Origin of the sequence: Vibrio jasicida CAIM 1864 = LMG 25398, from assembly GCF_000400365.1 — a bacterium.
GTDB classification, from domain to species: domain Bacteria; phylum Pseudomonadota; class Gammaproteobacteria; order Enterobacterales; family Vibrionaceae; genus Vibrio; species Vibrio jasicida.
Genome location: NZ_BAOG01000005.1, coordinates 1 through 53,094, shown reverse-complemented (window position 1 = coordinate 53,094; position 53,094 = coordinate 1). Strand labels below are relative to the sequence as shown.

47 protein-coding genes and 1 tRNA gene are annotated in these 53,094 nt (G+C 46.1%); 26 read left to right on the top strand and 22 right to left on the bottom strand.

The window, feature by feature from the left end; translation table 11 throughout:
- On the top strand, positions 1–1,419 hold a 1,419-nt coding region (locus VJL_RS02205; protein ID WP_038875311.1), incomplete at its 5' end, for a PhoX family protein.
- 106 nt (positions 1,420–1,525) lie between these two features.
- On the opposite strand, the gene VJL_RS02200 is transcribed toward VJL_RS02205, so the two are convergent.
- Positions 1,526–2,917 (bottom strand): glycoside hydrolase family 1 protein, encoded by a 1,392-nt coding sequence (locus VJL_RS02200; protein WP_038875305.1) that lies wholly within the window; start codon positions 2,915–2,917, stop codon positions 1,526–1,528.
- A gap of 147 nt (positions 2,918–3,064) precedes the next feature.
- Positions 3,065–5,125 carry a sensor histidine kinase gene (locus tag VJL_RS02195; RefSeq protein WP_038875302.1) on the bottom strand — a complete coding sequence of 687 codons (2,061 nt, stop codon included), beginning with the start codon at positions 5,123–5,125 and terminating at the stop codon, positions 3,065–3,067.
- A gap of 178 nt (positions 5,126–5,303) precedes the next feature.
- Between VJL_RS02195 and VJL_RS02190 the strand changes: the two genes are divergently transcribed.
- A complete protein-coding gene (locus VJL_RS02190) occupies positions 5,304–6,653 on the top strand; it encodes a sigma-54-dependent transcriptional regulator (RefSeq protein ID WP_038875298.1) in 1,350 nt (449 codons plus the stop codon).
- A gap of 63 nt (positions 6,654–6,716) precedes the next feature.
- Here the strand turns inward: VJL_RS02190 and brnQ are convergent, their stop codons facing one another.
- Positions 6,717–8,027, bottom strand: a complete 1,311-nt coding sequence (brnQ, locus tag VJL_RS02185; RefSeq protein WP_038875295.1) for a branched-chain amino acid transport system II carrier protein — start codon at positions 8,025–8,027, stop codon at positions 6,717–6,719.
- An 836-nt stretch (positions 8,028–8,863) separates the two neighbouring features.
- Here brnQ and VJL_RS02180 point away from each other — a divergent pair.
- From VJL_RS02180 to VJL_RS02160, 5 genes are all read left to right on the top strand, one after another.
- Positions 8,864–9,874 carry a TAXI family TRAP transporter solute-binding subunit gene (locus tag VJL_RS02180; RefSeq protein WP_038875293.1) on the top strand — a complete coding sequence of 337 codons (1,011 nt, stop codon included), beginning with the start codon at positions 8,864–8,866 and terminating at the stop codon, positions 9,872–9,874.
- Between the two features lie 88 nt (positions 9,875–9,962).
- Positions 9,963–12,086, top strand: a complete 2,124-nt coding sequence (locus VJL_RS02175; RefSeq protein ID WP_038875290.1) for a TRAP transporter permease — start codon at positions 9,963–9,965, stop codon at positions 12,084–12,086.
- 8 nt (positions 12,087–12,094) lie between these two features.
- A complete protein-coding gene (lhgD, locus tag VJL_RS02170) occupies positions 12,095–13,327 on the top strand; it encodes an L-2-hydroxyglutarate dehydrogenase (RefSeq protein ID WP_038875287.1) in 1,233 nt (410 codons plus the stop codon).
- Positions 13,328–13,630: 303 nt separating this feature from the next.
- Positions 13,631–14,326, top strand: coding sequence for a glycoside hydrolase family 19 protein (locus tag VJL_RS27500; RefSeq protein ID WP_050568801.1), 696 nt, complete (start codon positions 13,631–13,633; stop codon positions 14,324–14,326).
- Positions 14,327–14,432: 106 nt separating this feature from the next.
- The gene (locus tag VJL_RS02160) at positions 14,433–14,798 is read left to right on the top strand and encodes a hypothetical protein (protein WP_227741113.1); all 366 of its coding nucleotides are present in this window, start codon (positions 14,433–14,435) and stop codon (positions 14,796–14,798) included.
- Between the two features lie 32 nt (positions 14,799–14,830).
- Here VJL_RS02160 and VJL_RS02155 read toward each other — a convergent pair whose 3' ends face one another.
- Positions 14,831–15,238: a cystatin gene (locus VJL_RS02155; protein WP_032802191.1), complete on the bottom strand. Its 408-nt coding sequence runs from the start codon at positions 15,236–15,238 to the stop codon at positions 14,831–14,833.
- Between the two features lie 169 nt (positions 15,239–15,407).
- Between VJL_RS02155 and VJL_RS02150 the strand changes: the two genes are divergently transcribed.
- Both VJL_RS02150 and VJL_RS02145 read left to right on the top strand, forming a co-directional pair.
- A complete protein-coding gene (locus VJL_RS02150) occupies positions 15,408–16,652 on the top strand; it encodes an NADH:ubiquinone reductase (Na(+)-transporting) subunit B (RefSeq protein WP_038875284.1) in 1,245 nt (414 codons plus the stop codon).
- Positions 16,653–16,946: 294 nt separating this feature from the next.
- The gene (locus tag VJL_RS02145; protein ID WP_038875281.1) at positions 16,947–18,347 is read left to right on the top strand and encodes a tryptophanase; all 1,401 of its coding nucleotides are present in this window, start codon (positions 16,947–16,949) and stop codon (positions 18,345–18,347) included.
- Between the two features lie 99 nt (positions 18,348–18,446).
- Here VJL_RS02145 and VJL_RS02140 read toward each other — a convergent pair whose 3' ends face one another.
- Together VJL_RS02140 and VJL_RS02135 are read right to left on the bottom strand one after the other, a co-directional pair.
- Complete coding sequence (locus VJL_RS02140) at positions 18,447–19,058, bottom strand: DUF2913 family protein (protein ID WP_038868549.1); 612 nt, start codon at positions 19,056–19,058, stop codon at positions 18,447–18,449.
- A gap of 30 nt (positions 19,059–19,088) precedes the next feature.
- Positions 19,089–19,172: transfer RNA gene (locus tag VJL_RS02135), tRNA-Leu, on the bottom strand.
- A 561-nt stretch (positions 19,173–19,733) separates the two neighbouring features.
- Between VJL_RS02135 and VJL_RS02130 the strand changes: the two genes are divergently transcribed.
- The 3 genes from VJL_RS02130 (at position 19,734) to VJL_RS02120 (ending at position 23,332) form a co-directional block, all read left to right on the top strand.
- Positions 19,734–20,942 carry a NupC/NupG family nucleoside CNT transporter gene (locus VJL_RS02130; RefSeq protein WP_038875278.1) on the top strand — a complete coding sequence of 403 codons (1,209 nt, stop codon included), beginning with the start codon at positions 19,734–19,736 and terminating at the stop codon, positions 20,940–20,942.
- Positions 20,943–21,149: 207 nt separating this feature from the next.
- The gene (locus tag VJL_RS02125; RefSeq protein WP_038875276.1) at positions 21,150–22,424 is read left to right on the top strand and encodes a sugar phosphate nucleotidyltransferase; all 1,275 of its coding nucleotides are present in this window, start codon (positions 21,150–21,152) and stop codon (positions 22,422–22,424) included.
- A 110-nt stretch (positions 22,425–22,534) separates the two neighbouring features.
- Positions 22,535–23,332, top strand: a complete 798-nt coding sequence (locus tag VJL_RS02120) for a helix-turn-helix domain-containing protein (RefSeq protein WP_038875274.1) — start codon at positions 22,535–22,537, stop codon at positions 23,330–23,332.
- Positions 23,333–23,356: 24 nt separating this feature from the next.
- On the opposite strand, the gene VJL_RS02115 is transcribed toward VJL_RS02120, so the two are convergent.
- Positions 23,357–24,442, bottom strand: coding sequence for a DUF3541 domain-containing protein (locus VJL_RS02115; RefSeq protein WP_038875273.1), 1,086 nt, complete (start codon positions 24,440–24,442; stop codon positions 23,357–23,359).
- Positions 24,443–24,511: 69 nt separating this feature from the next.
- Positions 24,512–25,120 carry an alpha-ketoglutarate-dependent dioxygenase AlkB family protein gene (locus VJL_RS02110; RefSeq protein WP_038875271.1) on the bottom strand — a complete coding sequence of 203 codons (609 nt, stop codon included), beginning with the start codon at positions 25,118–25,120 and terminating at the stop codon, positions 24,512–24,514.
- A 140-nt stretch (positions 25,121–25,260) separates the two neighbouring features.
- Between VJL_RS02110 and VJL_RS02105 the strand changes: the two genes are divergently transcribed.
- A complete protein-coding gene (locus tag VJL_RS02105) occupies positions 25,261–26,619 on the top strand; it encodes a diguanylate cyclase (protein WP_038868556.1) in 1,359 nt (452 codons plus the stop codon).
- 372 nt (positions 26,620–26,991) lie between these two features.
- Here the strand turns inward: VJL_RS02105 and VJL_RS02100 are convergent, their stop codons facing one another.
- Positions 26,992–28,548 (bottom strand): DUF3612 domain-containing protein, encoded by a 1,557-nt coding sequence (locus VJL_RS02100; RefSeq protein ID WP_080774276.1) that lies wholly within the window; start codon positions 28,546–28,548, stop codon positions 26,992–26,994.
- 174 nt (positions 28,549–28,722) lie between these two features.
- Between VJL_RS02100 and VJL_RS02095 the strand changes: the two genes are divergently transcribed.
- Positions 28,723–29,301: an aldolase/citrate lyase/malate synthase family protein gene (locus VJL_RS02095; protein WP_038868558.1), complete on the top strand. Its 579-nt coding sequence runs from the start codon at positions 28,723–28,725 to the stop codon at positions 29,299–29,301.
- Between the two features lie 103 nt (positions 29,302–29,404).
- Here the strand turns inward: VJL_RS02095 and gefA are convergent, their stop codons facing one another.
- Positions 29,405–30,418, bottom strand: a complete 1,014-nt coding sequence (gene gefA / locus VJL_RS02090) for a diguanylate cyclase GefA (RefSeq protein ID WP_038868575.1) — start codon at positions 30,416–30,418, stop codon at positions 29,405–29,407.
- Positions 30,419–30,716: 298 nt separating this feature from the next.
- Between gefA and VJL_RS02085 the strand changes: the two genes are divergently transcribed.
- From VJL_RS02085 to VJL_RS02075, 3 genes are read left to right on the top strand one after another with little or no spacing between them, the layout of a single operon-like run.
- On the top strand, positions 30,717–32,069 hold the full coding sequence (locus VJL_RS02085) for a DASH family cryptochrome (protein ID WP_038875267.1): 1,353 nt from the start codon (positions 30,717–30,719) through the stop codon (positions 32,067–32,069).
- Positions 32,069–33,613 (top strand): cryptochrome/photolyase family protein, encoded by a 1,545-nt coding sequence (locus VJL_RS02080; RefSeq protein WP_038875265.1) that lies wholly within the window; start codon positions 32,069–32,071, stop codon positions 33,611–33,613. Before VJL_RS02085 ends, VJL_RS02080 begins: the two co-directional genes overlap by 1 nt.
- Positions 33,613–34,320, top strand: coding sequence for an SDR family oxidoreductase (locus VJL_RS02075; RefSeq protein WP_038875262.1), 708 nt, complete (start codon positions 33,613–33,615; stop codon positions 34,318–34,320). The genes VJL_RS02080 and VJL_RS02075 overlap by 1 nt, the downstream gene beginning before the upstream one ends.
- A 61-nt stretch (positions 34,321–34,381) precedes the next feature.
- On the opposite strand, the gene VJL_RS27650 is transcribed toward VJL_RS02075, so the two are convergent.
- Together VJL_RS27650 and msrB are read right to left on the bottom strand one after the other, a co-directional pair.
- A complete protein-coding gene (locus VJL_RS27650) occupies positions 34,382–34,528 on the bottom strand; it encodes a DUF2256 domain-containing protein (protein ID WP_005374142.1) in 147 nt (48 codons plus the stop codon).
- A gap of 37 nt (positions 34,529–34,565) precedes the next feature.
- Positions 34,566–35,708, bottom strand: coding sequence for a peptide-methionine (R)-S-oxide reductase MsrB (gene msrB / locus VJL_RS02070; protein WP_038875310.1), 1,143 nt, complete (start codon positions 35,706–35,708; stop codon positions 34,566–34,568).
- A 185-nt stretch (positions 35,709–35,893) separates the two neighbouring features.
- On the opposite strand from msrB, the gene VJL_RS02065 reads away from it, so the two are divergent.
- The 3 genes from VJL_RS02065 (at position 35,894) to VJL_RS02055 (ending at position 37,341) form a co-directional block, all read left to right on the top strand.
- Positions 35,894–36,292, top strand: a complete 399-nt coding sequence (locus tag VJL_RS02065; RefSeq protein WP_038868562.1) for an OsmC family protein — start codon at positions 35,894–35,896, stop codon at positions 36,290–36,292.
- A 111-nt stretch (positions 36,293–36,403) separates the two neighbouring features.
- The gene (locus VJL_RS02060) at positions 36,404–36,958 is read left to right on the top strand and encodes a sugar O-acetyltransferase (protein WP_038875258.1); all 555 of its coding nucleotides are present in this window, start codon (positions 36,404–36,406) and stop codon (positions 36,956–36,958) included.
- Between the two features lie 149 nt (positions 36,959–37,107).
- Positions 37,108–37,341, top strand: a complete 234-nt coding sequence (locus VJL_RS02055) for a hypothetical protein (RefSeq protein WP_038875249.1) — start codon at positions 37,108–37,110, stop codon at positions 37,339–37,341.
- A 67-nt stretch (positions 37,342–37,408) separates the two neighbouring features.
- On the opposite strand, the gene VJL_RS02050 is transcribed toward VJL_RS02055, so the two are convergent.
- Together VJL_RS02050 and VJL_RS02045 are read right to left on the bottom strand one after the other, a co-directional pair.
- Positions 37,409–37,591 carry a hypothetical protein gene (locus VJL_RS02050; protein WP_005445428.1) on the bottom strand — a complete coding sequence of 61 codons (183 nt, stop codon included), beginning with the start codon at positions 37,589–37,591 and terminating at the stop codon, positions 37,409–37,411.
- 131 nt (positions 37,592–37,722) lie between these two features.
- Complete coding sequence (locus VJL_RS02045) at positions 37,723–38,631, bottom strand: LysR family transcriptional regulator (RefSeq protein ID WP_038875245.1); 909 nt, start codon at positions 38,629–38,631, stop codon at positions 37,723–37,725.
- 149 nt (positions 38,632–38,780) lie between these two features.
- Between VJL_RS02045 and yjjG the strand changes: the two genes are divergently transcribed.
- Positions 38,781–39,455 carry a pyrimidine 5'-nucleotidase gene (gene yjjG, locus VJL_RS02040; RefSeq protein WP_020196620.1) on the top strand — a complete coding sequence of 225 codons (675 nt, stop codon included), beginning with the start codon at positions 38,781–38,783 and terminating at the stop codon, positions 39,453–39,455.
- Positions 39,456–39,542: 87 nt separating this feature from the next.
- Here yjjG and VJL_RS02035 read toward each other — a convergent pair whose 3' ends face one another.
- A complete protein-coding gene (locus tag VJL_RS02035) occupies positions 39,543–40,034 on the bottom strand; it encodes a hypothetical protein (protein WP_005442324.1) in 492 nt (163 codons plus the stop codon).
- A 259-nt stretch (positions 40,035–40,293) separates the two neighbouring features.
- On the opposite strand from VJL_RS02035, the gene VJL_RS02030 reads away from it, so the two are divergent.
- Positions 40,294–40,833, top strand: coding sequence for an NUDIX domain-containing protein (locus tag VJL_RS02030; RefSeq protein WP_038875242.1), 540 nt, complete (start codon positions 40,294–40,296; stop codon positions 40,831–40,833).
- A gap of 136 nt (positions 40,834–40,969) precedes the next feature.
- Here VJL_RS02030 and VJL_RS02025 read toward each other — a convergent pair whose 3' ends face one another.
- Together VJL_RS02025 and VJL_RS02020 are read right to left on the bottom strand one after the other, a co-directional pair.
- Positions 40,970–41,392 carry a DUF6559 family protein gene (locus VJL_RS02025; protein ID WP_038875237.1) on the bottom strand — a complete coding sequence of 141 codons (423 nt, stop codon included), beginning with the start codon at positions 41,390–41,392 and terminating at the stop codon, positions 40,970–40,972.
- 35 nt (positions 41,393–41,427) lie between these two features.
- A complete protein-coding gene (locus VJL_RS02020) occupies positions 41,428–41,748 on the bottom strand; it encodes a DUF4377 domain-containing protein (protein WP_038875234.1) in 321 nt (106 codons plus the stop codon).
- Positions 41,749–42,008: 260 nt separating this feature from the next.
- Between VJL_RS02020 and VJL_RS02015 the strand changes: the two genes are divergently transcribed.
- Positions 42,009–42,512, top strand: coding sequence for a hypothetical protein (locus VJL_RS02015; protein WP_038875232.1), 504 nt, complete (start codon positions 42,009–42,011; stop codon positions 42,510–42,512).
- Here the strand turns inward: VJL_RS02015 and VJL_RS02010 are convergent.
- Positions 42,509–43,360: a DUF3626 domain-containing protein gene (locus VJL_RS02010; protein WP_038875308.1), complete on the bottom strand. Its 852-nt coding sequence runs from the start codon at positions 43,358–43,360 to the stop codon at positions 42,509–42,511. The genes VJL_RS02015 and VJL_RS02010 overlap by 4 nt on opposite strands.
- 127 nt (positions 43,361–43,487) lie before the next feature.
- The gene (locus tag VJL_RS02005; RefSeq protein WP_038875229.1) at positions 43,488–44,744 is read right to left on the bottom strand and encodes an SGNH/GDSL hydrolase family protein; all 1,257 of its coding nucleotides are present in this window, start codon (positions 44,742–44,744) and stop codon (positions 43,488–43,490) included.
- A 437-nt stretch (positions 44,745–45,181) separates the two neighbouring features.
- Here VJL_RS02005 and VJL_RS02000 point away from each other — a divergent pair, with 437 nt between their 5' ends.
- Both VJL_RS02000 and VJL_RS01995 read left to right on the top strand, forming a co-directional pair.
- Positions 45,182–47,557 (top strand): S8 family serine peptidase, encoded by a 2,376-nt coding sequence (locus VJL_RS02000; RefSeq protein ID WP_038875226.1) that lies wholly within the window; start codon positions 45,182–45,184, stop codon positions 47,555–47,557.
- Between the two features lie 9 nt (positions 47,558–47,566).
- Positions 47,567–47,929 (top strand): hypothetical protein, encoded by a 363-nt coding sequence (locus tag VJL_RS01995; protein ID WP_038875223.1) that lies wholly within the window; start codon positions 47,567–47,569, stop codon positions 47,927–47,929.
- 86 nt (positions 47,930–48,015) lie between these two features.
- Here the strand turns inward: VJL_RS01995 and phnX are convergent, their stop codons facing one another.
- The 3 genes from phnX to phnW all read right to left on the bottom strand — a co-directional run bounded on the left by phnX (position 48,016) and on the right by phnW (position 51,421).
- Positions 48,016–48,831 (bottom strand): phosphonoacetaldehyde hydrolase, encoded by an 816-nt coding sequence (gene phnX / locus VJL_RS01990; protein WP_038875221.1) that lies wholly within the window; start codon positions 48,829–48,831, stop codon positions 48,016–48,018.
- Between the two features lie 80 nt (positions 48,832–48,911).
- A complete protein-coding gene (locus tag VJL_RS01985; protein ID WP_038875220.1) occupies positions 48,912–50,291 on the bottom strand; it encodes an aspartate aminotransferase family protein in 1,380 nt (459 codons plus the stop codon).
- A gap of 26 nt (positions 50,292–50,317) precedes the next feature.
- Positions 50,318–51,421 carry a 2-aminoethylphosphonate--pyruvate transaminase gene (phnW, locus tag VJL_RS01980; protein WP_038875219.1) on the bottom strand — a complete coding sequence of 368 codons (1,104 nt, stop codon included), beginning with the start codon at positions 51,419–51,421 and terminating at the stop codon, positions 50,318–50,320.
- A 266-nt stretch (positions 51,422–51,687) separates the two neighbouring features.
- On the opposite strand from phnW, the gene VJL_RS01975 reads away from it, so the two are divergent.
- The gene (locus VJL_RS01975; protein WP_038875218.1) at positions 51,688–52,698 is read left to right on the top strand and encodes a putative 2-aminoethylphosphonate ABC transporter substrate-binding protein; all 1,011 of its coding nucleotides are present in this window, start codon (positions 51,688–51,690) and stop codon (positions 52,696–52,698) included.
- Positions 52,699–53,094 lie beyond the last annotated feature (396 nt).

Below are 53,094 nucleotides of genomic sequence, written 5' to 3'. Positions count from 1 at the left end.
ACCCGCCGTTACACTGGCGCGACAGTCATGGATCTTTCTGGCCCTGTCGCGAATACAGAATTGACCGTGACTCGCTTCTCGCAAGATGGCAGCCAAGCGCGCGGCACACTGAACAACTGTGGCAATGGTTTTACGCCTTGGGGGACTTACCTAACGTGTGAAGAGAACTGGCCGGGTTACTTTGTTAACGCTGGTGTTCGTACTGAAGAACAAGATCGTATTGGTGTTGATGACACAAGCACTCGTTACCTATGGGAAACGTTAGCGGGTAATGCGGAAGAGCGTTTGGACGAGTTCACGCGATTCAATGTAGAACCAACAGGCGCAAGCGCATTGGACGATTACCGTAACGAGGCGAACGGCCATGGTTACATTGTTGAAATCGACCCTTATACGCAAAACTCGCGTGCGAAGAAGCGTACTGCACTAGGCCGCTTCCGCCATGAAGGCTGTACATTCGGCAAGCTTGAAGAAGGCAAACCAGTGGTATTCTACTCTGGTCACGACTCTCGCTTTGAGTACCTATACAAATTTGAATCTGCGGCAGCGTGGGATCCTGCGGATGCTAACCCTGATAACCGCTTGGCGATGGGTGACAAGTACATGGATGAAGGCACACTGTATGTGGCGCGCTTCAACGAGGACAGCTCTGGTACTTGGCTACCACTGACGCTAGACAGCACGACGGCTTCTGGTGGCACACTTGCAGACAGCTTCAATTCTCTAGCAGAAATCATCTTGAATACGGCGGGTGCAGCTGACCTTGTTGGTGCGACGCCAATGGATCGCCCAGAGTGGTGTACCGTTGACCCATTCACAGGCTCGGTTTACCTGACGCTAACGAACAACACCAAGCGTACAGAGGAAACTAACCCTGCAAACCCACGTTTGAACAACAAGTTTGGTCACGTAATCCGTTGGGATGAAGGCGAAGCAGCAACAGACTTTACGTGGGATATCTTTGTGTTTGGCTCTCCAGCAAACGGTGATGCGGACACTAACCGTTCGAGCTTGACCGAGCTTAACCAGTTTGCGAGCCCAGACGGCTTAGCGTTTGATCCTCGCGGCATTCTGTGGATTCAAACGGACAACGGTGCAGATGAAGTGACGTCTTACACCAATGACCAAATGCTTGCGGTTGTACCTTCTAAGCTGACGGATGAAAACGGCACACAAGAAGTGATCGGTGCAGAAAACCAAGCTGAGTTGAAACGTTTCTTCGTTGGCCCTAACGGCTGTGAAGTGACGGGCTTTACCATTAGCCCAGATTACAAGTCTCTGTTCGTGAACATTCAGCACCCAGGCAACTGGCCTTACAGCGACAATGCAGCAGAAGAAACACCTGCAGGGATGACACTGCGTCCACGTGCCGCGACGGTGGTTATTCGCCGTGAAGACGGTGGTGAAATTGGTGTTTAACCAATAGGTCATACGACTGAATATCGGGAATAAGAAAAGCCCTGCGTTTGCAGGGCTTTGTTTTTTCTATCTAAATACACATGCACTTTATATCTAGACAAGTAACTTAGTTTTTGAGCGAGCCGCCCGCAGTGCGAATCACATCTTGATACCAGAAGAAGCTCTTCTTACGTTTACGTTCTAACGTACCTTGACCATCGTTGTGGCGATCAACGTAGATGTAACCGTAACGTTTGCTCATTTCAGCGGTTGAGTTCGCGACCAAATCGATCGGTCCCCAACTGGTGAAGCCCATCAGCTCAACGCCATCCAAAATTGCTTCATGTGCTTGTACAAGATGGTCGTTCAAGTAAGCGATGCGGTAATCATCTTGAATCTCACCGTTTTCATCGATTTCATCACGTGCACCTAAGCCGTTTTCTACGACGAACAGTGGCTTTTGGTAGCGATCGTGTAGGAAGTTCAGCAGAACGCGAAGGCCTTTTGGATCGATTAACCAACCCCATTGGCTCTTCTCAAGATATGGGTTTGGTACGCTATCGACGATGTTACCCACTTCTTTCTGTTTCGGGTCTGCACTTGCACAGCCACTTGCGTAGTAGCTGAATGAGATGAAATCGACACTTGCCGATGCGATCTCTTCTAAATCGCCTGCTTCCATCTGAATTTCAATGCCATTTTCACGGAAGTAACGCTTCATGTAACCAGGGTATTGACCACGAGTTTGTACATCACCGAAGAACAACCACTTGTTGTTTTCGTGCATGGCAGCAAGCACGTCATCAGGGTTACAAGTGTACGGGTAGTTGATTGCGCCAAGCAGCATGTTACCAATCTTGCCGTTTGGTACGATTTGCTGACACAGTTTTACCGCTTTTGCGTTGGCGACTAGTTGGTGGTGAATCGCTTGATAAATCTCTTGTTCACTGGCGTCTTCTTGCAAACCAACACCAGTAAATGGTGCGTGCAGTGACATGTTGATTTCGTTGAACGTTAACCACAGTTTTACTTTGTCTTTGTAGCGTTCCAGCACGGTGCGGGCATAACGTTCGAAGAAATCGATGACGCGACGATCGCCCCAACCACCGTAGTTCTCGACCAGTGCGTAAGGCATTTCGTAGTGAGATAAGGTCACGAAAGGTTGGATGTCGTGCTCGGCAAGTTCGTCAAAAATTTTATCGTAGAACGCCAAACCTTCTTCGTTAGGTTCTAGCTCGTCACCGTTCGGGAAGATGCGGCTCCATGCCAAAGATAGGCGCAGACAGTTAAAGCCCATCTCTTTGAATAGCGCAATGTCTTCTGGGTAGCGATTGTAGAAGTCGATCGCCACGTCTTTTATACCCGGCGTACGTTCTTCACGGGTTTGATGCGGACTCAAAATACCGTTTGGCAGCATGTCTGATGTCGATAACCCTTTACCCCCAAGGTTGTACGACCCTTCTACTTGGTTTGCAGCAATGGCACCGCCCCAAAGAAAATGTTCAGGAAACTTAATCATGTTTCTCACTCTTTATCGTTCGGAAGTTATTCGTTCTATTTGCTTGAGAATAGTGTAGGTCAAGGAGGGATTCTTGTATCGAGATCGTGTTTTTCTCAAACAGCGGGGATGCCTAGTTCTAATGATGATTTTGTAATCAATATCAACCTAGGCTGATTTGAAAAACAAAGTGAAAGTCAGCCCATTTTGTTCATTCTTATGCACGCTAATTTGTCCATTCATATCACGCATATTGTTGGCCGTAATTGCTAAACCTAGCCCCAATCCTTCCCCAATTTTCTTTGAGGTTTGGAAGGGCTCGAACATGGACTCAAGCATCTCATCTGACACGCCGCAGCCATTATCACTGACGATCAGTTCGACCCGATTGCCGGTTGGGTTGACGATCAAGTTGAGCTGCGGGTTGGTGGTGTTGTTCATTGCGTCTAGCGCATTCGAGACAAGATTACCGAGCACCTGAAGCAGTCGTTGTTCTTCACCCATGATGTTAGGTAAGTCATGAGGAACCCGGACACGCACATCCACCTTGTCTAATTGAGATTGATAAACGCGTAAGGTCTCTTCGAGTGCGGAGGTAAGAGAAATTGCCTGCAAGCTTTCTGGTTTGTTATAGGCAAACGTCTTTAGCTGACTAGTCATGCTTGCCATGCGATCAATCAGCTTCTGGACCAATACGTTGTTAGCTTTCATCATCTCGGTTTCACCGCGTTCTGCTAGTAGCTCGTTCGTGGTGAGCAGGGTGCGCAAGCCCGTCAGTGGCTGATTGAGCTCATGAGTAATCGCGCTCGACATGCGACCCAAAGCGGCCATTTTGCTCGATTCAATTAACTGGCTTTGCGCTTCTTTTAGCGCTTGAGTTCGCTCTTCTACTCGCTGCGCCAGCTCTTGGTTGACCTGTTGCAGTGATTGCTCGGCTTTTTTCCGCTTGCTGATGTCGATGATCGTCGCAAGGAAATACTGCTCGCCATGCCAAGGGAAACTGGTCAGTGAGAACAAGACAGGGAAGACGCTACCGTCACTGCGTCTGGCGATGGTTTCGACCGTGCTGATCTCTGCGAGCTCTTTATGTTTAGGTAAATCCTTAAGCAACTTGAGTGTGGTGGAATTGGGGTTGCCTGCATCGAATAACTCCCAAGCAAAAGCGTGTCGATTGACGCTTTCTGGTAAACAGAATAAACGCTTCGCCATTGGGTTGAGATCGAACAGTTGCCCTTGTTCATCAATCAATAGCAAACCAACGTGGGTCTTATTGATCATCTGTTTCAAGCGGCGTTGGGACTCTTCCAACAGAGCTTGAATTCTTTGTTGGTTGATGTGCTTTTGGCGGCGTTGTAAGCCAATGATGACGAGTAATACAACCAATAAGAGCAGCGCTGCTACACTCCAACCAATCACATTGATGGTTTGTTGAATCGGCTTAGAAGGGGTGAGGTAGCTTACGTACCAATTCAAATCATCTAACTTTACGGTGTGCGCAAAATAGCGTTGCTGATTGAGCGTCCATAGGTTGATATTGGTGTTGTCGTACAAACGTTGAGTTTCTAATTGAACGGTGTTGCTTGGTTCGTTAAACCAATCAGCGTTGTAGAGAGAGCTGCTTGATAGGAAAAAGCGTTGCTGGCGATTTTGCAACGTAATGATGTCTTGGCTGGTAATGGTCTGTTCGGTCAACAGGCTGAGGTTGATTTGCACCACGACAATACCTGCGATATCCAGACCGTCGTAGATAGGGGCTGCAAGATAATACAACGGACTCGAACCTTTGGTTTTGTTCACCAAGGAAACCCCACCACCTTGATTGTGAATTTGTTCCACAATGGCTTTTCGGTCAGACAGGCTAAAGCGCTCTTCGATTAAACTCGAGACCAATACTTCGCCAGAGTTAGACAGGATTAGCCAGCCTTCCGTATTGGCGGCTTTATCTAGCTGAGTCAGTTGGGTTTGCAATGGCTCGTAATAAGTCAGACTCCCTTTCACAAACGCGATGGTTTTAGGGTTATTGGTGACGAGATAAGGCAGGTGATAGAAGCGTTTGAGTGCACGGCGAACTTCACCAATATAGTCGAGCAGTTTTTGTTGAGCTTCGGTTTGAGTTTGTACGCTCAACCACTGACGAGCCACCTCTCTGCTGGCGCTATAGCAAGACAACATCAGCACTGCCGCAATTGCGACCACAAGCCATGTTTTGCCATTCCTTTTGCGCTGCATACTGACTCCATTCAGCTAGTGCGTTCTCACCGACAGTCATTAAAGAGTGCGCCTAACTGGTTGGATGTTAAAGACTTGTAAGCAAGAAGTGAGATCTAGCTCCTTTTCTCCTCAGTGGTTTTTGCTACCGTTAATAAAGAGCGATTTCTTTCCCATCCCATAAAGCAGGCAGTAACTCATGGCTTTTGACGACATCCCTAAAATTGCACTTATCGAAGACGATGACATTGTTCGTCAGGCTACCAGCCAATGGCTGCAACTGGCGGGGTTTGATGTGACCGCATTCAGTTTAGGCAAAGAGGGCAAAGCGGCCATTCTTAGCCAAGAATTTGATGCGATTGTCAGTGATGTTCGCCTGCCAGACACCGATGGTTTGTCGATACTAGAAAGCCTGATTGCCAATCACATTCCAACGCCGATTATCTTGATCACCGGACATGGTGACGTTGATATGGCGGTAGGCGCATTACAAAACGGTGCGTTCGATTTTATCGAGAAACCTTTCCAACCAGAGCGCTTATCCCAACGAGTGACCGAAGCGGTAGAAAGCTATCGCGCACAAACTTCTACTCAAGATCGCCAAGAGTATCTATCGAGCGTGAGCGGTTTAGAGGAAGTGCTGATTGGGCGAAGCCGAGTGATGCAACAGCTTAGAGAACAAGTTGCCAAGTTAGCACGCATTGATACCAACGTGATCATTTACGGTGAAACAGGTTGTGGTAAAGAGTTGGTGGCGACCAGTTTGCATAATGAAAGCCAACGTCGAGCTCATCATTTTGTGCCAATCAACTGTGGCGCTATTCCTGAGAACCTGTTTGAAAGTGAGCTGTTTGGGCATGAAGCTGGGGCATTTACTGGAGCAGGTAAAAAGCGCATTGGTAAGTTGGAATACGCGGATAAAGGCACCTTATTTTTTGATGAAATAGAGAGTATGCCGCTATCTATGCAGGTGAAAGTGTTGCGTTCATTACAAGAACATACGGTGGAGCGCGTTGGGGGTAATCAGCAGATCTCGGTTAATTTGAGAGTGATCGCCGCCGCGAAAGAAGATCTCAATGATCATGATGAGTTTCGTCAGGATTTGTATTATCGGCTCAATGTGGCGCAGATCTATTTACCACCATTGCGTGAGCGAGAAGAAGACGCGTTGATCTTGTTCGAACACTTTGCCCTGAAAAGTAACCCTGAGAGTCGTCCATTGAGTGAAGCCGATAGAAAAGCTGTTCTGGCTTATGCTTGGCCTGGGAACGTTCGTGAGTTGAGAAATGTAGCGATGCGTTTTGCACTGGATGAAACTGTCTCCGTAATGGAAATTCTCTCCAGTCGACCATCTTCTACAACCGAAGAGACACAAGCAGGCGTTCCGTTGGCGATTCAGCTCCACAACTTTGAACGTAAAGTGCTGCATGACTCGCTAGTTCGACACCAAGGACGAATTACGGATGTGATGGTCGAGCTAGATTTACCGCGTCGAACCCTCAACCAAAAGATGCAGAAGTTTGGTTTGAATCGCTCTGACTATACATAGAAAAAACGGCTTCTAAGGAAGCCGTTTTTTGTTGAGGTACTTTTTGTTGAGGTATTCGCCAATCTAGGCTTGGTTTGCCAACTCGGTATGTTGCTGAGTTGCCTTGCGGGTAAAGACTACACCCACAATCACCATAGCAATCGTTGGAACAATCCAGCTTGCAAAGTAGTGGTACAGCGGCATGTTGCTATCTAACCATTGGTTTGCGGCTTCTGGCATGTAACCTAGGATGTGCAGCGCATCAACGCAGCCAAACGTTAGAGCAGTGAACGCCGTCGCGACGACCATGATTTGCGACATCTTGTTGCGCACTGGTGCCATGATCATCAACGCAATCGCGACTGGGTGAAGCGCCACAACCGCTGGCAATGTGATCGCCAATAGTTGCTCTAGACCTACGTTAGCGATCAAACCTGCCAATACCATGGTCGTGATCACGCAGCCTTTGTAGTTCACTTTGCTGAAAGTGTTGTCGTAAAACTCACTGCCTGCTGTGGTTACGCCGATAGCAGTAGTCAAACACGCCAATACCATCACGGCACCTAGTAATAGTGAGCCAAATGCGCCGAAGTGGCTGAAGGTGAACGCCGTTAAGATGTCGCCACCATTGCTGAACTCAGAACCCAAGTACGAGCTCGTCGAACCAATGTAAGCTAATGAGATGTAAACAAATGCCATGGCAACCGCGTACATCAGAGCTGCGATTAGCGTGTATTTTGCAGTGGCTTTCGGACAATCCACACCCATGCTACGAATCGCGCGGAAGATAATCCAACCAAAACCGATAGAACCTAGCGCATCCATGGTCATGTAGCCTTGGGTCAAGCCTTCAGCAAATGCGCCAGATACGTATGGACCGGTTGCTGTGGTTAGCTCACCTGCAGGAGAAATCAAAGCCGTCACAGACATGATGATTAAGATAGCCATCAAGGCAGGCGTTAAGATCTTACCTAGGTTGTCGACCAACTTACCCGGATATAGGGCAAATAGAATGGTGATAGCACAGAAGGCAATAGTGAAAGGCACCAAAGCGGCATTACCAAACATTGGTGCAAAGCTAAATTGGTAAGCGACGGTAATGGCACGTGGTATTACGAACGCAGGACCAATCACGATAAACACCATTACCCAAAAACTGGTCGCCAAAGGTTTAGGTAGGGCAGCGGTTAATTTGTCTGAACCGTTCACGATAGCCACCATCACCAGTGCCATCGCAGGCAGACCTACGCCCGTTAAGAGGAAGCCAGACATCCCGCTCAGAAAGTTTTCACCTGCTTGGTAGCCCAAAAATGGAGGGAAGATCAGGTTACCCGCGCCTAAGTACATGGCGAAAGTCATGAAGCCCAAAGCGGCGATATTGCGTGCGCTTAACATTGTTATTCCTCTTATGTTTCGCTTGGAAGAAACTGAAAGGAATGGGAGGAGTATGTGGTGTTCCCGTCAGCTTCTTCTCAAGCTGACAGAAAGTTTAGATATAGCCTGTCAGCTCTAAATCAGTTTCAGAGAGAGCAGGAGGATCGCAGCAGCAACGCCTGATGGGCGTTTTAAAGCGAATTGTAATTGCGCAGTTGCTGACATGGATGATCCTTAATGACGAAAAAATACCAAGGAATACGTTTGCCTTGGCGTGTTTCTACCCTAACGAACATAGGGCTATTGGCACAACCCCGAAGTAGAAAATAAGTTGATACGGTCAACGTTTGTTTCTGAACTGGTGGATCGAACTGCTTTTTAAATTCAAAATTAGAATAAATGACTTTTCATTTCTGTAACATGACTTGTTTTGCTGTATTTTTGTGCTATTTGTAGTCGTTTAGGCTATAAACCTCCGCTGATAAAGTGAGCAGTTTAGAATGATGCGCTTTTTCTTCTTATTGTTAAGACGCTCATTAGTTGCAGTTCAACCCAAAATTGCATCGGCAAAATATTGCTTATTAGTGAATCGTGCATTTATTTTGTCTTGATCACATTTTATTAACCTTTTGCGATCTAGGCGTACAACCTTCTTCTCTTCAATGAGCAAGATCTTGCTCATTACTTTGCTATCAAATCAGCATGATTTTGCTCATTTTTGATGTCTTTCAGCACTTAGTTCAATAAATACAAAGGGTTAAAAGTTGGCATTTCAATTGCTCTAGGGAATGTGTTGTTAATAAAAATTTAACATGATGTAAATCCCCAATCGTGAAACGACTACACGGAGAGTAATAATGAAAATGAATAAGCTGGTAAAAGCTTTGGCTGTCGCTGTGACTTCTTTTGGTATTGCTGCTAACGCTGCGGCAGAAGATCGTAGCTACATTCTTGCAACGGCATCGACAGGTGGTACTTACTACCCTGTGGGCGTAGCGTTGGCGACGTTAAGCAAAGTGAAATTGGCACCAAAGCACCACTTCTCCCTTTCTGCAATCAGCTCTGCGGGCTCTGGTGAAAACGTCAAACTGCTGAACGAAAATGAAGCACAGTTCGCGATTCTACAAGGTCTTTACGGTGCGTGGGCTTGGTCTGGCGAAGGTCCTTATGAGAAAAGCGGTCGCCAAGAGCAGCTGCGTTCGGTCTCTATGTTGTGGCAAAACGTTGAGCACTTTATTGTTCGTTCTGACCTAGCAAAAACGGGCACAGTGACAGATCTAAACAACCTAGATGGTAAGAAGTTCTCCATCGGTAAGAAAAACTCTGGTACAGAGAATTCTGGTCGTCAAATCATGAAAGGTCTGAATGTCGACCCAGATAAATTCAATCTAGCCTACATGGGCTACGGCGGTAGCGCGAGTGCGCTTCAAAACGGCACTATTGACGGCATGAACACGCCAGCGGGAGTCCCCGTTGGGGCGGTCACTCAAGCTTTTGCTGCGCTAGGTAAAGACATCTCGATTCTTTCGTTTACAGACGAACAAATCAAAGAGGCGAATGGCCACTATAACCTTTGGACGAAATACGAGATCCCAGCCAACACCTACCCAGGTCTGGACAAGCCGATCACGACTATCGCACAACCAAACTTCTTGGCCGTTCGTGAAGATATCTCGGAAGAAGACGTATACCAGCTAACGAAAGCAATATACGAGAACTTGCCATTCCTACAAGGCATCCACAAAGCAACCAAAGCAATGGCGATTGAGAAAGCGATTGCGGGTTTGCCAGTGCCTCTTCACCCAGGCGCGGCGCGTTACTACAAAGAAATGGGCATCGAAATCCCATCAGACCTAATGGCGAAATAACGCCTACTTCGCCCCGAGTTTCGGCTCGGGGCATTTTATCCCTACCGATTTCTAAGATGGAAAAAGCCGCCAGAGCTTGGAGTATGAGATGAGCGACTCAATAGAAAAGGAATTGCAGAAGTTTGAGCTGCCCACGCGCACTGACTTTCCGTGGGTAACCACCACAATTACAGTGTTTGGCGTGGTGTTGTCTGCTTTGCACATTTGGTTTAATACCTTATCGACCTTACCAGAGTTATGGATTTCCGCGACCCACTTTGCTGGCTTCGCGGTGATTTGTGCGCTTTGGTATCCGGCTCATATCTCTCTCAAGCAGAGTAAGATTGCACTCGGCATAGATGTGTTAATTGCTATGGGCGCGGTCGCATGTTTGCTCTACATTCCTTATGCCGAAGATGCATTGTACGAACGCGGTGTGAAGTTCGTGACCAGCGATTGGGTCTTCGCCATCATGGCAATTTTGATTGTTATTGAGCTGATCCGACGCACCATGGGCTGGTTTATTCCAGTGCTGATTGTGGTGTGTTTAAGCTACGTTGTGCTTTGGGGTAAGTGGGCGACAGGTATTTTCCACTTTCCGGGTTTGAGCATGGAAACCTTGCTCTACCGTAGCTTCTATTCTTCCGAGGGCATGTTTGGTTCTATCTCGCGCATCAGTTGGACTTTCGTATTCATGTTCATTCTGTTTGGTGCGTTTCTTGTGCGTTCTGGTGTCGGTGATTACATCATCAATGTGGCACGTGCTGCGGCAGGCAAAATCATCGGCGGTCCCGGTTTTATTGCGGTGATTGGCTCGGGTTTGATGGGCTCAGTATCGGGTTCTAGTGTGGCAAATACGGTTTCAACCGGTGTTATCAGTATTCCTTTAATGCAGAAAGCAGGTTTCCCTTCGCGCTTTGCTGCGGGCGTTGAAGCCGCAGCGTCAACAGGTGGTCAGCTGATGCCACCAGTGATGGGCGCGGGTGCTTTCATCATGGCGTCTTACACGCAAATTCCTTATGTCGATATCATCGCGGTGTCTTTTATTCCTGCTCTTATTTATTTCTTGTCTGTGGCGTTCTTTGTGCGTATCGAAGCCAAACGCAGCGGCGTTCAAAAGATCACGACCAGTGATGAGTCTCTACTAAAAGTAGTGATCAGCGGATGGCACAACCTTATTCCACTGGCGGTATTGGTCACTTTGTTGGTTCAAGGCTTTACGCCGACTTACGCTGCGGGCTTGTCGATCATTTCAGTGGTGGTGGCTTCTTGGTTTTCGAAAGATCATAAGATGGGACCAAAAGCGATCATCGAAGCACTTTCACAAGGTGCGAAAAACATGGCGACAACCGCCGTATTGCTGGTAGGTATCGGTTTGGTGGTCAACGTGATCAGCACGACGGGCATTGGTAATACGTTCTCATTGATGATCGACGGTTGGGCGAATGGTGACTTGTTCATCATGATCGTTCTGATTGCGCTCGCTTCTCTGGTATTGGGCATGGGGTTACCCGTGACAGCGGCGTATATTGTATTGGGCACACTGTCTGCCCCTGCGCTTTACAAGTTGATTGCGGAAAACCAATTGCTTGAATTGATGGTGTCGGGTCAATTGCCTGAACAAGCAAAAGCCATCTTTATGTTGGCGGCGCCAGAAAAGTTGGAACTTCTTAATGCACCAATGGCGTTGGAAACCGCGAAAGAAATGGTGGCGTTAGTACCTGCGGACTTTATGGAAACCCTACTAGAGCAAAGTTTGGGTATGGAAGCGGTAGGCTTGGCATTGCTGGCTGCTCACCTTATCATCTTCTGGTTATCGCAAGACAGCAACGTCACGCCTCCAGTCTGTTTGACCGCCTTTGCTGCGGCAACCATTGCTAAAACACCGCCAATGCGTACCGGTTTGATGGCGTGGAAAATCGCCAAAGGTTTGTATCTTGTACCGCTGTTGATTGCTTACACAGGCTTGGTGAGTTGGGATGTGACGTCGGTGATTACCGTGGGCTTCTTTGCCATCATCGGTACATATGCATTGATTGGTGCGATTGAAGGTTACTTGGAAGGTCCTCTAAACATTCTGACGCGTCTCTTGTTGGTTGTGGTGGGTACTTTGCTGATTTGGCACGACATCCCAATGTTGGTTCGTGTGGCAAGCTGCGCGGTATTTGTCGCGGTGTTCATTTACAGTGGTCGCAAGTTCAAATTGCAACAATCTCAACTATCGGTTTTATAAGAGGTCGTATGAAATCAGTCTATGACTACATCATTGTCGGTGGCGGTATCGTTGGCGTGTCGACGGCATGGCAACTGCAGCAACGTCATCCAGACAAATCCATTTTATTGGTTGAGAAAGAGTCCGGTTTTGCCAAGCATCAAACCGGACACAATAGCGGCGTGATTCATGCTGGGGTGTACTACGCACCGGGCAGCTTAAAAGCGGATTTTTGTAAGCGTGGAGTAGAGCGAACCATTTCGTTCTGTGTTGAGCACGATATTCCGGTGGAGAACTGTGGCAAGTTACTGGTTGCGACCAATGAGCAAGAAGTCGAACGCATGAATGCCCTCTATGAGCGCTGTCATGTCAACGGCATCGACGTAAAGCTACTCGATGAAGTTCAACTCAAGCTGGCTGAGCCAAACATCACTGGCTTAGGCGCGATTTATGTCAAAACTACCAGTATTGTCGATTATCGTTTGGTCACTGAGCAGATGGCGGAAGAGTTCAAAAAGCTCGGCGGGCAAATTAGCTTGAGAACCAAAGTGGTGGCTGCCGAAGAGAAGGATGAAGAAGTTCAATTGACCTGCATTTCAGACGGTCAAACTATGCAGCTCAATGCCAAGTTCTTGGTCACTTGCAGCGGCTTGATGGCGGATCGCATGACTAAGATGATGTCTATTCCGACCGATTTCCAAATCATCCCTTATCGAGGTGAATACTACCGCTTAGATAGCAAACACGACCAAGTGGTGAATCATCTTATTTATCCAATTCCAGACCCTGACTTGCCATTCTTAGGTGTCCACCTGACTCGCATGATTGATGGCAGTGTGACCGTTGGTCCAAATGCGGTGCAAGGCTGGAAGCGAGAAGGGTACGACAAGGTTAACTTCAGCTTGCAAGATACCATGCAAATGCTCAGTTTCTCCGGTTTCTGGAAGGTGACACAAAAGCATCTAAAAACTGGACTGGATGAGTTTAAGAACTCGTGGTGGAAGCCGAGCTATCTGAAATTGGTCAACAAATATTGCCCAAGCATCAAGGTCGAAGACCTCAAACCATATCCTGCGGGTATTCGCGCGCAAGCAGTGTTATCCGATGGAACCTTGGTTCATGACTTCTTGTTTGCCGAAAGCGCGAGAAGCCTGCATGTTTGCAACGCCCCCTCTCCCGCGGCGACATCTGCAATGCCGATTGGGGAGTACATTTGCGATAAAGTGAATGAGAAGATAGAGGCGAAAACCGAGACGGTTTAACAGTAAAAAGCCAAACCAAAAGTACCCCAGAAAAATAATGACTTTGTTTGTTAGGTTATTAGTGTCGGGTGTGCTGGAAGTTTGGCTTAGCCAATCACAAAGTAGACGTCGTTAAACATGAGCCTGCATGGCGACAGGAGTTTGTTGATATCGTGCGCTATTCTTCGAGTGTGGATTGTATCGCAAGATAACGTAATTTATATGTATAAAGCGATTTAAAGGTGACGTATGGCAGCGTTTAACTTACATTTTTAAGATGTTTTCTAGCTCTTTCTATTTAAATTTGTATTTATTGGAGGAGTTATGATTACGAAGCAACATCTTAGGAAAGTTTGGAAGAATGAAGCGAGAGTTTCAGATGAATATTTACTAGTTATAAGCGAAGAACTTTCATCAAAGCTAGTTGAATGTAAGTTAGATAGCGAATTACGAATATCGCACTTCATTGCTCAATTGGTAAAAGAGGTAGGTCCTTATATCACGCTTGAAGAGAATTTCAATTATTCAGTTCAGGGATTAAAAAATACATTCAAAACCTATCGTAAAAATCCAGAGCTAGCAGAAAAACATGGAAGAAACGCCGCAATCAATCAAAAAGCCAATCAACAAGCAATAGCAAACAATGCGTATGCTATGAGAATAGGGAATGGAAGTGAAAGCACTGGTGATGGCTGGAAGTACCGCGGTAGAGGAATGATACAGCTTACAGGTAAGGGGAATTATGCTGCAATAGAAGGAGTACACGCCAACATCTGGGATGAAGATGTGAGTTTTGTTTCCTCCCCAAACCTTGTGGCTAAACCAAAATATGCAGTAAGGACTGCGATGATTTTTTGGTTAAATAACAAGTTATATTTGAAAGCTGACAAAGGAGCCTCTCGTACTGTCACGGATAGTATTACAGCGGTAGTTAATAAAAATACAGATTCATATGGACAACGACATGAGATTTTTGCAGGGCTGTATAAAAAAGGTACATTCAAAGATATTTTTAGGTAGTTTTTTTTTGACGATGTTGTTGGTACCTACTCCATCTTTAAGTTTTCAAATCTTGAGTTTTAATGATGCATATCTGTTATCAGGTCACGAGTTGGAGTCAGATTATATGGTCTACGTGCCAGGCTCTATGGAAGCAGAAATTACCAATGTGCTTAAATTTGATTGTGAAGGCAGCCGTGTTGAAGCGGTGAAAATTGGTAGCGAAATTAACAACGCAGCGACGTATGGCGAACATCTCCAATACTATTTCTTTCTCGTGAGAGACCATCAGTTTCACGTTCCTCTAAGAATTGTTGAATCTTTTCAAACGGTTGATAAAGAGTCCAAAGAGGTTCTATCGGAACATTTACCATTCACCAAGCATGATGTGTCTGACTTAGTATGTGATTTGATTCGCCCCCAGATTATGAGTTATCAGTTTACACGAGCGTTTGAAGCCGTCGCTAAACCAGAAAAGAACAAAGGCGACTAAACTGTCGCCTTTATTGTATTTGAATCTGGGAATTAGGAGTTGCCGTCTTTCGGGCAGAGTTCGCCTTTTTTGGCGTGTCTCTCGATCATGTAATCGCCGCGAGCACTGTGCAGGACTATCGCGTTCCAGACTTCACCATCTTTTAGCTCAAACTCCATCGCATAGTGTGTACCGCCGACGATTTGAGTTCTCACATCATTGATTTGTTTTAACTTATCCGTCGCATTCATTTGATGCAGAATCATGCTGAGCGAGCGTTCGGCATCTGGTGTCACTTTCGCCACTTGCCAACCTCCAGGGACACCGCCTTTCGAACCGCAGATCGCTTGCATTTTTTTCTTCAAACCAGGAGACATCTGCTTGTCTACGGCCAATGCGTTACCTGCAAATGAAAAAGCGGCCAACGACATCATCGCGGTCCACATCATCCTTAACTTCATAATCCACTCCATTGTTTTGTTATTGATTGAGTATAAGCACGCCTTTCACGGTTTACATAATAGCAAGGTCTTCTGTGCCAGCAGATAAATACGTAATGGGGGAGTTAAACAGGCTAAAAACGATCGCTTTTGATAGCGGCTCGTAACATTCTTTAGAGGAGGAGACGTTATGAGTCTGAAGCATTATTTTGAAAAGGTCTCACCAAAGTTTGAACCGGGAGGCCAATACCACAAGTTCTACCCACTCTTCGAAGCTGTTGAAACCCTTTTTTATACGCCGGGTAAAGTGAACCACGGCGTTACCCATGTTCGAGACAGCATCGATTTGAAGCGCATCATGATCATGGTGTGGTTAGCCGTATTCCCCGCGATGTTTTGGGGCATGTATAACATCGGTCAGCAATCCAGCGATGCTCTGCTGTACGGCCTTGACCAAGCTGTCGCGCAACAAGCCATTGATGCCTCTTGGGGGCTGAGTTGGGTTTGGGGTTCAGTAGAGGCGGCCAGCCAAGCGGGTTGGGCGAGTAAAATGCTGGTCGGTGCAACCTACTTTTTGCCTGTCTACGCGACTGTGTTTGTAGTTGGCGGCTTTTGGGAAGTGCTGTTTGCTATCGTCCGCAAGCACGAGGTGAATGAAGGTTTCTTTGTTAGCTCCATTCTGTTTGCGTTAATTCTCCCGCCCACCATTCCGTTGTGGCAAGCCGCGTTAGGTATCACTTTTGGTATCGTGGTAGCGAAAGAGATCTTCGGTGGTACGGGGCGTAACTTCTTAAATCCTGCATTGGCAGGGCGTGCATTCTTGTACTTCGCTTATCCAGCCAATATGTCTGGCGGCGCCGTTTGGGTTTCGGCTGATGGCTACTCTGGTGCAACCCCTCTTAGCCAATGGTACGAAGGTGGTCAGAGCGCTTTGACCAACAATATGACAGGCCAGCCTATCTCTTGGATGGACGCTTTCGTCGGTAATTTGCCGGGTTCTATGGGAGAAGTCTCGACCCTGCTGATCGCGCTTACAGGTCTGGTGCTGATCTTTATGAAGATCGCGTCGTGGCGGATTGTTGCGGGTGTCTTTGTTGGCTTAGCCGTGACGTCGCTACTGCTTAATGCAATTGGATCGAATACCAATCCCATGTTCTCTATGCCTTTCTATTGGCACTTCGTGATTGGTGGCGTCGCGTTCGGTACTTTCTTTATGGCGACAGACCCCGTATCGGCTGCATTCACAAACGGTGGCAAGTGGGCTTACGGTATACTAATTGGCGTGATGACGATATTTATTCGAGTGCTCAACCCAGCCTATCCGGAAGGCATCATGCTAGCGATTTTGTTTGCCAACTTGTTTGCTCCATTGTTCGACTACATGGTCAAAGAGAGCAGCATTAAGCGCAGAATGAAAAGGGCAAGACCTTCGTGAAATGAGGTGAGCTTCACTGAAATTTGATTGAAAACTGCACTATATTGAAAAGGTCAGGGACATGGGGTTTCTGGCTTTTCTTTTTATCAGGAGGACGAAGACGATGAGAGTCAAGAATATTCTTGATAGCCGTTTGGTGCTGTCGTTCTGGTACAACCTAGACTTCTGCCTGTCTCTTCTTAGTAAAATTTCTGGTCGTTAATTTCCTCAATGCTCTCGCATTGAAAAGCAATTTATCTGTTTGTTTTACTCTTCGCTTAAGTGCGTAGGGTCATGCGTATAAGGAAATTAACAATGAAACGTATCCCAGAACCGTTCCGTATCAAAATGGTTGAGCCAATCAATATGACGACCTTGGCTGACCGAGAAGTTGCCCTCAAGCAAGCGGGTTTTAACCCATTTCTTCTTCGTAGTGATGATGTTTATATCGACCTGCTGACCGACTCTGGCACTGGTGCTATGAGTGACAATCAGTGGGCGGGGATCATGATGGGTGATGAGTCCTACGCGGGTAGCCGCAACTACTACAACTTGTGTGATGCGGTAGAGCACTTCTTTGGTTACAAGCTGACAGTGCCGGCGCACCAAGGTCGTGGGGCGGAGCAAATCTTATTCCCAGCTTTGATTGAACGTATGCGTCAGGTTCGCGGTGGTGAGACACCAGTGTTTATATCAAATTACCACTTCGACACCACAGCGGGTCACATTGAGCTCAATGGCGGTAAAGCGATTAACGTGGTAACAGAAGAAGCATTCGACACTACCACGCCATACGACTGGAAGGGGAACTTTGACCTTAATAAGCTGGTGGCAACGATTGAAGAGCATGGTTCTCACAACATCTGTGCGATCATCACAACGGTTACGTGTAACAGTTCAGGTGGTCAGCCTGTGTCGATGGAAAACATGCGCAGCGTGTACGAAATCGCAACCAAGTACGACATTCCAGTGGTGATTGATTCGGCTCGTTACTGTGAGAACGCTTACTTTATCAAGCAACGCGAAGCGGGCTACGAGACCAAATCGATTCTTGAAATCATCCGCGAGATGTACCAATACGGCGACATGCTCACTATGTCAGCGAAGAAGGACCCAATGGTAAACATTGGTGGTATGTGTTGTATTCGCGACCATCAAGAGCTGTTCCAAGCGGTTCAAACACGATGTGTACCGATGGAAGGCTTTGTGACTTACGGTGGTATGGCTGGCCGTGATATGGAAGCCTTGGCTCGTGGTCTATATGAAGGTGCGGATGAGGATTACCTTCACTACCGCATCAGCCAAGTGCAATACTTGGGTGAGCGTCTACGCGAGGGTGGCATTCCAATTCAATATCCAACGGGTGGTCATGCCGTGTTTGTTGACGCAGCGAAAATATTACCTCATATACCCGCGGATCAATTTCCAGCACAAGTGTTGTGTAATGCTTTGTACTTAGAAGCGGGGATTCGTGCAGTAGAGATTGGTTCACTGTTGCTTGGTCGAGATCCGGAAACAGGTGAACAGAAAGCATCAGAACTCGAATTGATGCGCTTGACCATCCCGCGTCGTGTATATACCAACGACCATATGGATTATATCGCCGATGCCATTATTGAATTGAAGAACCGCTCGCATGAGTTAAAGGGACTCACCTTTGATTATGAGCCTCCGGTACTTCGTCACTTTACGGCACGCTTTCGCGAGCTGGATTGATCGAGAAAACGTTATGTTTCGATAAGCAAAAGGCCGCGAAATTCGCGGCCTTTTAGAACTTGGCTTACAACGTTAATGGTATGTTTATATCAATCAAACTTACGCTAACTCGAGTGAGATACGTACAAATTGTTCGTCTTGATATTGCACTTCATAATTGAAGGTGTTGCTGGCATAAATGCTACCTAAGAACAATGAACGTTGACTCATTGGGCCACGGAAAAGCATCGAAATAGGTGCGATCATGGCGTTATTGTCGTCGAAATGTTGGTTTAAGTTGTCAGAGAGGACACACAGTAAGCAGCCATGCTGGTCGTGTGATAAATCGACATCTTCAGGACGCGAGAGCAGTACGGTCGTACCGAGTTTTTTCTCTACTTCGTTAATCAGTAGCAAGTAACTATCGAGGTGAGGTTGCGGATTGCTCGGTTTATTCGCACCCACACAGCGTTCAAGCAAAGCTTCAAGGTTGCCATTTTCCCCTTTGGCCTGTTGAGTCAGAGACTTTAACGGCTTTTTAATCAGTTTGTAGCGGTTACTTTTAAGCTTAGGCTTAAGCCATTTTTGCAGTAAGTCGTTACGTTCTTTTAAGGGAATAGGTCGCGAGGACGCATGGAGTTTGAAGTGCAGGTGTAATAGGGCGTGCACTGCAAGCTCGCTTAGAAGTTGGTTAGCATCAGCGGATTGTCTTGCCTGCTTAGAACTTTGCATTACACTCTAAATTTCTTATAGGAAGAATAATGGTGCCGAGAGAGGGACTCGAACCCTCACACCTAAGGCACTAGCACCTCATGCTAGCGTGTCTACCAATTTCACCATCTCGGCATCATGATGCTCTGAATACACAGAGGCTTCGGAAAGAAGCGTTCCAAATTGTATATCCAAAATCCATAGATTGGCGAGAGCAAAATTACTCATTTTTGGACTTTGGTGTTCGATTGAACATTTATTGTCCGTTTTTGGCCGTTTCACCATGCGTTCCCCTCTTAATACCCCTATTTTCACTACAAGTATGAACACAAATTGGCATTCTTGCGCAAAAAATGAACGCTTGAACGTTTGCGTAAATAAATGTGATGAAACTCTCGTTTTGATGGCTATACTTGCGACCCGTTTAAGCGGGAATTAGGGTTCGTTGTTCAGGACCCTTACCCATACAAGCCGTCACATGGAGCGGGATGAGTCGAATACTCTCCAGCAGTGAATGACCCCACGGACCGGACCAGCTAAGTTCAATTGCTTGTATAAGGTAAAAATAAGATGTCGAACTATCCGTTCTGTCGCCATGTTAGATCTACGGGTGCCTTGTCACTCGACACGTTGTCCCTTTCTTTTGCCAATTCCTTTGGTGTTTCTTTCTTTTTCAACGTTCAGTAGGTCTGGTTCATGAGTGTTCTATTTAGTTTATTTGGTATTGTTGCACTACTAGGTTGTGCGTTCCTACTGTCAGAGAGCCGTTCTTCAATCAATTGGAAAACCGTATCTCGTGCTTTGTTGCTCCAAATGGGTTTTGCTGCTCTAGTGCTTTACTTCCCTTGGGGGCAAGCTGCGTTGGCCAGTTTGAGTAGTGGCGTTGCGGGTCTTTTAAGTTTTGCTGATGAAGGGATCAAATTCCTCTTTGGTGACCTTGCTTCTACTGGTTTTATCTTTGCTGTCCGCGTTCTTCCTATCATCATTTTCTTCAGCGCTCTTATCTCAGCCCTTTACTACTTGGGTATCATGCAAAAAGTGATTCAATTTATTGGCGGTGCTATCCAAAAGTTTTTGGGTACCAGCAAAGCAGAATCATTGGTTGCAACAGGTAACATCTTCCTATCCCAAGGCGAATCACCACTTCTTATCCGTCCATTTCTACAAAACATGACCCGCTCTGAGCTGTTTGCGGTAATGGCTGGTGGTATGGCGTCAGTCGCAGGTAGTGTTTTGGGTGGTTACGCAGGTCTAGGTGTAGAGTTGAAATACCTAATCGCAGCAAGCTTCATGGCAGCACCAGGTAGCTTGTTGATGGCAAAAATCATCGTGCCTGAGCGTCAAACCCCAAGTGATTACAACAACATCGAGCTGGATAAATCAGAAGAAAGCAACGTAATCGATGCGCTAGCAAGCGGTGCGATGGGTGGTATGAAAGTTGCCGTTGCGGTCGGTACGATGCTTATTGCCTTCGTGAGTGTGATTGCGATGGTAAACACGGGTTTAGAAAACTTAGGTGAAATGTTCGGTTTTGCTGGCATCACGCTACAGGCTATTTTCGGTTACCTATTTGCACCTCTAGCATGGTTGATTGGCGTTCCGGGCCACGAAGTACTTGCAGCGGGCTCTTATATCGGTCAGAAAATCGTAATGAACGAATTCGTCGCATTTATCGACTTCGTACAACATAAAGCGACACTGACTGAGCACACGCAAATTATCATTACTTTTGCTTTGTGTGGCTTTGCCAACATCGGTTCGATTGCGATTCAACTTGGTTCAATTGGTGTGATGGCACCAGAGCGTCGTAAAGACGTAGCAAATATGGGACTGAAAGCGGTAGCAGCAGGTACCCTAGCAAACCTAATGAGCGCTTGTTTAGCCGGTATCTTTATTTCTCTTTAAGGGATGCCCGCACATAAAAATAAATCAAAACCCGCTTCCATAGCGGGTTTTTGTTTATAAAACGCTTGAATGAGAGATTGCTTAAATATTTAAGAGAACATTGCTCTGTAATATTATTTTTTGAGCACATTGCCCCCAATATTGAATAGTACTGCCGTACGGTTTACGTTTACTTTCTAAACTATAAATAAGACAAGGAAGTGAAACATGACGTCAAAAGTAGTATCGATCGTGTTAGCCGATAAGGAGAGTGGTGGGTTAGAGCCGCTCTCAGGAACGTGCTGTAAATCTATTACCCCATTCGCGGGTGCCCATCGTTTGATTGACTTTGCGTTGAGCAATCTAATTCAATCTGGCATCAAGCGTAATCTTGTCTTAAGTCGATTCCATTGCCCTGCTTTAAATGAACACATTAAGCGTGCTTGGAGCAAGTACGAAGCGAACATCGACATTCTTGAGCCGGCATACCCCCATAATAAGTTTTTGTCTGCGTTGCAGTACAATTGGACCGATGCTTTGCTGCAAAACCTAGAGGCCATTAACCGTCCGACTGATGAGCATGTACTGTTAGTTGGTGGAGAACAAATTCATCGGCGCTACCTTTCTTCATTGCTGCAATACCACAGAATCCAAGCGTCTGAGTTAACGCTTGTTGTAGCTCAAGTTCCTACCGAGCGAGCGTCTGCTTATCATGTTGTGGAACTGGATGAGCAAAACCAAGTAACAAGCATTCAGCACCAGCCACAGCAACCTGCAGAGATACCAAATAAGCCAGGCATCTCTCTTGTGCTTACCGAGAACTATGTACTTAAGCGTGCGACCTTAGTCAAAGGCTTGTTCACCAATGCAAAAAACTTAGACGGACGACATGATTTAACTTGTGATGTGATTGGTAAACTGGTTCAGAAGGTCAAAGTGGCACTATTCGATTTGGGAACCGTTGATTCAGACCAAGCCCCTTTGTATTGGCATGGTTTGAATAGTGTTGATGACTATTGGTCGGTGCAAATGGCGATGTTGGTTGAGCAAAATGATACGCAAAAGAAAAGTTCAGAGCCATTGCTTAGTAAAGAAATCGTCTCGCAGCGATCGAGCTTATGTAATGATGCGGGAGGCATTAAAGTTCGCATTAAAGACAGCTATATCGCTTCAGGCTGCCGAATTGAAGGGGCGTGCTCTATCCGCTCTGTGATTGGGGTTGATTGTGATTTAGGTAGAAACAGCATGTTGCATGAGGCGGTATTGATGGCGCGCTGTAAGATTGGAGCAAACAGCCGCATTACACGTGCCATTATTGAAGAGGATGTCCATATCGCTCCAGGGACAGTCATTGGTGAGAAACTTGAGAAAGACAGTGAGCGGTTTTTCGTAACGGAGGGGGGATTGGTCGTGATTCCCAAAGGCAGTCGAGTCGGTTTTGAACAACCACTGACGTCACTGCATGACAATTACCCTGAAGACGTTACAGCGAATACGATTTAAGTCCGGTAAGGTTTATTGTGTTTTCATTTTACGAAATACTGAAATCTTATCTATTTTAATTAAAAGATTTATAACACATTGATATTGAGCCCAGTTGGCTAGGAGAGAGGATGAAGTTCGATCGTCTTCATTTTGCAAATGCATTGAAGCATTACCGAAAAAAATCAAACTACTCGCAGGATGGGTTGGCCGAACTCCTCTCCTCCGCTCATCGTGTTTTTTCTAGTTTAAACCAAGCTACATTGAGCCAGTGGGAAAGGGGGAAGATTGAACCCACTCTATTGCGCCGCCTCGGGGTTGCTCATTTCTTTCAGCAGCCTTATCACTATGATGAACAAGAGCTAAAAAGTGTCAAAAAAGCACTGCAACATCCTGTGAATTTCCAAAATCTGAATACGGTGTATGACTATGAAATCACGCATCGCAGTCATGTTGCTTTTGATAAGCTGGACGAGGACGACAAACAGCTGATTTTCGATTCTCATTTCAGGCAAAATGGCAATGCAGTCACAGATACGTTTGATGCCTTATGTTTGACCCAGCCTAAAGTGTTTTGCTTTTACTATAAGAAGATGTTGGTTGGTCATGTATTGTATGAGCTAAAGCAAGGGGCGATTTATCTTATCAGTGTGGTCTTTCTCACTAAAACCATTCGAACCGCATTACTTAATCATATCGCGGAGATCAGCCGAGGTTTGATGGTGTATTTTCCGATTCGAGACCGCAGCCTCAAGCAGTTTATGAGTGACTGCTTCCTAGAAAAGTGCTGTTATAGCCGCAGCGTCACCTTTTATGCTGGAACCAGTGAACAGTTTTTTGATAACCCGATGATTCTCAGTGTGATGGAAGGCTATCAAGATTTTCGTTTAGTCCGTTATGAACAAGTACAGAAAAAGCAGAAGGTCTAACCTTATTGTTTAAATAGCACCATATTACGATTTCGGAACCAGCCCGTAGGGTAACGATTGAAAAGCGAATGGCTGATTGGCAACCGTCGGAGCTTGGTGAACACCCTTCCAGTCCAATAACATGATAGCCAAGACATTTCTATGCTCTCCATATTTTAAGTCGAAGCCGCCATCGACCGATGGGATCATGCCTTGTTCGAGATTGATTGAGCCTTGAATCGCTTGACGTGTTTTCTCGACGACTGGGTCATTCTCTAGCCCGGCAAGAAGAAACGTAATACCCACTTCGGCAATCACATCTTCTTTAGAGCGTAAGATAATCGTATCGATATTGTCGCGGAAGTAATCGTATATCCATTGATGGTCAGACTCATTGACCTGTTTTTGATAGTACTGAGAATCACCAAAAATAATGTGTGTCATGCCGTAGATTTTGTTGCTGTATTGCTGCGGTGACAACTTCTTATCCTGTGAATCTGGATAGGTGTTTTTAAACGCTTTGGTGAAGTCATTGACGACATCTTGCTCACCCAGTTGGCGTAGCCAATAAACTTGATTGGCCAGTTGCGCCGCCCATGCCTCGATCATTTCAGGATCGGTCGCGTATTTGGTGAAATCATAACGTCGAATGACGCTTCTTAAGGTCTTATCGTGTTTGTGTTTAAGGCCGTATTCGTCAGCTCTTGCCATTGCACCCAGCAAATCGACCCCTAGATAAAAATACTCAGGTTGATGCTTGGTCACGGTATAGCGGCGCTGGCCTCGTTCGTCTTCTTGGTCATGGTAATTGGCAAGGCGTTCTTCTGAATACAATATGATTTGTTCTGGCGTATTCACATCACTGGCAAAGTGATTCAAACGGCTGGCGACTTGAGCCATGTCTGTCCACACCGCAGGAAGGTATTTATCATCTAGAGTTTGGCGGTACATGCGCAACCCAAAGTGGCCTTCTTTAAATGCTGGTAGGGAATAAAGCTGCGACTCAAACGTATCTTTTATTAACTGTGCAGATTGAGGGTAGCTCAACACGGGTGAGTCCTGATCGGCTTGAACGTTAAAGACCAACGAACAAGAGAGCAAGATAGCTAAGTTGAGAGGTTTGATACGCATAATTACATTCCACAAAAAGCCCAGAATTCAAACCTAGCATCAATGCTTCTTTGCTATGTAATGCCTCAGTCAATAGTTGGTCACGATATGGCGGAAGGTCAGGTTGATACGCTCACCTTTCGGTTTTGCCGTTTTGGGCACCGCGTGTTTCCAATGATGCTGCAGTTCTCCTGCCATAATTAACAAGGCACCATGGCTAAGTTCATACTCTAGCTGAGTTTTACAATGTAAATTCCGCAGTAAAAAGCGTCGAGTTTCGCCAAGGTTTACAGAAGCGATAACCGGATTTCTTCCAAGCTCTGGCTCATTATCTTGGTGCCATCCCATGGAGTCCTGTCCATGACGATATAGGTTTGCTAAGACCGAGTTGAATTGAACTTTGGCAATGGCTTCACAGCGCGCTTTTAGCTCATTGAGATCCGGTGTCCAAGGGTGTGGCGACATGGTTAACCCTGAATATGTATAGGCAACATCGCCATGCCAAGCTTGTAACCGAGGTTGCAGTACTGAGCGGCCGAACATGGTGATGCGCTCTTGTTGCCATGGGAGAGTAGAGCGAAGGTTAGAGAAATAACGATCAGCTTCTAAGTTACTGAGAAAGTTAGGGTCATAGTAAATTCTGCCCTGTGCTACTTCTTGCCAAAATGAGCTTTTAAATAAATCACCTTGTACTTGCATCTCACTTTACCTTTCTCATTTATAAAAATGGTCGATATTTATTACCTTTACGATAGCTATTGGTTATTCTTAAGGTAAATAAGCATTTTAACAATAATGAATAAGTCTCGTTGTAGTCAGGACGAGATAGTGAGGAACAAATGCGCTATTCACCCAGAAAGCAGGGCTATTTTGCATTGTTCTTTCTCACTTTTTTTGCCTTGTGTATTGGGGTAATTGAGCTGTTACATCGGAACCAGCAAAGCCTCTACCAAGAGCGAGTTCAAGTTGAGGCCAAAGAACAACTTTCTATTCTCCGTTCCAATTTGGAAGCGGAACTTATGGCTGATATCTATAAAGCCAGCACCCTTGCCACACTCATTACTTTGCTGCCTAAAGATGAGGAGCGCAAGCTTAATCTTGCAGCCAATCGAATCCTAAACAAAAGCAAGCACATCACAGTGATTGGCATGGCAGAAAACGACGTGGTCAGCCATATCTTTCCCTTAAAAGGGAATGAAGCCGTGGTTGGCTTGGATTATCGGACTGTGCCAGAACAATGGGTACAAGTTCAAAAAGCTAAGGAAATTGAAGAAATCTTTATCGCTGGCCCTATCGAGCTAGTGCAAGGTGGGAAAGGGTTGATTGTGCGTGTCCCTGTCTTTCGTGATCCACCGATAAACAATGATTATTGGGGCGTGATCAGTACCGTCATCGACTTTGACGGTTTGCTGAGAGATACGGGGGTTATCGAGTTTTCATATCGTTATTACATGACGATTCGTGGCTATGATAGTGGTGGCGAACTTGGCGATGTTTTCTTTGGTCAAACGAGCGAAAACGGCCAAGTGTATGCCAAAGAGCAAGTGCATTTCCCTTATGGCGGTTGGAGTATTACGGTCTATGCCAACGGAGAGTTGGAAAAACAAGTGTCTTGGCACCGACTTCATATTGCACGACTCGTCGGTTATCCCATTGTACTAGCGATGAGCATCGCATTGATGGTGATTTATCGTTTGTACATTGTGGCAGATAGCCGTGCGCTGCATGACGAGCTGACTCAGTTGCCAAATCGACGTTACTTTATGCAGTCGTACAAGCATCAGTTTGAAATCGCAAAGCGTTATAAAAAACGTTATCGCTTCGCTCTTGTGAACATCGATTTAGATCATTTCAAGCACATCAATGACACTCATGGACATGATGCTGGAGACAAAGTACTTGTTGCTTGTGCAGAGCGAATCAAAAGCAGCTTGCGTCGCTCTGATATTGTCGCACGTATGGGCGGGGACGAGTTTTTGGTGGTGGTCCATAACCCGAAAACAGAAGAAAATATCCAAACACTTTTGAAAAAGTTAAGAACGGCATTGTGCTCCACACCAGTTATCTATGACGGAGAACTGATTTATCTGCGCACTAGCATGGGTTACGCGATGTTTGATCCTGTCATGACATCGCCAGAACAAATGATGAAAATTGCAGATGAGCGGATGTATCAGCAAAAGCATTATGGCGGGTAATACTTAAACGTTGATAGTGCTTTAAACACAGTCAGTGTCTTCCCGCTTTTGACTGATTTTCATTTTAAAGGGGTGTACTCATCAACGAGGCTATTGCTGATAAAGGGATTAGTAGCAATGCTATCTGTAGCATATTTTGCAGTTTTTTGCATTTTGCAAATGCGATTTGCAAAATGTGTGCTCAATAAATCATCAATATGCATCAGGATCGAAGAAAAAATGGTGTTTTAAAAGTTGGCACGCATCGTGCTTTATACAGATTGACCCTTATTAAGCCGAGGGTCACCTAGCCAACTGACGTTGTTAGTGAATACACATTGTTCACAAGTATATACCGCCAATCACCTTTATTGTGATTGGCGTTTTTTCTTTCTATAGGTCAAGAACTTGCACCTCGTCTCCAGTATCTCCTGAATCACCACACTTGTTATAGCAACTCGGTTGTCTTGGACATACCGCGCCTCTTGAACAAATCAATCTTGCTTGAGTTTGAATTCCTCGTTCAATCCAATTGATATTGAGGATCTTAGCTATCGTCGTCAGATCCTTTTTGATGTGCTGTGGAATCACCGTACTGCCCCCTGAAGAGACACACAGCGATTTTAGCTCTTCTGCAATTGCAATCGCATCCCCACCCTGTGCAGAAATAGCCGGGTTGAGGTCAATGCCAGCACAAAGCACGCGATTGTTTCCTGCTGGATCAAATACATTGACTGATTCACAACAGTAGATGCGTGGTTCATTACCAACATTGAGAATCGAGATCTGTGCTGAGCTGGTATCTAGCGGCTGTGACAGACGACGGAAGACTGCCCAGTGTTGACAAGGGTCATTCACTTTGCGCATGTTCCCCCAAGGGAGTGGAATACCATTACCACGATAAACCGCTTTGAGCTTACCTGGTCCATAAGCATCAAAGTAATGCCAATGTGGGTACGGCGATACCACCGTCATGCGGCGCATTGCGACAGAAGGGGAGACGCCCGCTTTTTTGTGAACATCGATTTCATAACCTGAGCGATCGAGTAATTGGCGAAATGGCACTTTTGGACAGAGTAATGCACCGGCAAAGAAACTCGACTCAAAATCGCGCCATGCCTGGAGGATATCTTGAGAGTTTAGCTCTGAGTTCGACACCGGGCTGTCTGTCTGTTCCCAATTGTTCTGGTGACCAATAGAGAGCACATTGCTCATACCATCACTGCTGTGTAGCACCCTGTGACCAATATACACAGCCAAGTCGTACTTTAAGCGAGTGGGGTAATCACGCATTCGTTTATTCAGGTAAATCGTGCCAGGGGCTTCCATAAAAGAAGTCACGAGTTGTTTGGCGCTGACCCCCAGTTCATCAACCACATCTTGAGGGGCGCGATCAATCCAACGAATGTCCAATCCCAAGCTTTTGGCAATGTCGATTAAGTCTTCAACCGATAGATTCAAACGTTTTAAGCCGACTTCTTCTGCCGCTCTTTCTAAGTCTGGAAAGTGGTTTTGATGATTTTCTTGGTGAGCACGAATCAAAAGATGAGCAAACTGACGCCCAGTGATACCTGTTTGGGAGAGCATCTCTGGTATCGCGATTTGCAGGATATCGTTAGAGAACAAGAAGCTGGGTTCGAGCGCCATCCCGTTAATGCCGCCACGGTTGCCTTTATTGGGCGTGATGGCTTCGAGCTCTGGCTCATCGTCCAAAAACCAAGCGGGTTCTTTTTGGAAAACTTCGGCGATCACTTCCAACATATCGATGCTCGGTACGCGTTTTCCACGTTCGATCATCGATAGGTAAGAAACGGAAGGCGCGTACTCTGGATTTATCCTTACACAACGCGCAGACAAATCCTCCATCGTTAAATGGTTGTTTTTCCTTAGGTTGCGAATTTTCGTACCCAAGAAATGAGATTGGCGGATAAGACTTTTTGACACAGACATTTTGTAAAATTCACATTGTAAAATTTTTGTTGTGAAATTGTAGTCAATATTTCGCTAGTCTACATACTGAGCAGGCAAGGAAATTAACCATCAACTTCACAAATTTGCCTGAAACTTAAACAGAGGTTTTAAGTTTTTACTCTAGGAAGAGTGTTTAAGTGAGAGGAAACGACGATGAATATGCTGAACTTCGATAAAAAAGACATCCAAGAACAACAACGCCCAATTATCGCTGAAGCCGTATTTGCCGTCGAGGCGGTAAGTGCTGAGCAGCAAAGCGAAAAGCAAATTAAGGCGAAGCAACTACTAGACCGAATGTTCCCACTAGAGAATGGGTCACACCAAGATGTATCCAGTTACGTTATCGACTACCGTCACGTAATGGCTTACTTCAAAGACGGTACGCACAGTGGCCTTAAAAGTCCAAAGCACTTCGTAGCGTACACTGGTGAGAAAGAAGATCCGAAATCGATTCTGTTTAAAGACGAATCTGGAAGCCACGCTGAAGTGCTGTTTGGTTGTCACAAAGGCACAGGTTGTGTTGAGTTGATGGACATCGACGATATCCAACTAGAAACCCGTACCACGTTTAGCCCTGAGCTGACGGGTAACGCCCCAACAGCCATGCGTCATTGGATCAGCTTGATCAAAGGCGACAAAAAAGGCAAACCAATGGCGTGCAGTGAAGATAAAGAATTTACCGCGAAAAACGGTGAAGATTACTTCTTAAGTTACTGCTACAGCATTGACTGATGCTTTAAGAAGCGAAAAAAATAACGATCCAGCCCAAGAAAGCAAAACCCCAAGCACGTGCTTGGGGTTTTGCTTGAGTGTTTTATTTACCGGGAAATCAGTCTTACAGCGGCATGACACGGTTGCGGCCGAGTTGCTTCGCTTCATAAAGTTGTTTGTCGGCTTTGTTGACCAAGCTTTCTGGCGTGTCGCCAATTTCAAATTCCGCAACTCCAAATGAGGCAGTAATACTGTGCACTTGGCTACCTGAGCGTTTGTCGCGGACACGCAACTTCTCAATCATTCGTCTCAACGTATCCGCGTATTGACGAGAGATTCTCAATGATTTGTTTGGCACAATCACCGCAAACTCTTCTCCACCAAAACGGTAGGCACTGATGCCATCTCGACAGCTTTGTTGTAAGCGACGCGCAATCGCTTTGATCACCGTATCACCGAATAAGTGACCATAATTGTCGTTAAATGCTTTGAAATGGTCGATATCAAGCATAATCAGTGTCATTGCCTGTTTGCTGTCAATCAGCATACGTAGGTCGTTATCGAAGGCACGACGATTATACAGCTTGGAGAGGCCGTCAAATAAGGCGTCTTTCTGTACTTCAGCAAGCTGATTTTTGAGACGAGAAATTTCTTCGCTCGCATTGGTCAGTTGGCTGTTGAGAAACTTGGTTGAATGGCGAATTTCACGAGACTCAACAACAAGCTGTCGTACAACATTCATGACTTCTTCAATGCTGAGGCTGCTGTCTTCGACTTTCTCTAGCTTATTAAAGCTTTTGTCGACCATGTCAGAAAAGGAGGACGTATCAGTGATGGTGTCTGTCATAGAGCTGGAGACCTCACCCAACAGCACTTCTACGTTGGTTTTAAGATCTTCTATGCTGGTCTCTGCTTTGCTTGCTACATAGTTGTTGTAGAGCAGTTTGTGCATAGCAGGAGGGCATACGTCGTAATTTTCCAGAACCATATCCATTTCTTGGTTCAACTCTGGAATGGTCTTATCTACGTAGGTATACCAAAGCGCGTAGTTGGCTGGTGTTGCCGCTACGTGGTTTTTGATCATTAAGGGCACCGCTTTTTTTAAATTAGCGGTCGATTTTTTAAATTCGTCGGTCATTTCTGCGGTGTTACAAGCAAAATGCAATTGGGCTAAGGGTAACGGATATAAAACAATATCGCTTTAATTTTTGTCATTTTTGTACGGTTTTTTTAAAAAACTTGAGCGAATAATCAAACGGTTTCATGAATTCTTACTTAATCTTTCATAACTTATAAATTTATCCATAACATTTTGTTTACTAAAGAAGTTTGTTTGATGAAGATTTCAGCAATCTAAATGATGCGATGATCGTGACCAATGGTGATGCGTAAAACTTGGCATGCACATAACAGAATAGAGTAGTAAGGAGCGTCACTTGAACAAGACTATAGGATTGTATTGGTTCACCAACGATTTGAGATTGCATGACAATCCGCTCCTGCTCCGAGCATCTGCTGAGGTCGAAGAGCTCATTTGTATATACTGCTATCCAAAAATGTCGCCCTACCTAAAGCAATACGCACAAACTCCGGAATTTGGGTCCGCCAAACAACAGTTTTTGGACGAGTCACTGCATTGCCTCAGCTTGTCTTTGAATGCACTTAATCAACGTTTACAGGTCGTTGACTTACCTCCTTACCAAGCAATCAAATATGTTACTGACAAGCTTGATGTGACCCATCTCTTTGTAGATGCGGTCTCTGGATCAGACGAACAAGATGTGGTCGATAAGATTCAAGCACAAGCGCCGCATTTGGCTATTGTCCAAAGTGAAGTTCGCAGCTTGTTCTGTGTCGAAGATTTACCGTTTGAGCTTGAGGCGCTTCCTGACACCTTCACCAAGTTCCGAAAAAAGGTTGAGAAACTCGCTCTAGCTGAACCTGTAGAAGCAATAACAACGTTGCCTACGCTGCCAGACGAACTCGCACTGCCGACGTTGAGTTTGACCCGCGATGTCCAGCCAAGCCTGTTTACCGGCGGTGAGCGAGCAGGGCTTGAACATTGTCGTCAGTATTTTGCTTCAACACTAGCAAGCGAATATAAACAAACGCGTAACGGTTTAGATGGCATGGATTACTCCACCAAGTTCTCTCCTTGGTTAGCTCATGGGGGTCTTTCTCCGAAAACCATTTATGCCATGTTGAAACGTTATGAAGCCGCGAATGGCGCAAATGATTCAACCTATTGGATTTACTTCGAACTGCTTTGGCGTGAATACTTTTATTGTTATGCCCGTCGATACAAGCGGCAGCTCTTCCGATTCGGTGGCATCCAAAATCAAGCACCACTCACCAGCTATTACGCGCACCGTTTCCAGCAATGGAAGAAAGGTGAAACGCCATTTCCTATCGTGAACGCGTGTATGCATCAGCTTAATGAAACCGGTTATATGTCGAATCGTGGTAGGCAGTTAGTCGCCAGTTGTTTAGTGCATGAGCTTGGCCTCGATTGGCGTTATGGCGCGGCGTACTTTGAGTCACAACTGGTTGATTACGATGTGGCATCAAACTGGGGAAATTGGCAATACCTAGCAGGCGTTGGTGCTGATCCGCGTGGTTCACGACAATTCAACCTTGAAAAGCAAACCGAAATGTACGATCCGCACATGGAATTCATCGATAGGTGGCAAGGTCGTTGTGCTGGCGCGCATTTGGATAGTGTAGACATGGTCGATTGGCCGATTGTGATGGGCAGCAGTGACAAAGCTTCGTCATCGGGGAAACCGTAATGCAATTTGAAACCGTACGATTGATCTTGGGCGATCAACTCAACAGTGAGCACTCTTGGTTTCAGCAACCGGATGAGCAAGTGCTTTACCTGATTGCGGAGCTCAAGCAAGAGAATACTTACGTCACGCACCATATTCAGAAAGTTTGTGCGTTCTTTTCTGCAATGGAACAGTTTGCGAAAGAGCGTCAGAGCGAGGGGCATCAAGTTTTGCATCTCACGTTGGATGACACACAATCCTTCGACGATCTTGAGCAAGTCTTGCAACACTACGCGAGCGAGGTTGGTGCAAGTAAGTTTGAATATCAACGCCCCGATGAATACCGTTTACTAGAGCAGTTAGCCAAACTAAAGCTTGATGGGGTTGTGACGCGTTGTGTCGATTCGGAACACTTTTTGTTGCCGTTTGAAGAAATAGAATCGCAGTTTCCTCAAGGCAAACACATTATGATGGAGCACTTCTACCGCCGGATGCGAAAGCGCTTCGACATCTTAATGCAAGACGGAAAACCCGTCGGCGGAAAATGGAATTACGATGCCAACAACCGTAATAAGCTTAAAGCCAAAGACATTGAACAACTGCCACAACCTTTGATGTTCAGTACCGACGTCCGCGGCATTGTTGAGCGGTTGGCAGAACATGACATCAAAACCATCGGAAATCTCGAAGGGGACTTGTTGTGGCCGATTAATCGCGCGCAAAGCTTGTCTTTACTCGCGCATTTCTGCCAAGTCTGTCTACCGTTGTTCGGCCGTTTTCAAGACGCCATGACAGGTCAGCACGATGCTAAGTGGAGCTTGTATCACAGTCGAATTTCATTCTCGCTCAACAGCAAATTGCTGCACCCGAGAGAAGTCATTGATGCATCACTCAAGGCATTTCATTCCAACGCGGACATCGACATTTCTCAAGTCGAAGGGTTTATTCGCCAAATATTGGGATGGCGAGAATACATCCGAGGCGTCTACTGGGCGAATATGCCTCACTACCCGAAAAAGAACGAGTTGGACGCAGAAAGAAAGTTGCCGGACTTCTTTTGGAATGGCGAAACCAAAATGGCTTGTATGCATAATGCGATTGGTCAGTCTCTCGATTACGCTTACGCACACCACATCCAACGCTTGATGGTCACTGGCAATTTTTGTTTGCTAACCGAAATCGACCCAGACCAAGTGGATGAGTGGTATCTCGGTATCTATGTTGATGCGATTGAATGGGTCGAAATGCCTAACACACGCGGCATGGCATTGTTTGCGGATGGCGGCATTGTTGGCACCAAACCTTACGCGGCGAGTGGTTCTTACATCAACAAAATGAGCGATTACTGTAAGGGCTGCCATTACGACAATAAATCGCGCAGTGGAGAAGGCTCGTGCCCGTTTAACAGCTTGTATTGGCGCTTTATGAACAAGCACGATAAGCGTCTCGCAACCAATCCACGAATCGGGATGATTTTCCGCTCTTGGGACAATATGGAAGAAGAAAAGCGGAATGCGATATTACAAACCGCAGAGCATTATATGAAAAACTTGGAGAGCTTGTGATGGACATCCTGATTGTTGGTGGCAACGGTGGCATTGGTTTAGCGATGGTTCAAGAAGCCACTTTGCGGTTCCCTCAAGCTCGTGTGCATGCCACTTATCGTAAGCTGCAACCAGATTGGCAACACCCAAATGTAATTTGGTATCGAGTGGATGTATCGCAAGACGAGCAGGTAAAAGCGTTCAGTGAGCAAATTGAACATGTCGATTGGTTGGTGAACTGCGTTGGTATGTTGCACACCCAAGAGAAAGGCCCTGAGAAGAATCTTAATTCGCTCGACGCAGACTTTTTTCAGCAAACCATCACGGTTAATACTTTGCCAAGTTTACTGTTGGCGAAATACTTCACGCCCAAGCTAAAGCGCAGTACTGCACCTAAGTTTGCGACCATTTCGGCCAAAGTTGGCAGCATTAGCGATAATCAGTTAGGTGGTTGGTACAGCTATCGTGCATCGAAAGCGGCGTTAAACATGTTCCTCAAAACCATGTCGATCGAATGGCAAAGAATGGTAAAACATGGCACGGTGCTGTCACTTCACCCTGGCACCACAGATACCGCTTTGTCGGCACCTTTTCACACCAATGTCCCAGAAGGAAAGCTGTTTACACCAGAGCGAGTCGCTAAGGATCTATTAGGCTTGATAGAAAAAGCAACCCCTCAAGATAGCGGGGCGTTTTGGGCTTATGATGGGACGTTATTGCCTTGGTAAGAGAACGCATACAAACGTTAATACAAAGGAAATAGCGTTCTCCAGAGAGGGTCGGAGTGACCTACGTTTTCGTTGATTTATTTCTTCGGCAACGCTCAGAGCAATAAACGATTTCCTCCCAATTTCGCGCCCACTTCTTTCTCCAAGAAAATGGGCGCTGACAGACCGGACAGACTTTCATGGGAAGGTTGGATTTAAAACCTTTCATTGCGCTGAATGTTCACTCCTAATTTGGTTACAACTAGCTACTTATCAAATAGGTACAGATAATCGCCGTAGCCTAAACTCGCCATCTTGTTCGCTGGTACAAACTCCATTGCGGCTGAGTTCATGCAGTAACGTAATCCCGTTGGCTTAGGACCATCTTTAAATACATGACCAATATGCGAATCACCAAACTTACTGCGGATCTCGGTGCGCGGATAAACCAGTTTAAAGTCGGTTTTCTCTACGATGTAGCCTGGGTTAATTGGTCTCGTAAAGCTTGGCCAACCTGTGCCCGATTTGTACTTATCCGTTGACGAGAACAAAGGCTCACCAGTGACGATATCAACGTAAATGCCTGCTTCTTTGTTATCCCAATACTTGTTGTTAAAAGGACGCTCCGTACCTTCTTCTTGTGTCACGTAGTATTGAAGCTCAGTCAATTTAGCTTTGATTTCTTTGTCTGAAGGCTTTTCGTACACCTTCACTTTCGTCACTAACTCTTTTTCGTTGATAAGTTCACGCAGCGTTTTTGGGTTGTCTTTACGATCTTCACCAAACACTTCGTCGAGGTACTTATCGCGACCTGATGCGTAGCGGTAGTATTTGTACTTCAGGCTACTCTTCTTGTAGTAATCCTGATGGTACGACTCCGCAGGGTAGAACTTTTCAAACTCGATCAGTTCTGTTTTCAACGGTTTTGGATAGATCATCGCCTTGTCGATTTCCATCATAAATTGCTCAGCAATCTGTTTCTGCTCGGCGTTATGATAGAAGACCGCTGGGCGATATTGAGGGCCACGGTCGACGAATGAGCCTTTGTCGTCAGTCGGGTCGATATGGCGGAAGAAGTAGTCCAGCACTTGTTCGTAGTTCACGACGGCAGGATCGTACTTCACCTCAATCACTTCAATATGGCCTGATTTACCAGAAGAGACTTGTCGATAAGTTGGGTTTTCTAAATCACCACCTGAGTAACCAGAGACAACGTCTAACACGCCGGGCAATTGTTCTAAATCTGATTCCGTACACCAGAAGCAGCCACCTGCGAGTGTTGCGATGTCAGTTTTACCAGATGCGTTCATCTTATCCATGGTATCGGCCGTACCTGTTTTACTTAGCAAGATGAACAGTACAGGGAGTGTGAATGAGAAGCCCACCAATAGCTTAGATACTTTCTTCATAACTTCCTCAAACGTCATTTTTCTCAATGAATGTTACGTAAGAAGACAGAAGTAAGAGCGAAAAAATTGCAGTGATTACGAAAAATTCTTTGCCCTTTCTCACAACAGGGCTACAGTAACGGCACGAAACAAGCGCTCATTGGTAGAAGGTTTCCGATGAGGCAAAAGCAATAATGAGGGAAACCATGCAAGCAGAAGTAAAATGGGTCGAAGACTTTAAATTCCTCGGTCAGTCTCAATCTGGTCACTCAGTCGTGATGGATGGCAATGGCGGTGCAACGGCACCAAGCCCAATGGAAATGGTATTGATGGCTGCTGGTGGTTGTAGCTCTGTGGACGTTGTTGATGGTCTAAAAACAGCAGGTCAGAAAGTGGCTTCTGTCAACGCGAAACTCACCACGGAACGCCGTGAAACGGCTCCACGTATCTTCACTCAGGTGAACATTCACTTTGAAGTATCTGGTGAAACACTGGACCCAGAAATCGTAGCTAAAGTGGCGGCGGACTCATTAGAAAAATACTGCTCAGTATGTCTGATGTTGGGCGAAGGCGTTGAGATGACTCACAGCTGGGAAATCGTATAACCCCGACGTGATACAACGACAAAATAGGAAAGAGAAAAGCCCGTGCTTTTCTCTTTTTTTATTCCTCTTTTACGCTAATCTATCGAGGTCAAAAGTTGTAGGAATGATCCAGTGACCGAATTAGAAAAAATGATGTCTGGCAAAGTGTTTAACGGTACAGACGAAGAGATCGAAGCGATCCGTACTCACGCAACTCATGCGTTGAAGGCCTTCAATAACAATACCGACGAATCTCTACGTGATGCTTTGCAAAAGGATCTGTTTGGTAAAGTTGGGATGAGTATGATCCGAGCGCCATTCCATTGTGAGTTTGGTAAGACGATTGAAATCGGTGAAGAGACCTTCATCAATATGAATGTCGTCATGCTTGATGGGGCCAAAATCACCATTGGTAGCCACGTACTTATCGGCCCTAGTGTGCAACTTTACACGGCATCACATTCGTTGGATTACCGTAGCCGACTTAAGTGGGAAACGTTTTGTAAACCAATCACCATTGAAGATAGTGTTTGGATTGGTGGCAACTCGGTGATCAACCAAGGGGTAACCATTGGTGCTCGCTCAGTCATTGCCGCTAACTCAGTGGTAAACAGCGATGTTCCACCAGATTGTCTATATGGCGGTACGCCTGCCAAATTGATTCGTCGCTTAAACGAGGACGAGTAATCACACATACTCACGGCGCTTATTCCCATAATCAATAAGCGCTTGTTTACATATCGGTTTCATTAATTTATAAATCTCAAATGCTTATATCGAAAGCTATGACGTTTTTAACGAGAATGAATTCACCCGTTTGAAGTTTAGGGGTTGATATGTCAAATAAGACGGAAGTTATTATGTGTCCTTCGTGTGGTGTGGAAACGCATCATGTCGTGGTGTTGGTCAGAAAGAAAAGTGCTTTTGAGGGAGATAAGAATCGTAGTAAGAAGGAGTTCATTTCTGGCTTTCTAAAAAGCACAGTATTTGGTGCTTTCCTTGCTTCTATGGATGACTTCTCTCGTCATCTAATCTGCGAAAACTGCGGAAATAAAATCATTCAAGATTGAGCGTAGTAACTCTCCTACTAATCAAAAAAATGAGCTCGGGTGTAGAGCTCATTTTTATCGATGTTTTTTAAGAATGGAAGATCACTTGCTCGTCTTCTGTCATTACAAGCGTCGCTTTGTTTTGCTCGATAAGCTGAGCTGCGTAAGAGGGCGTTACGGCTTGAATCTCGCCTTTTGCTTTTAGCGTCAGCGATTCCCACGCTTGGTCACGATATTTACCCGCTTGGGTGTATTGAATCAGTACTTTCATAGCTTCACACTCCGGTGTGGTTGACGTGCTACTTAAGTTAGCGCTCCAATGCTGGTTGCGCACCTGTTAAAAATGAAACATTAGATTAACCAAATGTTATTGCATCAAATGTGATGAAGTATTAGAACCTATTAATAGCGATCCCAATACGGTGTATCAGTGCCTAGCTTTTCGCTGATAAAGTCGATGAACACACGTACTTTCAATGGCATGTGTTTGCGCTCTGGAAACACCGCATAGATGGCATGCTCAGGAAGGGAGAACTCTTCCATCAGCGGTTTTAAGTTACCGGATGCAAAGTCTTTCGCGGCGATGAAAGTCGGTAATTGCGCGATGCCAGACCCTCTTAATAGCAACTGGCGAATCGCTTCACTGTTGTTGACCACAAAGTTGCCCTTCGGCAGCACCTTATATTCGTTACCACTGTTGATGAACATCCACTCGACACCGCCTCGGAAATACGAATAACGCAAACAGTTGTGCGTCACCAAGTCGCTTGGTTTGGTTGGTACGCCAAACTCTTTTAAGTATTCGGGAGAGGCGCACAGTACGCTTTTACACGGAGCAAGGCGCTTAGCGACAAGGTTCGAAGTCGCAAGTTCGCCAATGCGAATCCCCAAGTCAAAGCCTTGTTCGACCAAATCCACCATGGCGTCTTCTAGCTGTAAATCGACCTCAATTTTCGGATAACGTGCAAGAAGTTCGCTGATAAGTGGTGCAACGTGCAACACACCGAAAGACATGGGTGCAGTGATTTTGAGCCGACCTTGGGGTGAGCCTTGCAGCTCAGAAACGGCATCGACACCTTGTTGAGCTAAGTTGACTGCTTGTGAAGCGTACTCGAAGTATCGACGTCCAGCCTCGGTTAGGCTGAGCTTTCTCGTAGTGCGATTAAGCAAGCGAATGCCGAGGTCATCTTCGAGTTGATTAATGCGTTTGCTTATCGCCGATTTAGTCAGGTTTAACTGCTTGGCGGCAAGGGAAAAGCTGCCGCATTCGACGACAGCGACAAATACTGGCAGTGACGCAATGGCATTCACGGCGTGCTCCTAGGTTATTGGGGTTATCTATTATTAATTTTATTGTTGAGAAAAACGATACAATCATTTTCCAATTATAGAGATTATCTTCAAGAAGAAAACAATTAGACTATGCGGCAGAAAACGACCTGGATATTGGAAAGAAGAAAATGAAATACGATTGGATCTTGTTTGACGCTGACGAAACCTTGTTTCACTTTGATGCCTTCAAAGGTTTGCAGCTGATGTTTTCTCGCAAAGGCGTAGATTTCACCGAGCAAGATTTTGCCCACTACCAAACGGTCAACAAGCCACTTTGGGTAGATTACCAAGATGGTAAAGTGACGGCAGATGAGCTCAAGCACAAACGCTTTACTGAGTGGGCAGAAAAGCTCAATACCACAACGGCGGATCTTAACACTGCATTCTTAGAAGCGATGGCAGACATCTGTACTTTGTTGCCGGGTGCGAAAGAGTTGATGGAAGCGCTGCAAGGTAAAGCCAAAATGGGCATCATCACCAATGGTTTTACCGAGCTGCAAGCGATTCGCCTAGAACGTACAGGTATGAGCGATTACTTCGAACATGTGGTGATTTCTGAGCAAGTTGGTATTGCTAAGCCGGATCTGGGTATTTTTGAATACGCGATGACGCAAATGGGCAACCCATGTAAGACGCGCGTATTGATGGTGGGTGACAACCTGCATTCCGATATCTTGGGTGGTAACAACTTTGGCATTGAAACGTGTTGGCTGAACACCACAGGTGCAAGTGTAGATGAGCGTATTGCACCAAGCTACACGGTGGAATCGTTGAACGAGCTTAAGAACATCCTTGTCGCTTAAGCTTAAGTGAACAAACAAAAAAAGCGCTGATTTCTCAGCGCTTTTTGGTTTCTATCGATGCTGTTTTGTGTTCATCGATCTTGCTTATTAGCTAGCGTTGTTTTCCGCCAATTCACGTTGTGCTTGTTGTTCTTTCTCACCAAGTTTGAAGTAAATCTTACCGACGATGACTTCTGAAATCAGGATAGTAAACACCACCGCAAAGAAGGCGACGACACCGTTCCAAGGACCACTAAAGTCAACCTTGTCACCGAACAGAATGTTAATGGCTTCTAGCATCACGAACTTTGAACCGACCAAGATAACGTAAGTCGAGATACCACGGTAAATCTTAGGTGCCGTACCCGGCTTCGATTTAAAGTACTCTGCGATTTTGTGTTCCGCTTTAATAGACAGCTTCAAGAGCAACTGAAGCAGCAATGCCGCGGCGAAAGAAATCGTAAATGAATCAATGGTTACGAAATCCCAATATTCGTCATAGAAGTTCAGTACCGTAAGGTCTACCAATACCGCCAAGGTATAACCAACAAACAGACGTTGTGGAGTGTTGAAACCGTAGACTTTATCCGATGCGCTCATAAGAACCCTCAATCAATAATGAACAAGTTTGCAAAGCCATGCCTTGCGTCGATGGGTTAACTATATGAGTTCCTCGAACTGAAAACTTGCCATTTCGCGCCATCGTAATCATTGCGATGAATGATTGTTTTGATTGGATATATTGAATACCAATAAGCGCGTTGAATTTGAAAACCGTCTACAAACTGACATGCAAACAGCGTTAGAATGGCTTCTAATCCAATAACTAATTTCGAAGAATCAAGCAGTAAGGACTCTCATGGCAGACATCAAGCAGCTCGACAGCAAAATGGTGTATCAAAACAAATGGATGACGGTACGTGAAGATAAAATCCAACGCCCTAGCGGAGCAGAAGGCATCTACGGTGTGGTCGACAAGCCAGACTGTGCGGCGATTCTGGCTATCGATAACGGCGTGATTCACTTAGTACAGCAATTTCGTTACACCGTAGGGCAACGTTGTTGGGAAATCCCACAAGGTGCTTGGGAATCAAATCCAGATGCGGATCATCTTGAGCTAGCAAAAGGTGAGCTTCGAGAAGAGACGGGTATGCAAGCCAATAAGATGGAGTACGTTGGTGCGCAGTTCATCGCTTATGGATTCTTAAACCAGACTTGCCATGTGTACTTCGCGAGTGAGTTGTCTGAAGTAGGCAATCAGCTAGACAGTGAAGAGGAAGACTTGATCACACGCTCGTTCCCAGTTGAAGCGTTCGAGCAAATGATGATAGATGGTGAAATCAAAGACTGCGTCACCATCGCCGCTTATGGTTTGGCGAAATTGAAAGGCTTGGTGTAAGCAAAACGAAGCTACTAAGTTACCCAAGGTGATAAGCTAAAGGCTCGCGATGAGCCTTTTCGTGTTTAATATTGAGATGACTTAGCGCCGCTTTATATTGCCTCAGGTGCTTATCGCCACAGATGCTGGCGTGATGCTATTCACCGCCACCATCCCCACTGCCGTCTCCTCCAAAGTCTCCGCCATCAGCATCGAAATCATCCGAATCGGTAGCGGGCTGTTGTTTGTGGCTGTCTTGAATCTCCGCGTAAGTCAGTAAAGCACTGACGCTCACCAGATCCGTCGCTTGGTCAAACAAAGCAAGTGAGACTTCTGATTGGAAGTCAGCATGTTCACCTAGCTCTTGGCTTAGGCCCATCGGCACGTAAGTGGCTTGGCTAATCAACATGCCGTATGCGATCAGGGCAAAGGCATCATCTGTCTTGCCATTTTCTTTCAGCGCCCAATCGATCTCTTCCTTCGAGTAATCTGCTTTCTCACCATACTTGAGTGCTAGTTTTGGCGTGATGTCCTTTGCGACCTCGCGAATTTGGCGGTTTCGTTTCCAATTTCCAAACATAAAACTTCCTTTTCTATGGGTGGTGAACGTTATGGTTATCGCTTCTCTAACACTTCAATCAGCTCATATCGATACAAGCTCGCATCGGCTGGTGCATTCTCTGGGGTAAATCGCTGAGTGCGTTTGATTTTTAAGGTGTACTCGGAACCTGATTCAAATTCAAAACCGTCGATTTGATCATAGAAGTAGTTACCATCGACCACCATGCATTTCATTGGTCCGACACCCACACAATCCACCAGTTCTGGACCTACATTAACGGTCATGAGTTTTGCGGTGTCATCGGATTCGTGTTGAGCACAGCCAAATAGCGCTGCTGCCATCATAGGCAACATAACATAGCGTTTTAGATTCATTATTTGCTCCTTAAAGGGTTACTAAATCATCATAGCAAGATTGACGAAAAGTGATGGTAAACCCGCGATAAAAAAGATAAACCCAAGCTGATAGTTTTTGCTTGTGTCTGTCTCGAAATGCTGTTTGTAGAACCCGACACTGTGCATTCTCGTTGTAGAGACGATTACTCATCGGGAAAAGGGATTGAGAGGATGAGCTTGAACTTTGCGATGGTGGCTTTATAGTACTCTATTCACAAACCTTTTGGCGGAGCAGTAACGTGAAATTATTGGCAGATAAAACGGGTGAGCAGTTCTTGCAGATTTTAGATGAACAAGGTGACGCGCTAACGGTGCAATTCATCTCCAATGAAGGTGAGCCAAAAGGACAACCATTCAAAGATTCTCTAAAAGGGCTGAAGTTGGCTGGATGGTCTCATCGAACAACGTCGACTGCGATTGGTATCTCTCGATTCAAAAAGGGTTATCTAGAGGATGCACATGTGAGCTTTGCGCTGCATCGTTTGTATCCTTTGGGACGCAAAATAAAACTGCCAAGCGGCGAGATTGTGCAAATCGCCAGTTACGCCAATACCCACGCAGATGGCTATTACATGTTTGTTCGCCGCGATGATGAGCAAGAGTTGGTGCGCATGAAGATGTCACCAGATTGGCTGTTAATGCCATCAGAGAAGTTACTTGCTCTGCCGTATTATCCGCGTCCTCGTACTCAACAAGAGCTTAACGTGATCGATGATTTCGACAAATGGGCTGGTGGCTTTTAATCCCCAGTCTGTCGATAATCAAACCCAAATCGCGCTAAGTAGTGCCAGACTTTTTTCAAATCTTGCTCGTCAAACGCTTTTGCTTTTACTGCTTCACCAATAATGCGTGGCGTTAGCATGCCATTTTCTGCAACCTGATTTGCGATGTCTAAAATGGCTTGTCCTCGATAATCTGGATAAAGATTGATGTCTTCTATTGAGACACAAAAACCACTGTGCCAACGAATTTCAACTGGTAACTCACGAGCGTAACCTTCTACCTCAGTGCCTTTAAATGAAGGATCGAGCACCAAGACTTGAATATCTTCCTCTAAGCGCAAATCGCCGTGGATTTGAGTTTCGATATAGGCGTCCAACCTGTCTGGCGCTTGTGCGTTTAACTCATCCAACAAGGGTTGAATGCGTTCAATGGTGGCAAAGTGCTCTGGCTCGAAGAAGCTATCTGGATAACAGAATGTTGCTCGTTTGCTGATCTCTGGTTTCAATAAGAAGTAGCTCGAACCAAATCTTGGTGAAGCGCCAACTTCTGAACCTGAGAAGTTTAACGCGCCATACTTTGGGCGTTGATTTGGTTGGCTATTGTCGTAAACACTATCAAACACGCGTTGCTCCCAACGCCAACGCTCCCCTCCTTCGTAAGCCGTCAGTCCGCCATTGCTTGTACCGGTTTCAAATTGGGATTTGAGCTTGCCATCTTGGGCTATTGCTTTAAGTAGCGGTTCGCCCTTAGAAGTGGTTCGATCGGGATGAAAGTTGATGGTCACTGCGAAAGGATGTGACTGCGCTACTCCTACGGATTTCGAGCGAATCACATCAAGAGCGCGTTGAGTAAATGGATGATCGAGCACGACATTGACCTCTGGTTTTTCTTTCAACTTACCGAGTTCAGCCTGCTAATTCAATCTCAGACTATGAATGTAAAGAGAGATTTGGAGGACAGAACCTCTCAACATTTGAGAGGTTCTAATAGACCGCTTAGAAAGGGTGGTTTGATAGCTGATCACTGCTTTCTAACATCTTCTCTGCTACGTAACGATGCGTGGCCGTGGTTGGGTGAGTCACATCCCAGAATACAAACTTGTCTGAGCCCGAAGAGGCACACTCAGAACGTAGCGAATGTTTGTACAAGTAGTCTGCTGCCGATGAGCGATTGATGTCTTGGCAGGCTTGGCTTGCATTTACAAACCCATGTTGCTCAGGGTTTGCTGTTAGGCCTTCAAACAGTGCATGAGTATCGTGCAATGTGATGTTTAAACCTTGCGCTGAGTAGTAATCAGCTTGTGCTTTGATAAATTCGTTCATCTCAAGAATTTTTGCTCGAATAGTTGCGATCTCTTCTTGAGTGGAATACTTAAACTGAGGCGCATACGTGGCATCGGGTAGCGTCATCAGGAGAAAGTTTTCTGCGCCTGCATCCGTCAGCTTGATCAAAGCTTCAGCGTAGTCTGATTTTACCTCTGGAACGCTGCGGTTATAGTTCATAAAATCATTCAAACCGAATTCAAGGGTAAATAAGGTATTGGCTGGTTCGTAGTTTTTTGCCAATTTCGCATACGCCAAGTAAGAGGAAACTTGCTCACCCACTCCTGTCAGAGCGATGTATTGGTTTTCACCCGCAGCGCCACCTACAGCCCAGTTGTAGAGCGGTAGGTTCTTCGCTTGAGCAATGTACTCTGTCCATACAAACCCGTTAGAGAAATGCCCTAAGAACCAGCTATTCGGATTCGGGAAGCGCCATTGTGATGCGTTAAAGATGTTGCCCGTGTCCGACAAGCTATCGCCCAACGCGACCACTTTGTTGATCTGAACTGGCTGCATTACAGGATCGTTACTCCAGATCGAATGATTGTATGACCAACGATTATCAGCGGCAAAGAAAGTGATATCGGCGTTTTCATTCGCTAGATCGAGCGTTTCTTCACAACGTTGTTTGATAACATTTTGTGGCGTATCGGTATAGAACATGTTTTTGAATGAGAGTGCGTTCCACCAATAACCGTTAATAGTGAAGTAGCTGCCATCTGGGTTTTCTGCCCATTCCCAATCAGTTGCTGGGTCATCGTGTGAATAACTAGTTCGATACCAGCAGCGAACGTATGTGTAAGTTTGCTTGTCTTGTGTGCTTCTTACTTGTGAAGCACTGATCATCTCCGGAGACAGTGTTGATTCGGCAGCGTGAGCAAGATTGAGTGGTAGTAATAATGCACTAAGTAACGTAATGGTTTTGTTCATGATTCACTCTCTATAATGATTATCGTCATGATTTAGATGAGAAGTTATCTCATCAACTCTCCTCATTCTGGGTAAATACGCTATTCAGTCAAATATCTAATTATTCAAATTGTCAATTTTGGTACCGCAATCGTATTTCAATAGATTTGGTAAATAGAACAATTTTATAAAATCTAGAATAATTACTCACCAACATTAATTTAACATGCACTTTTCTTGTTAATAAGTAATTGCTTTATAAGTAAATTGGTTGATTTTGAATGTTCACCATTTCTGTTTATTAAATGATCTTTTATTAACAATTATGTATTCATAAAATGAATTGTTTGGATTTTTTAACAAATAACCTATAGCTGAATAACTCATGTTAATGAGGTTTGAATGACTTTTCATGAGTAAAAAGTGAATAAAAATCAGCTCAACAAGGAATAGAGCAAATGCATCACACAACAACTAAATTAAATGGCTTGTTTTCATTGTCTGCCGTTGCAGTAGCACTGACATTTTCGATGTCAGCGCATGCGGCTCCTCTAACGGGGTTCGACGAATCTAACTTGCCGACTAAATACATCGTCAAATTTAAAGAAGATACGTCCAGTCCCTCAGCATTGGGTGGGAACTCATTCTGGGGGCCACGCATCGCGCAAGAGTCGGTATTAGATCAGCTCAAAGCGCGTAAAGTGGAAAAGCTAGGAAACCGCGCGATCTACAGCGTGGAGATAGAAGACTCGGAATTGGGGCAATTGCGTAACCGCAGCGATGTGGAATACGTTGAAATTGACCCACCGCGTTATCTGTTAAGTGAGACTATCCCTTGGGGCTATGAGGCGGTGAACGCTCAGCTTCTGGATGACTCGAATGCAGGGAATCGCACCGTGTGTATCATCGACTCGGGTTACGATCTGGCGCACAACGATCTGAGTGGTAACCGAGTGTCGGGTACAAACGACAGCGGTACAGGCTCTTGGAGTGTTCCGGGGAACAACAACGCTCACGGTACACACGTAGCAGGTACGATTGCCGCGATTACCAACACGGAAGGCATCAAAGGCGTTATGCCAAACCAAAATGTGAATTTGCACATCGTTAAGGTGTTCAATGAAGCGGGGTGGGGCTACTCATCCAGCTTGGTGAAAGCGGTACAAACTTGTGCTGACAACGGCGCGAACGTCGTCAACATGAGCCTTGGTGGTAGCCAGTCGAGTGTGACGGAGAAAAACGCGTTGCAAACTATTTATGATCAAGGCGTGCTGCTGATTGCTGCTGCGGGTAACGATGGTAATACTGCACATAGCTACCCAGCGTCTTACGATTCAGTAATGTCGGTTGCGGCAGTGGATGATAAGCGTGATCACGCGGCGTTTTCTCAAGCGACAGACCAAGTTGAAATCGCAGGTCCGGGTGTAGCAATTCTGTCTACGGTGACAGTGGGCGAGGGTAAGCTTTCAGACATTCGCTTGAACGGTGTTAGCCAGTTCGATCGTGGCATCGTTCCTCACAACCGCTTGATCCAATCGGGCGGCAGTTACGGTCCTGATCCAGTAGCCGGTTCCATCACGGCGACACTAGCAAGCTGTGATGTATCCGGTAGCAGCTTCAGCTGTGGCGATATGTCGGGCAAGATCTGTTTGACCGAGCGTGTGAGTAACCAATCACCGGGCAACTATCCAGAAATCGATGCAGTTCAAGCGTGTTACAACGCAGGCGCAAGTGCGGCGATTGTGTACAGTAACTCTGAGCTACCGGGTTTGCAGAATCCTTTCCTTGTCGATCAAAACAACGCAGCGCGTATTGTGTCTGTAACGGTTGATCGTGCCTTCGGTCAGGAACTGTTAGGCTATGTTGGTCAAGACATCACGGTATCGACCACAAAAGGTGAAGATTACGAGTACTACAACGGTACTTCGATGGCGACGCCACACGTAACTGGTGTTGCAGGTTTAGTGTGGAGTTACCATCCAACCTGTACCGCAGCACAAGTACGTAACGCACTGATCAAGACAGCAACGGACATCGACGTAACAGGTCGTGATAACCGCACAGGTCATGGTCTTGTGAATGCTGAAGCAGCGAAACAATACCTAGACGCTGGCTGTAATGGTCCAGATGGCGGTGGATCTGGCAACGACAACGTTCTAGAAAATGGCGTGGCGAAAACGCAGCTTTCTGGCGGCAGCAAATCAAGCACAGTATTCGTGTTTGACGTCCCAGCGGATGCAACGCAAGCGACATTCAACATGAGTGGTGGTTCTGGTGATGCTGACCTTTACGTACGCTTTAATGGCACACCAAGCACCAGCACTTACGACTGTCGTTCATGGGCGGGTGGTAATGGCGAAAGTTGTAGCTTGAACGTATCTGGCGCAGGGCAATATGAAGTATTGGTTTACGGCTACAGCGCGTACTCTGGTGTTTCTCTTGTTGCAGCGCATAACGGTTCGGGCGATTCATCAGGTGGCGGTTCTGCACCTTCTAGCTACACCAACTCGAATGCAGTAGCGATTCCTGACAACAGCTCTGCAGGTATCGTAAGCCCATTAGATGTGGCTCGCTCTGGCGATGCAGGTTCAGTGACTATCGACTTGGATATCACTCACACCTACATTGGCGATCTTCGTGTCACGCTAACGTCACCTGACGGTGGTCAAGTAGTACTGCACGACAATGCGGGTGGTGGTGCAAACGACATTAAAACCAGTTTCCAAGCGGATTTCTCTGGTTTTGAATCACAAGGCACATGGGAACTTAAAGCGGTGGACAATGCCAGAAGAGACACAGGCACCATCAACAGTTGGACTCTGACCTTTCAATAAGGAGTGACTATGAAGAAGTTGACCTTACTTTCTTTGTCTGCGGTAGGCGCTACCGCACTATTGGCAATCGGACTGAGCTCAAGCAGCTTGGCAAACAATCAAGGATTTCCTCTCGTGGATGAACGCCAAGATCAAGCCGAGCAGCAACCTGCACGTTACTTTGTTAAGTATCATGAAGGAAAAGAGAGCGAAGTGAGAGCGCTTCTTCGTCAGCACAACATTGAAGTGGTCGACGCTCTGGTGAAACAACACGTGTTGATTGTGGTGGGTGAACAGGCGGAAGTCGATAAGCTCGCGGATCAAGATGCGGTCGAATACACCGAGCAAGAGCCGACAAGGAAGCTGCTATCTAATGGAAGTACGCTTCAATAAGCCAAAGCTCCTTAAGATAGTGCCAAAAAGAAAAACGCCCCTCACGTGAGGGGCGTTTGTTTTCATTTATTGGTGGAAAATGAAGACTACGGACGCTCACCTGCCGCTAGGCGACGTTCGATATCTGCAACCACTTCTGGGAAGTCAGCAATGGTGTCGATGAGGTAATGCGGCGAGCTCATGAGCAATTTTGCACGCGCTTTTTCACGAGCAGCATTAAGTGTTGTTTCGTCCGCAGCTTGGTATTCCTCAAATGTCAGACCCGCTTCGTTACCAGAAAGCAGCAAACCAACGGTCCACATACCTGCGTTGTGACCTTCGTCGATGCCCGGTGCGGCGTCATCCACTTTGATACACGCATTAACGTCGGTAACATTCAGCTCAATCACATTCTTCAGTGCCATAAATGGTGCTGGGCGACCACCTTGCGGCAGGTCATCCGTTGCTACTACGTAATCCGGTTTGTAGCCGTAATCCGCAGCCACAGGAATCAGCACATCCATCACTTCGCGAGGGTAACCAGAACAAGAACCGATCTTGATGCCTTTGTCTTTCAGACCGTTCACAACTTCAATCGCATTAAGGATTGGCTCTGCATGGTCAGCCACTTTTGCTTTTTGCAGCGGCATGAATGCTGCGTAGATAGCGTCGATGTCTTCGCTGGTCATTGAGCGACCGAACTTCTCATTCCAACGCTTATCAACGGCAGAAATACGACCCACAGCTTGGATGTGATCCCACTTGCCAAGCCCCATTGGTTCGCGCGCTTCCTCAAGATCGATATCGAAATCAAAGCCTTGTTTGAACGCTTCCACAAAGATACTGGTTGGCGCAAAAGAGCCGAAATCGACGATAGTGCCAGCCCAGTCAAAGATCACTGCTTGAATTGGTGAGTTGCTCATGTTCAATCCTTTTTCTTGCTTGCCAGAGCGCTTGCCTACACGTTGGAACCGCGCTCTGGGTAAATTGGTTTTTGTTGAGGTTAGAAGTAGTTAAAGTCTTTACACACTTTGGCGATGGCTTCTTCGAAGATCGCCAACGCTTCTGTCAGTTGTTCGCGAGTGATGATCAGCGGTGGGCTGAGTTGAATCACGTTACCTTGCGATACCTTGAAGCTCACGCCATTGTTGAGGCATTGGTACAACACAGCTTCCGCTTCGTCATACGCGCGTGCTTTGCTCTCGTGGTCGGTGACCAGTTCAATGCCCCACAACATGCCGATGCCACGAACATCGCCAATCACAGGGTACTTGGCTTTCATCTCTAGCAGCTTTTCACGCATGAACTGGCTGTCGGCTTTGGCTTTATCTAGTAAGCCGTCTTGCTCAATAGCTTCCATGGTTGCTAGTGCTGCAGCACAACCGATAGGGCTTTTCTCATGAGTGTAATGACCCATGGAGATTTGCTCGGCAGTGTTGTATTTGTCTTTAGTTACCATGGCTGCGATAGGCACTAAGCCTCCGCCCAAGCCTTTACCGATACAGAGCATATCTGGCTCGATGTCGTAGGCTTGGTAGGTAAACCATTCACCGCTGCGACCCATGCCATTCGGGATGTCGTCGATGATCAGCATGACATTGTGTTTGTCGCAGATTTCACGGATGCGTTTCCAGTAGGTTTTGCTCGGCACTTGTACGTCGGTATTACGAACTGCTTCTGCGATAAACGCGCCCACGCCGCCTTCTTTCTCAATCACGTATTCAAGGTAGTCGGCGTAATGCACGTCGCTGCCGTCCGCGACAGGGAAAGCACCACGGTAAGATACGGCTGGTGGAATGCGCTCAACACCTGCCATTAATGGTCCCATGCCTTGACGGAAACACGCTTCGCCGCCCACTGAGATGGCATCCAACGATGCGCCGTGGAAAGAATCCCACAGAGACACCACCTTGTAGTTGCCCGTGATGTGGCGCGCTAGTTTAAGTGCCATGCCCACTGCAGATGTGCCACCCGGTGCAAACAGCACGCGATTCAATTCACCGCCACAGATTTGGGTGAGCTTTTCAGCACATTCAATCGCTGTCTCGTTGGTAAAACGACGTGGTGAAAACGGCAGTTTGGCAATTTGTTCTTGCACGCGTTTAATCACATGCGGATGACCATAGCCCAGCTGATGGACGTTATTGCCATGAAAGTCCATGTACTTTTTGCCGGTGGCATCTTGGACGTAGATGCCTTCTGCTGCTTCCAAGGTATCTAAGCAAGGCGTCGACATGGCTTGATGAAGAAAGACCTCCGAATCACGCTTCAATAATGCTTGCGTGCGTTCGTCGTCCATCGATGCATTCCAAGCTTGGCGCGCTGGTGTTGTGTTGACATCGCCTTCGCTGCGGAAATGGGTCGGTTTGATATTCTGAGTCATAACGCTCTCTCAATCAGAAGGCTGCTTTAAGCAACTTGCCAGTACATTGCTTTTTCAATTGCACCGATTAAGCGCTCGATATCTGCTGGGTAAACTTCGCCAATGTTGCCGATACGGAAGCAATCTGCGTTTGATACTTTACCCGGATAAATCACGAAGCCTTGCTCTTTCAAACGCGTGTAGAACGCTTTGAATTGGTAATCACTGTGCGTCGGAGAGTAGAAAGAAGTGATGATTGGCGAGTGTAGGTCATCACTCAGTAGTGGTTCGAAACCCAAAGAGCGCATACCAGCAACCAGTGTTTTCTGGTTAGTCTGGTAGCGGTCGTGACGGGCTTCGATTCCGCCTTCTTGTTCTAGCTCTAACAATGCTTGGTAGAAAGCTCGAACCGTGTGCGTTGGAGATGTGAAACGCCATTTGCCGTGGTTCACTTCCATGCAGTGCCACTGGTCGTAAAGATCAAGGCTCAAAGAACGTGCCTGACCTTGGCACTTTTCTAGCTCAGTTTGTTTCGCAATCACAAAGCCAAAGCCCGGCACGCCTTGAATACATTTGTTTGCAGAGCTGATCATAAAATCGATGCCTAGCTCAGCAATATCGATAGGAATGCCACCAAAGCTCGACATGGCATCGAGAATCACTACTTTACCGTGTGCTTTTGCCGCAGAAGCAAACGCCTCAATTGGGTTGAGCATGCCAGTGGTTGTCTCGCAATGAACAATCGCCACGTGTGTGATCGCAGGATCCGATGCCAATGCAGTTTCCACCTCGTTCAAGTGTGGCTGTGATGTTTCGCCTGGGGAAACTACATGGCATGGAATATTTAGATAATCAGCGATCTGAGCGATACGCGCACCGTAAGCACCGTTGTCGACAACCAACAATTTTCCATCTTTGCCAATGGCACTGCCAATCGTTGCTTCTACTGATGCGGTGCCGCTACCTTGCATTAGTACGCTGGTGTAGCCGTCTTGCTCCGTCGCCAGTTTTACAAGCTTAGTGCGGATCACTTCTACGATGTCTTTGTTGTATTCATCATCCCAAGTACACCAGTCTTTTAGCATGGCTTCACGTACTGTTTCAGAAGTAGATAGAGGACCTGGAGTCAGTAGTAGGTATTCGTTTTTCATCTCGATTTCCATCAGAATAGGCTAATTGGTCTACACCAAATTTCGAGTTCACTCTAGCGAGGAAGAAAAGGGCAGTAAATAGGCGAATATCCAATTTCATAAAACTTTAATATCCAGAAAATGGCGGATCAATTGAACGATTATTCAGCGCAAATTTTCGTAAAACTGCCATTTAATGGTCATGATTTCGTCACAAAGGCTCAGTAGGGTGTATATCGTCAACTGGTACAGACCAAATGAAAACTTAGCCAAATTAACTGGAGAAAATGATGAAAAACCGTTTGATGAAAAGATCGCTGGCTGCACTTGTCTCTCTGCTAGCTACGAATGCAATGGCAGCACAGGAAGTCACGGTTTACACCGCTTTCGAAACTGACATTCTTGCGAAATACAAGTCTGCGTTTGAGAAAGATAACCCAGATATCAAGATTAAGTGGGTTCGCGATTCAACCGGTATCATGACGGCGAAGTTGCTGGCAGAAAAGAACAACCCTCAAGCGGAAGTGGTTTGGGGTCTTGCTGGCTCGTCAATGGCACTGCTTAAAGATGAAGGTCTTCTTAAGCCTTACACACCAAAAGGTTTGGGAGAGCTGCACGCGAACCTAAACGACCCTCAATCAAACCAAGCTTGGTTTGGTAACGATGCGTTCTTTAACGCAGTTTGTTTCAACGAAGCGGTAGCGAAACAACTTAACCTACCGAAACCAACGTCTTGGGGAGACCTAACAAAGTCGGTTTACAAAGGTCACATTGCAATGCCGAACCCAGCTTCTTCAGGCACTGGCTACATGCAGGTTTCTGCTTGGCTACAAAACATGGGAGAAGATCAGGCATGGAACTACATGCGTGACTTAGATAAGAACATTGCACACTATACGCACTCGGGCTCTAAACCATGTGTTCAAGCGGGTATGGGTGAAGTGGCTATCGGTATTTCGATGGCAAGCCGCGGCGCGAAGCTGAAAACACAAGGTGCACCACTAGCGGTAATCACACCAAAAGGCATCGGCTGGGAATCAGAAGCCGTTGGTCTAGTAAAAGAGTCGGATGCAGCGAAGCGTGTTGTCGACTGGTCAATCTCTAAAGCAGCAAACGAGCTTTACGTAGAAATGTACCCAGTGGTTGCACATAAAGAAGTGAAAGCGACCGTGTCTAACTTCCCGAACGTTCAAGAGAACATGGCGAAGATGGACTTCGCGCAAATGGGCAGTAAGCGTGCAGAAATCCTAGCTGCATGGTCTGAGAAGTTCGACGCGAAATCAGAGCCAAAGTCTTAATTGAATTTGCTTTGAATATTGAAATCCACCTCGGTTGAGGTGGATTTTTTGTTTTTAGAAGAGGCGAGAGTCAAAAGCCTTAAAGCAGCAACCCCACCTAACCTCCCCTTGTATCAAACTTTGAAGATCTCAATACATCGAGCTCAAAGGGGAGGGACAGGTTCTGCATTCGCGAAAAATTCAATTCAAAATGCAACATCACAACGCGTTTCGAGTAGATTCTAAATACTCGCCTAGGCTCTTTCAGAATGACGTTGGGAAAGCACAGAGCTCACCGCGGCAAAGAAAACTCTCCCCCTTGATAACCACATTCAAATGCTTGGCAAACAATGCTGATAAAAGGGGGAGTTGGAGGGGGTTGCAAGCACCTAACTCAACGTAAAACAACCCCCACCT

Coding starts and splice junctions, on each gene's coding strand:
- VJL_RS02190 (WP_038875298.1), top strand. CDS start 5,304: ATGGCTTTTGACGACATCCCTAAAATTGCACTTATCGAAGACGATGAC.
- VJL_RS02080 (WP_038875265.1), top strand. CDS start 32,069: ATGCAATTTGAAACCGTACGATTGATCTTGGGCGATCAACTCAACAGT.
- VJL_RS27650 (WP_005374142.1), bottom strand. CDS start 34,528: ATGAAAGGTTTTAAATCCAACCTTCCCATGAAAGTCTGTCCGGTCTGT.
- yjjG (WP_020196620.1), top strand. CDS start 38,781: ATGAAATACGATTGGATCTTGTTTGACGCTGACGAAACCTTGTTTCAC.
- VJL_RS01995 (WP_038875223.1), top strand. CDS start 47,567: ATGAAGAAGTTGACCTTACTTTCTTTGTCTGCGGTAGGCGCTACCGCA.
- VJL_RS02025 (WP_038875237.1), bottom strand. CDS start 41,392: ATGTTTGGAAATTGGAAACGAAACCGCCAAATTCGCGAGGTCGCAAAG.
- VJL_RS02130 (WP_038875278.1), top strand. CDS start 19,734: ATGAGTGTTCTATTTAGTTTATTTGGTATTGTTGCACTACTAGGTTGT.
- phnW (WP_038875219.1), bottom strand. CDS start 51,421: ATGAAAAACGAATACCTACTACTGACTCCAGGTCCTCTATCTACTTCT.
- phnX (WP_038875221.1), bottom strand. CDS start 48,831: ATGAGCAACTCACCAATTCAAGCAGTGATCTTTGACTGGGCTGGCACT.
- VJL_RS02035 (WP_005442324.1), bottom strand. CDS start 40,034: ATGAGCGCATCGGATAAAGTCTACGGTTTCAACACTCCACAACGTCTG.
- VJL_RS01985 (WP_038875220.1), bottom strand. CDS start 50,291: ATGACTCAGAATATCAAACCGACCCATTTCCGCAGCGAAGGCGATGTC.
- lhgD (WP_038875287.1), top strand. CDS start 12,095: ATGAAATCAGTCTATGACTACATCATTGTCGGTGGCGGTATCGTTGGC.
- VJL_RS02000 (WP_038875226.1), top strand. CDS start 45,182: ATGCATCACACAACAACTAAATTAAATGGCTTGTTTTCATTGTCTGCC.
- VJL_RS02160 (WP_227741113.1), top strand. CDS start 14,433: ATGGTCTACGTGCCAGGCTCTATGGAAGCAGAAATTACCAATGTGCTT.
- VJL_RS02020 (WP_038875234.1), bottom strand. CDS start 41,748: ATGAATCTAAAACGCTATGTTATGTTGCCTATGATGGCAGCAGCGCTA.
- VJL_RS01975 (WP_038875218.1), top strand. CDS start 51,688: ATGATGAAAAACCGTTTGATGAAAAGATCGCTGGCTGCACTTGTCTCT.
- VJL_RS02050 (WP_005445428.1), bottom strand. CDS start 37,591: ATGAAAGTACTGATTCAATACACCCAAGCGGGTAAATATCGTGACCAA.
- VJL_RS27500 (WP_050568801.1), top strand. CDS start 13,631: ATGATTACGAAGCAACATCTTAGGAAAGTTTGGAAGAATGAAGCGAGA.
- VJL_RS02195 (WP_038875302.1), bottom strand. CDS start 5,125: ATGCAGCGCAAAAGGAATGGCAAAACATGGCTTGTGGTCGCAATTGCG.
- VJL_RS02155 (WP_032802191.1), bottom strand. CDS start 15,238: ATGAAGTTAAGGATGATGTGGACCGCGATGATGTCGTTGGCCGCTTTT.
- VJL_RS02115 (WP_038875273.1), bottom strand. CDS start 24,442: ATGCGTATCAAACCTCTCAACTTAGCTATCTTGCTCTCTTGTTCGTTG.
- VJL_RS02140 (WP_038868549.1), bottom strand. CDS start 19,058: ATGCAAAGTTCTAAGCAGGCAAGACAATCCGCTGATGCTAACCAACTT.
- VJL_RS02065 (WP_038868562.1), top strand. CDS start 35,894: ATGCAAGCAGAAGTAAAATGGGTCGAAGACTTTAAATTCCTCGGTCAG.
- VJL_RS02125 (WP_038875276.1), top strand. CDS start 21,150: ATGACGTCAAAAGTAGTATCGATCGTGTTAGCCGATAAGGAGAGTGGT.
- VJL_RS02005 (WP_038875229.1), bottom strand. CDS start 44,744: ATGAACAAAACCATTACGTTACTTAGTGCATTATTACTACCACTCAAT.
- VJL_RS02105 (WP_038868556.1), top strand. CDS start 25,261: ATGCGCTATTCACCCAGAAAGCAGGGCTATTTTGCATTGTTCTTTCTC.
- VJL_RS02030 (WP_038875242.1), top strand. CDS start 40,294: ATGGCAGACATCAAGCAGCTCGACAGCAAAATGGTGTATCAAAACAAA.
- VJL_RS02055 (WP_038875249.1), top strand. CDS start 37,108: ATGTCAAATAAGACGGAAGTTATTATGTGTCCTTCGTGTGGTGTGGAA.
- msrB (WP_038875310.1), bottom strand. CDS start 35,708: ATGAAGAAAGTATCTAAGCTATTGGTGGGCTTCTCATTCACACTCCCT.
- VJL_RS02175 (WP_038875290.1), top strand. CDS start 9,963: ATGAGCGACTCAATAGAAAAGGAATTGCAGAAGTTTGAGCTGCCCACG.
- gefA (WP_038868575.1), bottom strand. CDS start 30,418: ATGACCGACGAATTTAAAAAATCGACCGCTAATTTAAAAAAAGCGGTG.
- VJL_RS02100 (WP_080774276.1), bottom strand. CDS start 28,548: ATGTCTGTGTCAAAAAGTCTTATCCGCCAATCTCATTTCTTGGGTACG.
- VJL_RS02200 (WP_038875305.1), bottom strand. CDS start 2,917: ATGATTAAGTTTCCTGAACATTTTCTTTGGGGCGGTGCCATTGCTGCA.
- VJL_RS02095 (WP_038868558.1), top strand. CDS start 28,723: ATGAATATGCTGAACTTCGATAAAAAAGACATCCAAGAACAACAACGC.
- VJL_RS02180 (WP_038875293.1), top strand. CDS start 8,864: ATGAAAATGAATAAGCTGGTAAAAGCTTTGGCTGTCGCTGTGACTTCT.
- brnQ (WP_038875295.1), bottom strand. CDS start 8,027: ATGTTAAGCGCACGCAATATCGCCGCTTTGGGCTTCATGACTTTCGCC.
- VJL_RS02075 (WP_038875262.1), top strand. CDS start 33,613: ATGGACATCCTGATTGTTGGTGGCAACGGTGGCATTGGTTTAGCGATG.
- VJL_RS02150 (WP_038875284.1), top strand. CDS start 15,408: ATGAGTCTGAAGCATTATTTTGAAAAGGTCTCACCAAAGTTTGAACCG.
- VJL_RS02145 (WP_038875281.1), top strand. CDS start 16,947: ATGAAACGTATCCCAGAACCGTTCCGTATCAAAATGGTTGAGCCAATC.
- VJL_RS02120 (WP_038875274.1), top strand. CDS start 22,535: ATGAAGTTCGATCGTCTTCATTTTGCAAATGCATTGAAGCATTACCGA.
- VJL_RS02110 (WP_038875271.1), bottom strand. CDS start 25,120: ATGCAAGTACAAGGTGATTTATTTAAAAGCTCATTTTGGCAAGAAGTA.